The organism is Marinovum sp., assembly GCF_048263515.1.
Classification (GTDB): domain Bacteria; phylum Pseudomonadota; class Alphaproteobacteria; order Rhodobacterales; family Rhodobacteraceae; genus Marinovum.
The window spans coordinates 57,502-113,419 of sequence record NZ_JBLXEC010000008.1 but is presented as its reverse complement, the minus strand read 5'-3'; the positions used below and the strand labels follow the sequence as shown (position 1 = coordinate 113,419).

Here is a 55,918-nt window from a genome sequence, read left to right as displayed (position 1 = left end):
CTTTTCTTTTGCGCCCGCGTTTTCTTTCCCTGCGGCCGGTGCTAGCAAACGGCATGGCAATGGCGAGAGGATCATGGCGCCCCTGACGAAAGACCAGTTGGCCCGCACGTTTCGTGCCGCGCAGGAGCGTCTGGCCGCCGGCGATCTCGGGGCCGCCGAGGCGCTGTTTCGCGACGTGCACCGGGCCCAGCCCCAGGCCGCCGAACCGCTGTTCCACCTCGGCCGCATCGCCCGCGCCCAGGGCGCGCTTGAGACGGCACGTGACCTGCTGGAGCAGGCCAGCGCCTTGCGCCCCAAGGAGCCCACCATCCTGCAGGCCCTTGCCGAGGTGCAGGCGCTCTGCGGCGACAGCGCCGCCGCGCTGGCCAGCCATGATGCGCTGATCAAGCTGGCACCGGGCCATCCCAAGCCGCTCGCCGACAAGGCGCTCTACCTGCAGCAACTGGGCGAGTTCGAGGCCGCCGACACGGCCTTTCGCAAGGCACTGCGCCGCGCGCCAGACAGTGGCGAGCTCTACCGCATGTGGCTGGGCAGCAAACGTCTGACCAAGGGCGACCCGCTGATCCGCAAGATGCAACAGCTCTTCACCCATCCCAGGATGAGCGAGGCCGGCCGCATCCATTTGGGCTTTGCCCTGGCCAAGGCGATGGAAGAGACCGGCGCCCATGACAAGGTGTTCGGCTATCTGACCATCGCCAACCGTCTGCAGCGCAAGGCCTATCCCTATGATCCCGCGGCGCGCGACGCCGAGGTGGCGGGGATCATGCGCGCCTCTGACCGCCTGCCGCCGCCTGCCGAGACCGATTTCGCGCCGATCATCGTCACCGGGATGGCGCGGTCCGGCACCACGCTGTTCGAGCAGATCCTTGGCGCGCATGACGCCGTCACCGCCGGCGGCGAACTGGCGATCGGGCTGCGCCTGGCCTATGGCCTGTTCGGCACGCCGCCGCAGATGGCGCCGCTGGCCGGGATGACGTCCGAGACGCTGACGGACTTCGCCACCCGCTACGCGGCGCAGGCGCGCGCCCGGGTGGCGCAGCCCGAGTTGAGGATCACCGACAAGTCGATCCAGAACCACCTGATCCTCGGGCATCTGCACGCCGCCATGCCGCGCGCCGGGCTGGTGGTGGTCAAGCGCGATCCGCGCGACATCGCCCTGTCGATCTACAAGAACCACTTTGCCGGCGGGACGCATCGCTATTCCAACGACCTCGCCGATATCGCCCGCTACATCCGGTCGTTCGAGCGCATCGTCGCCTTCTGGAAAGAGCATGTGCCGGTGCAGGAGGTCAGCTACGACGACCTGATCGCCGCGCCGGAGGCGCAGGCGCAGGCGCTGGTCGAAGGGCTGAACCTGCCGTGGCAGCCGCAGTGCCTCGAGTTCTACAAGCAGGGCGGCACGGTCAAGACATTGAGCATCGCGCAGGTGCGTCGGCCGGTCTACAAGAGCTCTGGCGGCGCATGGCGGCGCTACGAGAGGGAAATGCAACCTTTTATCGAAGCATGGGACAGCAGCAGTGGGACTGAGTGAGATCATCGACCGGATGCACAAGGCCGAGGCCGCAGCGGGGCGCGAGACCGGAACAACGCAGCTGATCGCCGTGTCCAAGAAGCAGCCCGATGACCGCGTCGCGGCGGTCCTCGATCAGGGCCACAGGGTCTTTGGCGAGAACCGGGTGCAGGAGGCTGCCGGCAAATGGCCGGGCTTCCGCGAGCGCTATGAGGGCATCGAATTGCACATTATTGGCCCGCTGCAGACCAACAAGGCGCGGCAGGCGATGGAGCTGGCCCAGGCGATCCATTCCGTCGACCGCCCCAAGCTGGCGCAGACCCTCGCGCGGCTGGCGCAGGAGCTGGGGCACTGCCCGGACCTCTTCGTTCAGGTCAACACCGGCGAAGAGCCGCAGAAGGCCGGCGTTCTGCCCGATGATGTCGACGGCTTCATCAGCGACTGCCGGGCGCTCGATCTGCCGGTGCACGGGCTGATGTGCATCCCGCCGGTCGACGAGACCCCGAGCCTGCATTTCGCCCTGCTGGCCAAGTTCGCCGCCCGCAACGGGCTGACCGGGTTGTCGATGGGCATGTCCGGCGATTTCGAAGAGGCGATTGCCCTGGGCGCCACCCATGTCCGCGTCGGATCGGCGATCTTCGGCGAGCGTCCGACACCGGCCTGAGGACCCTCCGGACCGGGTGATCTATACGAAAGTATAGGACACCTATCCTTATGGGCATATGGCCATCCAAGTGGATCACTCCATTTACTGTTCCGACCATGCGACACCTTGTGCATGGGGGCTTCTGCCGCACTGCGATCCCGGTGAGACACGGGGGCGGTCAGGAACCTGGCGGACGTTTCGGGCCCGAATGGGTCCATCACTCACGGAACGGAACCGTCGGCGGGCGATCGGGGGAGCGATCGTCCGCCATCCGGTCCGCAGAAGGCGACCGGACCCGATATTTCCGAACCGCTTTGATTCGCATCATATCGTTGCCCTGCAACCGGTCGGATGATGGCAATGTGTCGCGGTTCGGGCAAAACCCGCCGCCCCGGTCTGTCACACCGCCGGTTATTTCGCTAATCGGTCGGGAATTCCGGATCCGGTGTGCCTGAACGTCCCTCGTGACGCTGCAGGTGGTTGCGTCAAGGCCACAGGTCCTTGCTGTTTACCCTCTGGCAGCCAACGGAAGCAAAAACGGTACCTTCGGGCTCATTTTTATGATCCGATGGTACGGTTCGAAGAAAAAGAAGTCAGATGATGCAAAACGCAGCAGATTTACCCCCCGTCGATTTGCCCCCGACCGACCAATCCCTGCCCATCGCCCTGATGCGCGCGCGGGAACGGCTGATGGTGCCGATCCGCGAGGCGCTGCAGGTGACCGGGCTGACGGAACAGCAATGGCGCATCATGCGCGTGCTCGAGGAATTCGGCCCCCAGGATGCAACCAAGCTGGCCGAACGCTCCAGCCTGCTGATGCCCAGCCAGACCCGGATCGTCCAGAACCTCTGCGAAAAGGGCTATGTCAGCCGCCGCACCAACCCCGAGGACCGGCGCCGCCAGATCGTGGCGATCACCCCGGCCGGCCACGAGGTGCTTGTCAGGAATGCGCCCAAGGCGCGCGAGATCTCGGCCGAGGTTGCCGCCACTCTGGGCGAGGACAAGGTCAGGCAGCTGGTCGCCATTCTCGACGACATCATCCACATGTGACGCAACCGACCCGCGCCCCGGCGCGCGGTTAGGTCTTGCATCGCTGACCCCGCTGCCGCAGAACGACTTCATTAAGACTGGAGGTTTTCATGAAGATCGCAATGCTCGGCACCGGTTACGTGGGCCTCGTGTCCGGCGTCTGTTTCTCGGATTTCGGCCATGAGGTGGTCTGCGTCGACAAGGATCCGCGCAAGATCGAGATGCTCAAGGCCGGCAAGGTGCCGATCTACGAGCCAGGTCTCGAAAGCCTGATGAACCGCAATGTCGATGCTGGCCGGCTGTCCTTTACCCTCGATCTGGCCGAGGCGCTCGAGGGCGCAGAGGCGGTCTTCATCGCCGTCGGCACGCCCACCCGCCGCGGTGACGGCCATGCCGACCTGACCTACGTGATGGCCGCAGCGCGCGAGATTGCCGAAACCGCCAAGGGCTACGTCGTCGTCGTCACCAAGTCGACGGTGCCGGTGGGCACCAACCGCAAGGTGGCGCAGGAGATGAAGGCAGCCAATCCCGATCTCGACTTCGACGTTGCCTCGAACCCCGAGTTCCTGCGCGAAGGCGCGGCAATCGACGATTTCATGAAGCCCGACCGCGTGGTCGTCGGCGTCCAGACCGAGCGCGCGGCGCAGGTCATGAACGAGATCTACAGGCCGCTCTTCCTGCGCGACTTCCCGATCGTCACCACCGACCTCGAGTCGGCCGAGATGATCAAATACGCTGCCAATGCCTTTCTCGCGACCAAGATCACCTTCATCAACGAGATCGCCGCGCTCTGCGAAAAGGTCGGCGCGGATGTGAAGCAGGTGTCCAAGGGCATGGGTCTCGACGGCCGCATCGGCAACAAGTTCCTGCATGCCGGCCCCGGCTATGGTGGCTCGTGCTTTCCCAAGGACACCAAGGCGCTGGCCCGGATCGGCCAGGAACACGCCAGCCCGATGCAGATCACCGAGGCGGTCATCCAGATCAACGAAGAGGTCAAGCGCCGCATGGTCGAGAAGTTGCGCGATCTCTGCGACGGCAGCTTCAACGGCAAGACGGTGGCGGTGCTCGGCGTGACTTTCAAACCCAACACCGACGACATGCGCGACGCGCCCTCACTGACCATCGTGCCGGCGCTGGTGGGGGGCGGGGCCAAGGTGCGCGTCACCGATCCGCAGGGCCGCCACGAGGGCGAGGCGCTGCTGCCGGGCGTGACCTGGTGCGCCGATGCCTACGAGGCCGCCGACAAGGCCGACGTTGTGGTGATCCTGACCGAGTGGAACGAGTTCCGCGCGCTGGACCTCGAACGCATCGCCGGCAACATGGTGACGCCGCGGATGGCCGACCTGCGCAACATCTACTCCGAAGAGGTCGCGAAGGGCGCCGGTTTCACCGACTACACCTCGATCGGCCGCGGCCGCGAAGCCAGCGCTAAGGCGGGCTGAGACATGCCCAAGGCTCTGGTCACCGGCTCGGCCGGCTTCATCGGCTTCCACCTTTGTCAGCGGCTTCTGGCGGACGGCTACGAGGTGGTGGGCCTCGACGCGATGACCGATTACTACGAGGTCACGCTCAAGGAACGACGGCACGCGATGCTGCTGCAGACACCTGGATTCCGCTCCGTCAAGGAACGGATCGAGACCGAAGGTGTGCTGCAGGCGCGGGTCGCGGCCGAGCAACCGGATGTCATCGTGCATCTCGCCGCGCAGGCCGGGGTGCGCTATTCCATCGACCATCCCGAAAGCTACGTGAATTCTAACCTGATGGGCACCTTCCGGCTGCTCGAGGCGGTGCGGGCGACCCCAGTGGATCATCTGTTGATGGCCTCGACCTCCTCGGTCTACGGCGCCAATACCCATATGCCCTATGCGGAGACGCGTAAGGCGGACACGCAGATGTCCTTCTACGCCGCCACTAAGAAGGCAACTGAGACGATGGGGCACTCCTACGCCCATCTCTATGATCTGCCGATCACCATGTTCCGGTTCTTTACCGTCTACGGCCCTTGGGGCCGCCCGGACATGGCGCATTTCAAGTTCACCAAAGCGATCCTGAACGGCGACCCGATCGACGTCTATAACCACGGCGACATGCGCCGCGACTTCACCTATATCGACGATCTGGTGCACGGCATCCGCCTGCTGATCGACGCGGTGCCGGAGCGGCCCGAGGACGGCCATGTGCCCGAAGGCGACAGCCTGTCGCCGGTGGCGCCCTTCCGGGTGGTCAACATCGGCAATTCCGAGCCGGTGCAGCTTCTGTCCTTCATCGAGGCGATCGAGGAGGCTATCGGTCGGGAGGCGCAGAAGAACTTCATGGAGATGCAGCCGGGCGATGTTCCGGCAACCTGGGCGGATGCTTCGCTGTTGCAGTCGCTGACCGGGCATCGGCCGCAGACCGACGTGGCGACCGGTGTGGCAAAGTTTGTCGCCTGGTACCGGGAGTATTACGGCGTCTGATGCGGCTGTGGGCAGGTCTCGCGTGGCGCCGTCTTGGACGTGAAGCGCTGGATCAACCATCTGGCACTCCGCGCCCCGGACTTGATCCGGGGCCTCCAGGTTGACGTTGAGGTCCCGGATCAAGTCCGGGACGCGACTGGCGCGATAATCTATCTGGCGCGCCCACGCCCCGGACCTGCTCCGGGGCCTCCTGGTCGACATTGAGGTCCCGGAGCAAGTCCGGGACGCGACGCGCTGACATCCCCCCGGCACCCAGAGAAAAACCCCGCCCGCAAAAGCGGACGGGGCCAGAGCCTCAGCCGAACCCACGCCCCGCCCGCACAGACGGACGAGGCGTGATCCTCAAGCCGCCTGATCGAGGTCGAAGCGGTCGGCGTTCATCACCTTGGTCCAGGCCGCGACGAAATCGCGGGCGAACTTCTCGGCGTTGTCGTCCTGGGCGTAGAGCTCGCAATAGGCCCGCAGGATCGAATTCGAGCCGAACACCAGGTCGAGCCGCGAGGCGGTCCATTTCTCTTCGCCGGACTTGCGGTCGATGATCGCGTAAGAGCCGTCGTCCTTCTGCTCCCAGCGGTTCGACATGTCGGTCAGGTTGACGAAGAAGTCCTGTACCAGCGCGCCTTCGCGGTCTGTGAAGACGCCATGCTTGCTGCCACCGTGGTTGGTGCCCAGCATCCGCATGCCGCCAACCAGCACCGTCATCTCCGGCGCGGTCAGTCCCAAAAGCTGCGCGCGGTCGACCAGAAGCTCCTCGGGCGGTACGCTGAGGTCTTCCTTCAGCCAATTGCGGAAGCCGTCGGCCCAGGGCTCCAGAGGCTCGAAGCTCTCGGCATCGGTCTGCTCGGCACTGGCGTCGCCGCGGCCGGGGGCAAAGGGCACGTCCACCGAAAGTCCGGCTGCCTTGATCGCCTGTTCCAGACCGACATTGCCGGCCAGCACGATGGTATCGGCCAGCGAGGCTCCGGCGGCCTCGGCCAGCGGTTGCAGCACGTCCAGAACCTTTGCCAGGCGCTCGGGCTCGTTGCCGACCCAGTCCTTCTGCGGGGCCAGCCGGATGCGCGCGCCATTGGCGCCGCCGCGCAGGTCCGAACCGCGGAAGGTGCGGGCGGAATCCCAGGCGGTGGAGACCAGTTCGGCCACCGAGAGGCCGCTGTCGGCAATCTTTGCCTTCAGCGCGTCCACGTCATAGCCGGTCGAACCTGCGGGCACCGGGTCCTGCCAGATCAGCGTTTCCTCCGGCACGTCGGGGCCGATGTAGCGCACCTTGGGGCCCATGTCGCGGTGGGTCAGCTTGAACCATGCACGGGCGAAGGTGTCCTTGAAATACTCCGGGTCGGCCATGAACTTCTGGCAGATCTCGTTGTAGATCGGGTCGACCTTCATCGCCATGTCGGCATCGGTCATCATCGGCATCACGCGCTTGGACGGGTCCGAGGCGTCGACCGGCATGTGCTCTTCCTTGATGTCGACAGGCTTCCACTGCTTGGCCCCGGCGGGCGAGGTCGTCAGCTCCCATTCGTAGCCGAAGAGCATCTCGAAATAGCCCATGTCGAACTTGGTGGGTTCCGCTGTCCAGGCGCCTTCGATGCCCGAGGAGACGGCGTTCGAGGCCAGCCCGCCCTGATTGGCGTTGGCCCAGCCAAAGCCCTGCGCCTCGACGCCGGCGGCTTCCGGGTCGGGCCCGAGGGTCGAGGCATCGCCGTTGCCATGCGCCTTGCCGACCGAGTGGCCGCCGGCGGTCAGCGCCGCGGTTTCCTCGTCGTTCATCGCCATCCGCTTGAAGGTCTCGCGCACGTGCAGCGCGGTGCGGGCCGGATCGGGGTTGCCGTTGACGCCCTCGGGATTGACGTAGATCAGCCCCATCTGCACCGCGGCCACCGGCCCGTGCATGGTGCCCGGATCCTCGAGATCGCCATAGCGGCTGTCGGACGGCGCCAGCCATTCCTGCTCTTCGCCCCAGAAGACGTCGTTCTCGGGGTGCCAGATATCCTCGCGGCCGAAGGCAAAGCCAAAGGTCTTCAGGCCCATCGATTCATAGGCCATGTTGCCGGCCAGAATCATCAGGTCGGCCCAGGAGATCCGGTTGCCGTATTTCTTCTTGATCGGCCAGAGCAGACGGCGCGCCTTGTCGAGGCTGACGTTGTCGGGCCAGGAGTTCAGCGGCGCAAAGCGCTGGTTGCCGGTGTTGCCGCCGCCGCGACCATCCGACAGGCGGTACGAACCGGCCGAGTGCCAGGCCATCCGCACCATCAGACCGCCGTAATGGCCCCAGTCCGCCGGCCACCAATCCTGGCTGTCGGTCAGCAGCGCCTCGATGTCGGCCTTCAGCGCCTCGACGTCGAGCTTCTTCAGCTCTTCGCGATAGTCGAAGTCCCTGGGCATCGGATTCACCTTGGCATCGTGCTGGTGCAGGATGTCGAGGTTCAGCGCATTGGGCCACCAGTCGCGGGCGCGGCGCCCCTTTGCGCTGCTGCCATGCATCACCGGGCATTTGCCCATATCGTTGCCGTCCATGTCGGTTTCTCCCTTGGTTTTCCGTTGTCGCGTCGGGTCACATCCGCACCGCCCCGAGAGAGCGAATCCGCATGTTCTGACCGGAGGCTAACAAAGGTTTTCGATACAAGAAAATTGTATTTCCGGATTGTTGTGATAATTAAAACCTATGGACAATCTGACCCTGAGACAGCTCCGCTATTTCGAGGCGCTGGCGCGGCACGGCCATTTCGGCCAGGCCGCGGCGGCCTGTTCGGTATCGCAGCCGGCCCTGTCGGTGCAGATCAAGGACATGGAGGAAAGTCTGGGCGCGCCGCTCTTCGAGCGCGGCACCCGGCAGGTGCGGCTGACCGGCTTCGGCGAGGCGTTGGCGCCGCGGGTGCGCGACATCCTCGGCGCGGTGGACGAGCTGGGAGAGGTGGCGCGGGCGACCCGCGGGCGGCTGGTCGGGCGGCTCAGGATCGGCGTGATCCCGACGGTGGCGCCCTACCTGCTGCCGCGGGTGATCGGCGCGCTGACCCAAGGCTATCCCGGCATCGACCTGCACATCCGCGAGACCCTGACCGAGACCCTGATCGAAGAGCTGGGCACCGGCCGCATCGACACCGCCATCGTCGCCCTGCCGATTTCGGAACGCGGGTTGACCGAGGTGGCGCTGTTCGACGAGGAGTTCATGCTGGTGCGCCCGGCGCGGGACGCCGGCAAGCCGGTGCCAGACCGCGAGAAACTGCGCGAGATGCGGCTCTTGCTGCTGGAAGAGGGCCATTGCTTCCGCGATCAGGCGCTCAGCTTCTGCAACATCCGCTCGGCCCTGTCGCGTGACGGGCTGGATGGCTCGTCGCTGACGACCCTGGTGCAGATGGTGGGCGCCGGCATCGGCGTGACGCTGATCCCCGAGATGGCGGTCGCGGTCGAGACCCGCTCGGCCGATGTGGCGGTCTCGCCTTTCACCGACGCCCGCCCCAGCCGCACCATTGGCATGATCTGGCGCAAGACTTCGCCGCTGGCGGCGCAGTTGACCGAGCTGTCGGAAGTGGTGCGCGCGGCAGGACAGGGGGAGGGGATAGTCAGCGCTGAGGGTGTGAATTGAAGAAACGTCATCCCGGGCTTGACCCGGGACCTCTCAACGTTTGCACCGCACCAGGAGATCCCGGGTCAAGCCCGGGATGACGGCCTGAATCCCCCGCGCCGCGCCCCCCGCACCCCACCGCCCGACCGCCCGGACACCTTGACCCCGGGGCGGGCAGCGATAGGGTCTGGAGCCAAATCACCGGCCAAAAGGAGCCATGAATGACCCAGCGTCTGCACCTTGTCTTTGGTGGCGAGCTTGTCGATCCTTCGGGAACCATCTTCAAGAACGTCGATGACATTCACGTGGTCGGGATCTTCCCCGATTACCAATCCGCCTACAATGCCTGGAAATCCGAGGCCCAGCGCACCGTGGACAATGCCCACATGCGCTATTTCATCTCGCATCTGCACCGGATGCTGGACGAAGAGGCCGAGACCTCGCCGACGCAAGAGGTTGAAAGCTGACCGACCCGTCCCGCCCCCTGACCGTCCAGGCCCACCTGGCCTGGGCCCGCCGCCGCGAGCGCCAGGACAGGACCTATCCGGAGCGGCCCGAGGGCCTTCTGGTCTGGGTCCATGCCACTCGCGGCGAACGGATTTCGGCGATCATGCAATTGGCCGCGCGGTTGATTTCGCAGCGGCCAGAAGCCTATGTGCTCGTCACCCTGGCGCCGGGGGTGACCGGTCCGAAGCGGCTCAAGAAACACATCATCATGGTGCAGGCCCCCGGCATCCACCCCGACGACATGCGCGATTTCCTGGCCCATTGGCGGCCCGAGCTCTGCCTCTGGACCTGTGGCGATCTGATTGCCTCGCACGTGGTGACGGCGGCCGAGGCGGGGCTGGCGCTCTATCTCGTCGATGCGCGCGAGGATGGCTTCGATGCTCGGCCGGTGCCCTTTCTGCCCGACCCGACGCCGCTGTTGCTGGAATATTTCACCGTGGTCATGGCCTCTGACGCCAATGCCGCCCGGCGGCTGCGCCGGTTCGGGCTGGCCGAGGAGGACCTGACCATCACCGGCCCCCTGCAGGAGGGCAGCGCCGCCATCGGCTGCAACCAGAGCGACTTGGCCGACCTGCGCAAGTCGATCGGCACACGCCCGGTCTGGCTGGCGGCGATGGTGCAGCCGGAAGAGCTGACCACCGTGCTGCGCGCCCATCGCGCGGTGTCGTCCTGGGCGCACAGGCTCCTGCTGATCATCGTGCCGGACAAGCCGGAGATGGGCGACGACATGGCCCGCCGGATGGAGCGCGGCGGCATGACCTTCACCCGCTGGTCCGACAGCGAATTTCCCGACGAGACCACCGAGGTGCACCTGGCCGACACCTATGGCGAGATGGGGTTGTGGTACCGGTTGGCGCCGGTCTCCTTCATGGCCTCGTCGCTGGTGGCGGGCCATGGCGGCTGCGATCCCTTCGAGCCGGCGGCGCTGGGCTCGGCCATCCTCTATGGTCCCAACATCGGCCGCCACCTGCATGCCTATTCCCGCCTGGCCGAGGCTGGCGCGGCGCGGATCGTGCGCGACACCGACACGCTGACCACCGCGCTCAAGCAGCTGGTGGCGCCGGACCGCGCCGCCGCGATGTCGCTGGCGGCCTGGGAGATCGTGTCAGAGGGCGCGCATGTCTCCGACCGGATCATGGACCTGATCCAGGACACGCTCGACCTGGCCGAGGTGACCTGATGCGCGCGCCCGGTTTCTGGTTCACCGCGCCCGACCGGCCGGCGCTGGCGGCCCGCGCGCTGAAGCCTCTGGGCGCGCTGACCGCCCGCGCCACAGCGCGGCGGGTGGCGCGACCGCCCGACCTGCGCGCCTCGGTCCCGGTGATCTGCGTCGGCAACCTGAATGCCGGCGGCACCGGCAAGACGCCGACGACGATGGACCTGCTGCTGCGGTTGATGGCGCGGGGACGGAAGCCCTTTGTGCTGTCGCGCGGCCATGGCGGGGCGCTTGCAGGCCCGGTGCTGGTCGACCCCAAGGCGCATGGCGCGGCGGATGTCGGTGACGAGCCGCTGCTGCTGGCGGCCTTTGCCCCGGTGGTGGTGGCGCGGGACCGCGCCCTTGGCGCGCGGTTGGCGATTGCCGAAGGGGCCGACGTGTTGGTGATGGACGATGGCTTTCAGAACCCCGGGTTGGCCAAGGACCTGTCGGTGATCGTGGTGGATGCGGCGAAGGGGTTCGGAAACGGGCTCTGTCTGCCGGCGGGGCCTTTGCGGGAACCGGTAGCAGCGGGGCTGGCGCGGGCCGATCTGCTGCTGTCCATCGGGCCGGAGCCGGCGCAGCGGGAGTTTGCCGCGATTTTGGGCGGGGCGATTGATCTGCCGCATGTGACGGGACGGCTGGAGCCCTTGCAGACCGGGATGGACTGGCAGGGCCTGCCGGTGCTGGCCTTTGCCGGCATCGGACATCCGGAGAAGTTCTTTGCCACCTTGCGGGGCTTGGGCGCCGATCTGCGGCGCGGCGAGGCGCTGGAGGATCACCAGCCGCTGACCCCGGCGCTGATGGCACGGCTCGAGAGTGAGGCAGCGGCCCAGGGGGCGCAGCTGGTCTGCACCGAGAAGGACGCGGTGCGGCTGCCTGTGGAGTTCCGGCAGAAGGTGCTGACCTTGCCGGTGCGTCTGGTTGTCGGCGAGGATGCGGCGCTGGAGGCGGCCTTGGACAGGGTTTTGTAGCGACAATCGATTGATGCCCGGGGCGCGGAATCAAGGCCGCAGGCCGCCGCGCCATCGTCATGCCAGAGGCATGCCTTCGGCATGACCCGCCCCCCGGGGCGGCGATTTGTCTGTCGTATGCGCCTCGCTCGGAGCTTCTGCGGATTTGGCAGGGATAAAGCGCTGCCGAACGCAGGAAGGAACGCCACCCCACGGGTCGGCGATGGCGCGGCTTGGGCTTGAAGGACACAGGTTGCGTTTTGTTTTTGAGTTTCGCTCAGAGAAATCTGCCCGGGCGCGGAATCAAGGCCGCAGGCCGCCGCGCCATCGCCGACCCGCCCCCTGGGGCGGCGATTTGTCTGTCGTATGCACCTCGCTTGGAGCTTTTTCGGACTTGGCTGGGATAAAGCGCTGCCGAATGACGGTTGGATCGCCACCCCACGGGTCGGCGATGGCACGGCTTGGGCTTGAAGGACAAAGGTTCAGTTACCGCCCAGGCAATTCTACCTAGGCGCGGTATCAAGGCCGCAGACCGCCGCGCCATCGTCATGCCAGAGGCATGCCTTCGGCATGACCCGCCCCCGGGGCGGCGATTTGTCTGTCGTATGCGCTTCGCCCGGAGCTTCTTCGGACATGGCTGGGATAAAGCACTGCCGAATTGAGATTGGTCGCCGCCCCACGGGTCGGCGATGGCGCGGCTTGCGCAGAAGACATGGGCAGGCCGCCAGACAGATTGCATATCTGCCCTTGATGGACACGCCCCGCCGCCCGATATAGTCAGGTCCAATGGCCCAGAAGAAACAGACAGATCCGAACTACAAGGTGCTCGCGGAAAACCGCCGGGCGCGCTACGACTATGCCATCGAGGATGACATCGAATGCGGCATGATCCTCACCGGCTCGGAGGTCAAATCCCTGCGTGAGACCTCGGCCAATATCGCCGAGAGCTATGCCGCCGTCGAAGAGGGCGAGCTCTGGCTGGTGAACTCCTACATCGCGCCTTACAACCGCGCCATGTTCCCGCATGAGGAACGCCGCCGCCGCAAGCTTCTGGTGAGCCGCAAGGAACTGTCGCGCCTGTGGAACGAGACCCAGCGCAAGGGCATGACCCTGGTGCCGCTGGTGCTCTATTTCAATCACAAGGGCCTGGCCAAGCTCAAGATCGGCATCGCCAAGGGCAAGAAGAACTACGACAAGCGCGCCACCGATGCCAAGCGCGACTGGAACCGCCAGAAACAGCGGCTGCTCAAGGACGGCTGACCTCGTCAGCCAGGCCCTGACCTTTGTCACCCTTGTTTCCCTCCCGGCGCTTGGCTAGGAAGGGCCAATCGCTTTTCAGGGGGATTTATGGCGCAGGACGATCCCGGAACGCTGGTCTCGACCGGTTGGTTGGCTCAACACCTCAAGGATCCGGATCTTCGCATCCTGGATGCCAGCTGGCACATGCCCGACGCGGGCCGTGACGCCCGCGGGGAATACGAGGCCGGGCATATCCCCGGCGCGCGGTTCTTCGACATCGACGAGATCAGCGACGCCCGTTCCGACCTGCCGCACATGGTGCCGCCGGTCGAGAAATTCATGAGCCGGATGCGGGCGCTGGGCGTCGGTGACGGCCACCAGGTGGTGGTCTATGACAGCACCGGGCTGTTTTCGGCGGCTAGGGTCTGGTGGCTGTTCCGGCTGATGGGTCAGGAAAACGTCGCCGTGCTCGACGGCGGCCTGCCGAAATGGCGCGCCGAGGGCCGCGAGATCGAGGACATGCCGCCGGTGATCCGCGACCGCCACATGACGGTGCGGGTGCAGAATTCGCTGGTGCGCGACGTGACCCAGGTCAGCGCCGCCACCAAGCTCGGCACCCACGAGATCGTCGATGCCCGCGCTGCCGCGCGCTTTACCGGCGCGGCGAAGGAACCGCGCGAGGGCCTGCGCTCTGGCCATATCCCCGGCGCGCGCAACGTGCCCTACAGCACGCTCCTGAACAGCGACGGCACGATGAAATCACCCGAGGAGACCCGCGCCATCTTCGAGGCGGCCGGCGTCGACCTCACGAAACCGGTCATCACCTCCTGCGGCTCCGGCGTGACCGCGGCGATCCTGTCGCTGGCGCTCGAGCGCATGGGGAAGACCGACCATTCGCTTTATGACGGCTCCTGGGCCGAGTGGGGGCAATTCCCCACCCTGCCCGTAGCCACTGGAGAGGCCTGAAGCCCATGCTGTCACACCTGAAGGAACAACCCGCCGACAAGATCCTCGCGCTGATGAAGATGTATCGCGACGATCCCCGGCCGCAGAAGATCGACCTCGGCGTCGGCGTCTACAAGGATGCCGAGGGCAAGACGCCGATCTTTCGCGCCATCAAGGCGGCGGAAAAGAAGCTCTGGGAACAGGAAGAGACCAAGAGCTATGTCGGCCTGATCGGCGATCCGGCGTACCGCGACGCGCTGGCCGGGCTGATCCTCGGCGATGCGGTGCCCAGCGAGAACATCGCCGGCGCGGCCACCCCCGGTGGCACCGGCGCGGTGCGCCAGTGCTTCGAGCTGGCGCGCATGGCCAACCCTGACGTGCGGGTCTGGGTGTCCGATCCGACTTGGCCGAACCACCTGTCGATCCTCAAGTTCATGGGGCTGCCCTTCACCGAGTACCGCTATTTCGACAGCGAGACCCGGGCGGTGGATTTCGACGGCATGATGGAAGACCTGGCCGAGGCCAAGGCGGGCGACCTCGTGCTGTTGCACGGTTGCTGCCACAACCCGACAGGCGCCAACCTGAACCTGTCGCAATGGCAGGCGGTGACCGATCTGCTGCTGAAGACTGGCGCGACACCGATGATCGACATCGCCTACCAGGGCTTTGGTGACGGTCTCGACGAGGATGCGGCGGGCACCCGGCTGGTGGCTTCTTCGGTGCCGGAGCTGCTGATCGCGGCGTCGTGCTCCAAGAACTTCGGCATCTACCGCGAGCGGGCGGGCCTTGCCATGGCGATCAGCCAGGATGCCGCCCGGCGCGACATCCACGAGGGCGCGCTGGCGCATCTCAACCGGCAGAACTTCTCCTTCCCGCCGGACCACGGCACCCGCCTGGTGACCATGGTGCTTAACGATCCCGAGCTGCGGGCCGACTGGGCCGCCGAGCTCGAGGATATCCGCCTCGGCATGCTCAAGCTGCGCGAGCATCTGGCGGCGGAGCTGCAGGAACAGTCGGGCTCGGACCGCTTCGGCTTTGTCGCCGAGCACCGCGGCATGTTCTCGCGCATCGGCACCACGCCCGACAAGGTCGAGCGCCTGCGCGAAGAGCACGCGATCTACATGGTGGGGGACAGCCGGCTCAACATCGCCGGGCTCAACAAGCACACGGTGCCGATCCTCGCCAAGGCGATCGTTGACGCGGGCATCTGAGCTTTCGGGGCAGGAGGGGGCTCTGCCCCCGTCCGGCAAAGCCGGACTCCCCCGAGGGTATTTGGAGCAAGAGGAAAGCAAGGGCCGGCCTGTCAGGGGCCGGCCCTTGACGTTTGTACGGGTCAGTTTCCGCCGAAGAGGTCGCGCAGAACCTGCTGCAGCACGGTCTCGGCCAGGTTTTCCACCGGGTTGTCGCGGCGCGGTTGCTGGCGTTCGGGTTGCGGCTGTGGCTGGGGTTGCGGCGCCTGCTGCGGTTCCGGCGCCTGCGGCACGTTCATCGGCAGATCGCGCACCGGCACGCCCTCGTGTACCCGCACCATCGTCTCGCGCCAGATCTCGGCCGGCAGGCCGCCGCCGGTCACGCCGGTGAGCGGCGTGTTGTCGTCATAGCCCATCCAGACGCCGGCGACGTAATCGGCGGTGAAGCCGATGAACCAGGCATCGCGGGCCGCCTGGGTGGTGCCGGTCTTGCCAGCGGCCTGGCGGTCCGGCAGGGCGGCGCGGCGGCCGGAGCCCTCGGAGACCACTTTCTCCATCATGTAGACCAGCGAGCGCGCCGCATCCTCCTGGATCACCCGTTCGCCGATGCCGCCGGTGGCGTCCATCATCGGCACGTCCTCGCCCAGGAGCTTCAGCTCGACCAGCCCGTAGGGTGTGACCGCAGAGCCGCCGTTGAGGATGCCGGCATAGGCGCCCACCATCTCGATCAGCGTCGATTCGGAGGCGCCGAGCGCCATCGCCGGTGAATCGGCCAGCGCGCTGTCGATGCCGAAGTCGCGCGCCACCTTTTGCACCAGGTCACGGCCCAGCGCCTCGGAGATCTTGACCGCCGGGATGTTGAGCGAATGCTTCAGCGCATCGGTCAGCGTCACCGTGCCCTTGAAGTCGTTGGTGTAGTTCTTCGGGCACCATTCTCCAGAGCCGGGGATGTCCATGCAGAAGGGCTCGTCCCGGACCTTGTCGAGCGGGCTGTAGCCCATCTCCATCGCGGTGGCATAGACGAAGGGCTTGAACGACGACCCGGTCTGGCGCTGCGCCTGTGTGGCGCGGTTGAAGACGCCCGACACCCGGGTCTTGCGCCCGCCGACCATGCCGCGCACCGCGCCGTCGGCCGACATCACCACGATCGCCGCCTGCGCCTTGGAGCCGTCGCGCACCTTGTTGTCGAAGATGTAGTTCATCGCATCCTCGGCCGCGCTCTGGATGCGCTGGTCGAGCGTGGTGCGGATGATCACGTCCTCGGTGGTGTTGCGGGTAAAGAACTCCGGCCCCGAGGCCATGACCCAATCGGCGAAATAGCCGCCGGCCTCGGCCTCGGCCGCGTCGGAGAGCACCGCCGGGTTGGCCTGGGCGTCGTCGGCCTCGGCCTTGGTCAGGTAGCCCTGTTCCTCCATCAGCCGGATCACCGTGGCGGCACGGCGCTGCGAGCGTTCGAGGTTGTTGGTCGGCGCATAGCGCGAGGGCGCCACCAGCAGACCGGCCAGCATCGCTGCCTCGGCCGGTTCGACCTCGTTGGCGGATTTGCCGAAATAGCGCTGCGAGGCGGCCTCGAAGCCGCGAGAACCTTCGCCGAGGAACGCGCGGTTGAGATAGACGGTCAGGATCTCGTTCTTGGAATACTTGACCTCCATGGCGATGGCATAGGTCGCTTCCTTGATCTTGCGCCAGAGCGAGCCTTCGCGGCACTCGGATTCGTAGGCGCGTTCGCTTTCCCAGTCCTTCTCGTTGTAGGGCGTGCCGAGACAGAGCAGCTTGGCGGTCTGCTGGGTGATGGTCGAGCCACCGTGGCCCGACAGCGGCCCGCGGCCTTCGGAAAGGTTGATCTTGATCGCGCTGGCGACGCCGCGCGGCGAGATGCCGAAGTGGCTGTAGAAGCGCCGGTCCTCGGTGGCGACCACGGCGTTGCGCAGATGCGGGCTGACGGTCTCGGCGTCGATGGCGCCGCCGAATTGTTCGCCGCGCCAGGCAAAGACCTCGCCGGTATTGTCGAGCATGGTGACCGACCCGCGGGCGCGGCCGTCGAGCAGCTCCTGCACCGGCGGCAGGGTCGACCAGTAATAGGCGACACCGGCGGCGATCAGCAGGACGATCACCGCGGTGACCCGCACCACGGATTTCCAGATCACCCCGAAAACCCAGCGCACCAGCATTGCCAGATAGCCCAGCGGCCCGCGCGGCCCCGGCTTGCGAGGCGGCCGGCCGCCGCGGCCACGCCCCTTGGCCGGCGGCTTGGCGCCGGCCTTCGAGGATGTTTTCGAGGCCGTCTTCGAAGCGGTTGCCCCCGACTTCCCGGGGAACCTCCTGTCCGCCACCAACCGCGGTTTCCGGCGTCCGGAATCACTCATGTCACCAACCTGCTCGGGATTATGCCTGTGCCTGTAAAATAGTCCGTCCGACCCCGGATGTTGAGAGCAGGCGGCAGATACTGGCGTTTATTTACCGATCAATTTTTAAGCATAGCTTAAGAATTGTGCAAAAAATGTGCAAATGCTGACGTTTTCGCCGCTGTTTTCCGCGCTCAAATCTTCACCCCGGCCGTGAAGCACCGTTTTTCTGCAACTGCGAAATCCGCGGGCCCCGGGCTCGCTTACCGAAAGGGAAGAACGTGAAACTCATCATTGCGACAATCAAGCCGTTCAAGCTTGAAGAAGTGCGCGAGGCGCTGACCGGCATCGGGGTGCGCGGCATGATGGTGACCGAGATCAAGGGCTTCGGCTCGCAGTCCGGCCATACCGAGATTTACCGTGGCGCGGAATACGCCGTGAACTTCGTGCCCAAGATCAAGCTCGAGATCGTGGTCAGCGCCGCCATGGCCGACCAGGTCGTCGAGACCATCACCACCACCGCCCAGACCGGCAAGATCGGCGACGGCAAGATCTTCGTGCTCGACGTGGCACAGGCCGTGCGCGTGCGCACCGGCGAAACCAATGACGACGCGCTCTGAAGCGACGCGGACATAGGGGATAGGATATCATGAAAACTCTTACCAAACTGGGACTTGTCGCCGCGATGATCGCCGCGCCCAGCCTCGGACTTGCTCAGGATGACGGCCCGGTGCCGGGCGTGAACGCCTCGACCGACAGCGTCTTCATATTCAACTCGCTGCTGTTCCTGATCGGCGGCTTCCTGGTGTTCTGGATGGCCGCGGGTTTCGCCATGCTCGAAGCGGGCCTCGTGCGCGCCAAGAACGTGACCATGCAGCTGACCAAGAACATCGCGCTGTTTTCATTTGCGGCGATCTTCTACTACCTGATCGGCTACAACCTGATGTACCCGCTGGGCACATGGGCGGTTGATGGCATCCTTTCCGGCGTCTGGGGCCCCGGTGTCCTCGAAGCCGTTGGCGTGGCCGCGGCCGATGCCGACGACTACTCCTATGCCTCGACCGGCTCGGACTTCTTCTTCCAGCTGATGTTCTGTGCGGCCACCGCCTCGATCGTCTCGGGCGCCCTGGCCGAGCGCATCAAGCTCTGGCCCTTCCTGATCTTCACCGTGATCCTGACCTCGATCATCTACCCGCTGCAGGCGTCGTGGAAATGGGGCGGCGGTTTCCTGGATGCCATGGGCTTCCTCGACTTCGCCGGTTCGACCGTCGTGCACTCCGTCGGTGGCTGGGCCGCTCTGGCCGGCGCGCTGATCCTCGGGCCGCGTATCGGCAAATACACCAAGGATGGCCGCACCGTGCCGATCCCGGGCCACAACCTGGCGCTGGCGACCCTCGGGACCTTCATCCTGTGGCTCGGCTGGTTCGGCTTCAACGGCGGCTCGCAGCTTGCCATGGGCACCGTGGGTGACGTCGCCGACATCAGCCGCATCTTCGCCAACACCAACACTGCCGCCGCCGGTGGCGCCGTGGCCGCGCTGATCCTGACGCAGCTGCTCTACAAGAAGCCCGACCTCACCATGGTGCTCAACGGTGCGCTGGCCGGCCTGGTGTCGATCACCGCCGAGCCGCTGACCCCCACGCTGGGTTCTGCCACCCTGATCGGGGCCGTCGGTGGCGTGATCGTGGTCTTCGCCGTGCCCTTCCTCGACAAGCTCAAGATCGACGACGTGGTCGGCGCCATCCCGGTGCACCTCTTCGCCGGCATCTGGGGCACCATCGCCGTGGTCTTCACCAATGGGGATGCGTCGATCGGCACGCAGCTCTACTCGATCATCGTCGTCGGTGTCTTCACCTTCGTGGTCTCGGGTGTGATCTGGTTCATCCTCAAGGCAACCACGGGTATCCGGGTCGGCGAGGAAGACGAGATCAACGGTCTCGACATGGCCGAGCTGGGCATGGAAGCCTACCCCGAGTTCTCCAAGGGCTGAGGTTCCGAAGTCTGAAAAATCTGGAAAGGCGCGGGGGAGCCCGCGCCTTTTTCCGTTTGTGCAATGCTCCGAGCCGCGCATTGTCGGGCCGCGGTGCGGCGAACCACCAAAGGTCGGCCGCCGGCCAAATCCGCAAAAGATCAGATCGAAGCGCGCAGGTCGGCCAAATCGCCGCGCCGTGGAGGCGGCCCGGCGATGCGCGGCGGCCTCTGGCCGCTGTTAACGCGCACGTGACACAAGACCCCACGGCAGCACCCAACCCCCACATTCCCCCCTCGCAGAATCAAATGCCCTCATGCTAGGTTTTGGGGTATGAAGGACCAGCCCCCCAATATCCGCGACAGAGACGCGCCAGAGATCCGCCAGCTCGACGACGCGGCGGTCAACCGCATTGCCGCTGGAGAAGTGGTCGAACGCCCGGCCTCTGCCGTCAAGGAGCTGGTCGAAAACGCCCTCGACGCCGGCGCCACGCGGATCGAGATCGACATCGCCGCCGGCGGCAAGAGCCTGATCCGGGTCCGCGACAACGGCTGCGGCATGACGCCCGACCAACTGCCCCTCGCGCTGTCTCGCCACGCCACCTCCAAGATCGACGGTTCCGACCTGCTCGACATCCATTCCTTCGGTTTCCGCGGCGAGGCGCTGCCCTCGCTGGGCGCGGTGGGCCGGCTCACAATCACCTCGCGCGCGGGCGCTCAGGAGGCCGCGGTGATCCATGTCGAAGGTGGCGACCAGGGGCCGGTCAAACCCGCGGCCTGCAACCGTGGCACCACCGTCGAGCTGCGCGACCTTTTCTTCGCCACCCCGGCTCGGCTCAAGTTCCTGCGCTCGGACCGGGCCGAGACCCAGGCGATCTCCGACGTCGTCAAGCGGCTGGCGATGGCCGAGCCCTTCGTCGGCTTCCTCCTGCGCGATGTCACCGGCCAGCAGGAGCGGGTCAGCTTCCGCGCCGAGCCGCAGTCGGGCGAGCTCTTCGATGCCCTGAACGGCCGGCTCAGCCAGATCCTCGGGCGCGAGTTCACCGAGAACGCCGTGCCGCTCGATGCCGAACGTGACGGGCTGCATCTCACCGGCTTTGCCGCGCTGCCGACCTATTCGCGCGGCTCGGCCGTCGCGCAATACATGTTCGTCAACGGTCGCCCGGTCCGCGACAAGCTGTTCTACGGCGCGCTGCGCGGCGCCTATGCCGATTTCCTGTCGCGCGACCGGCACCCGGCGGTGGCGCTTTTTGTCGATTGCGATCCGCATCTGGTCGACGTCAACGTGCACCCCGCCAAATCCGAAGTGCGCTTTCGCGACCCCGGCCTCGCCCGCGGCCTCATCGTCTCGGGCCTGCGGCATGCGCTGGCCAATGCCGGCCACCGCGCCTCGACCACCGTTGCCGGCGCGACGCTGGGCGCCATGCGACCGGAGCAGACCGAGCCCCGGGTCTACCAGATGGACCGTCCGCGCCTCGACCGCCCCGGCCCGGCGGCGCGCCAGGCCGCCTATCAGGCGCAGAGCCCCGGCTTTGCCGAAATGGCGCAGAGCTACAGCGCCAGGGTCGAGCCTGCGCCCATGCGCGAGGAGAGCCCGCACGAGCTTGAAGAGCCGGTGCCGCATCATCCGCTGGGCGCCGCCCGCGCGCAGCTGCACGAGAACTACATCGTCGCCCAGACCGAGACCGGCATCGTCATCGTCGACCAGCACGCCGCGCATGAGCGGCTGGTCTACGAGCGGCTGAAGCGCCAGGCGGCGGAAAACGGCATCGCCGCCCAGGCGCTGCTGATCCCCGAGGTGGTCGAGCTCTCCGACACCGATTGCGCGCTGCTGCTGGAACATGCCGACACGCTTTCCGAGCTGGGCCTGACGCTCGAGCCTTTCGGCGGCGGCGCTGTCGCCGTGCGCGAAACCCCGGCGATCCTCGGCGAGGTCAATGCCGAGGCGCTGCTCCGCGACATCCTCGACGAGTTGCATGACCTCGGCCAATCCGCCCAGCTGCGCGAGCGCATCGACGCCATCCTCAGCCGCGTCGCCTGTCATGGCTCGATCCGCTCGGGCCGCCGGATGCAGGCGGACGAGATGAACGCCCTCCTGCGCGAGATGGAGGCGACGCCGCATTCCGGCCAATGCAACCACGGCCGGCCGACCTATGTGGAGCTCAGGCTCTCCGACATCGAGCGGCTTTTCGGCCGCACATGATCCAGCTCGGCGACACCGTACTGGCGCTGGACGACCCGCAGGTCCTGGCGCTGCTGGCCGCTGCGGCCTTCCTGCTGCTGGTGCTCTGGCTGCTGGTCTCCACCGCCCGCGCCGCCGCGCGCTCGGCCCGGCTGGCCGAGCCGCTGGCGCAGCAGATGGGCATGCTGGGCCACCGGGTGCAGAGCCTGGGCGAGGGGCAGGAGCGGCTGGCCGGCGGGCTGCATCACGTGTCCGAGGCGCAGGCGCAGAGCCAGATCAAGATGCTGCAGCTGATGGAGCAGCGACTGGGGCAGGTGCAGCAGCAGATGCAGGAGAACCTGCACGGTTCGGCCCGGCGCACCGCCAAGAGCCTGGGAGAACTGCAGGAGCGGCTCTCGGCCATCGACAAGGCGCAGGACAATATCACCAAGCTGTCTGGCGACGTGCTGTCGCTGCAGGATATCCTCTCGAACAAGCAGACGCGCGGCGCCTTCGGGGAAATCCAGCTTAACGACATCGTCACCAAGGCGCTGCCCTCGGACAGCTACACCCTGCAGGCGACGCTTTCGAATGGCCGGCGGGTCGATTGCCTGATCCACCTGCCCAACCCGCCGGGGCCGATTGCCGTCGACTCGAAGTTCCCGCTCGAGGCCTATGAGGCCCTGCGCCGCGCCGACAGTCCCGAACGCGCGCAGCGCGCCGCGCAGATGCTGCGGCAGTCTCTGTGCAAGCACATCCGCGACATTGCCGAGCGCTATATCCTCGACGGCGAGACCGCCGAGGGCGCGCTGATGTTCCTGCCGTCAGAGGCGATCTACGCCGAGCTGCACGCCAATTTCCCCGAGGTGGTGCGCGAGGGCTTTGCCGCCCGGGTCTGGATCGTCTCGCCAACGACTTGCATGGCGACGCTCAACACCATGCGCGCGATTCTCAAGGACGCCCGGATGCGCGAACAGGCCGGGGCGATCCGCCGCGAGCTGGGGCTGCTCTTTGCCGATGTCGAGCGGCTGGGCACGCGGGTCGAGAACCTCGACCGGCATTTCGGTCAGGCGGCCAAGGATATCTCCGAGATCAAGATCAGCGCCGACAAGGCCGGTCGCCGGGCGCGGCGGCTCGACAATTTTGACTTCGAGGAGATCGCGCCGGAGGGTGGTGAGAACGTGGTGCCTTTGCCGCGGACGTGATCGGGCCCTCATGGTTGGCGTGATGGCAAAGCCCTGGTTCGTGCGTAGGGTGGGTCTGTGACCCACCGCCCCCGACGACCGGCCCGCCTCGCTGGGTCACAGACCCACCCTACGTGAGGTCCGGGACGGCGCAGCGCAAAGCGGTAGCCCTACCTCAAATCCCGAGGAACGGCTGCACCAGCCGGGGCAGCCAGCCGCGGAACCTGAGCGGGGCGTCGGTCACCGCGAGGCAGATGCAATCCTCGCCGATATCGGCAATCGGCGTGTGTTCGTCGGCTTCGGTGGCGACCTCGACATCGCCGGGGCCGAAACGCGCGGCCTCGTCGTAGAACGCCCCCCGCAGCACCAACGTCAGCTCCAGCCCCTTGTGGCCATGGTCGGGCATCGCCGCGCCCGCCGGGATGTAGAGCAGCCGCGCGGTGGCCTCTGACGAGGTCTTGAGCACCGCCTGCCGGACCCCCATGCCGACCGGGCGCCATTTCACCTCTGACAAGCTGCCGCCGATGTAGCCGGCCAGCGGCCCGGGGACGTCGCTGGCAGCAGACACCCTTTGCGCGGCCTCTGGCGCGGCGTGGATCAGCGCCAAGGCCGAGGCCAGGGCGTCGGGGCGCATCTCGGCGCTTTCGACCTCGGCCAGCACCGTCCCGCCCAGGGCGTCATAGCTCTCGACGGCGGCGCGGCAGGCGTCGCACATCGACACATGGGTCGCCACGGCGAGGTTGAAGGCCTCTGGCAGGCTGCCTGCGGAATAGGCCATCAGCAGCGCGTCGGTCAGGTGGTGGGTGATCTCGTCGGTCATGGCTTGGTCACTTCATGGCATGGCGCAGCCGGTCGAGCGCCAGTCGGATGCGGGATTTGATCGTGCCGAGCGGCAGGCCGGTGGCCTCGGCGATCTCGCCGTGGCTCATCTCGCCGAAATAGGCCTGCTGGATCAGCGCGCGTTGCTTCTCGGGCAGGCCGGCAATGGCTTGTCTCAACTGTTGGCTCTCCTGCTGCAGCGCCAGCACATCGGCCTGGTCGGGCTCTGCCCCGGGGCCCCAGGTCAGCTCTTCCGGCTCGGGCCGGCGTTGGCGGCGCAGCACGTCGATGCGCTTGTTGCGCGCGATGGTGAAAATCCATGTGGCAACGCTGGCGCGTGAGGGATCGAATAGATGCGCCTTTTGCCAGAGGGTGACCATCACCTCCTGGGCGCATTCCTCGGCGATCACCGGATCGCCGCCGGAGCGCATCAGGAAGGCTTTCACCCGCGGCGCGAAGTGCGCAAAGAGCTCGGCAAAGGCCGTCTCGTCCCGCGCGTCGCGAATGCGGATGACATGGGCGACCCAGTCGGCCCGCGCTGGCGCAGCTTTCATCTCTTTGCCCTGGTTCCTCTGCCTCACGGGGGCACAGCCCCCCGGCACATAAAACGGGGAAAGCGGCGGAATGTCACCCGCCTGATGGGTGTTTGTTGCGCTCAGCATGACAGGGGTACGGCGGTGCCGGGCAAACGGATCACCGGAAATGCCGGAATTCTTTTTCATCCGGTTGCGGTGCCCGGCCGTAGACACCGATGACCAAGAGCAAAACGCCACAGCCCGACAGGATATCCAGATGCCGTTCGACCCTACCGATCCCTACCGCCGCAGGATTGCCGTCATCGGCGGAGGCATCTCGGGCCTCGGGGCTGCGCATTTCCTCGCCGACAGTGCCGAGGTGACGCTCTTCGAGGCCGGGCCGCGCCTGGGGGGACACGCCCGCACGGTGCTGGCGGGGCAAAGCGGCCAACAGCCGGTCGACACCGGCTTCATCGTCTTCAACTACGCCAATTATCCGCGGTTGGCCGCGTTGTTCCATGAGCTCGACGTTCCTGTGGCGAAGAGCAACATGAGCTTCGCCGCCAGCCTTCGCGGCGGCGAGATGGAATACGGGCTGGAAAACCTCAAGGCGGTGTTCAGCCAGCGCCGCAACATGTTCAATCCGCGCTTCCTCGGAATGATCCGCGATATCCTGCGCTTCAACGCCCGCGCGCTCGAAACCGCGCGCGATCGGCACCAGCCGCTGGGCGATTTCCTCGCTGAGCTGGGCACCGGCGACTGGTTCCGCGACTATTATCTGCTGCCGCTTTCGGGGGCGATCTGGTCGACCCCGCCAGAGCAGATCATGCAGTTCCCGGCGCAGGCGCTGATCCAGTTCTTCGAAAACCACGCGCTGCTCAGCCACACCGGCCAGCATCAATGGTACACGGTGCAGGGCGGCTCGGTGGAATATGTCCGGCGGCTGGAAACCAGCCTGCGCCGGCGGCTGGTCGACCTGCGGGTCAAGGCGCCGGTGCAGTCGGTGCGGCGCTTTGCCGACCGGGTCGAGGTCAAGACGCCGGGCCGCGGCTGGGAGGTCTTTGACGAGCTGGTCATGGCCACCCATTCCGACGACAGTCTCAGGCTGCTGGCCGATCCCGCGCCGGAAGAGACCCGCGCACTGGGCGCCATCGGTTACCAGCCGAACGAGATCACCCTGCATGCCGATCCCCGCGCCATGCCCAAGCGGCGGGGTTGCTGGTCGTCCTGGAACTACACCGAAGGCCCCAAGGCGCGCGACGGACGGATCGACCTGACCTACTGGATGAACAAGCTGCAGCCGATCCCGGCGAATGACCCGATGTTCGTCACCCTGAACGCCCGCAAACCGATCCGCGAAGAGCTGATCTATGATCAGGTGACCCTGCGTCATCCGGTCTATGACCTGGCCGCGCTGCAGGCGCAGGGCGCGGTGGCGGGCTTCAACGGCGCACGGCGGACCTGGTATTGCGGCGCCTGGATGAAGAACGGCTTTCACGAGGACGGTCTGGCCAGCGCGGCAGACGTGGCCGAACGCATGGTGGCGCAGCCGCGGGTCATGGTGGCGGCGGAATGACGGGCATCGACCATATCGCCGGTCACACCTGGCACGGGCGCAAGGGCGCGGTCGAGAACAGCTTTCGTTACGGGGTCGACTACGTGCTGCTGGATGCCGAGGCGGATGTGCCCGGGCTGCGCCTCTTTGGTCGCAACCGTGCCGGGCTGACCTCCTTGCATGACAGCGACCATGGCGGCGCGCCCAAGGCCGGGCGCGGGGCTGCCTGGGTGCGCGAAGTGCTGGCGCGCTACAATCTGGCACTGACTGGCCCGGTGCTTCTGCTGGCGCAGCCGCGCGTGCTGGGGCATGTGTTCAACCCGGTGAGCTTCTGGCTGATCCATGACGGCCGCGACCGGCTTTGCGCGGTGATTGCCGAGGTGACCAATACCTTCGGCGACCGGCATTGCTACCTCTGCCACAAACCCGACCTTTCGCCCCTCACGGCTGACGACCGCATCACGGCGCAGAAGATACTGCATGTCTCGCCGTTTCAGCCGGTGGCGGGGCAATACATCTTCCGCTTCGACATCCGCGACGACCGCATCGGCATCTGGATCGACCTCGGCACCGGGGCGGGCGGCGGGGTCACCGCGACGCTGACCGGACCGCGCAAACCCCTGACCGATGCGGCGATCCTGCGGTTCTGCCTGCGCCGCCCGTTTGGCGCGCGGCGGGTGCGGGCGCTGATCCACTGGCAGGCGCTCAAACTCTGGTGGAAGGGCGCAACCTATCGCCGCCGGCCGGAGGCGCCGGGCCATGAGGTCAGCCGCTAGGGCTGGCGACCGGCGGGCCGCGTTCTATCTCTGCCACAGCAGCCGCTTGTATCCCGCCCCCGTTGGCGCGATCATCCTCGGCAATTGATTTTCGCAAATTAGGCCCGCCGCGTTCCGCGCCGGTCGGCTCTCAGGAGGCAAGATGACGGATTTCGTAGGAAAACGCTATTGGATCGTGGGCGCAAGCGAAGGCCTCGGCCGGGCGCTGGCGCAAAAGCTCAGCCGGGCCGGCGCGCAGGTCATCCTGTCGGCGCGCAGCGAGGATCGGCTGACCGGGCTGGCGCAGGAACTTCCGGGCCGGGCGCAGGTGCTTCCCTGTGACGTCACCGATGACGAGGCCGTGGCCCGCGCCGCCGCCGAGGCCGGCGAGATCGACGGGCTGGTCTATCTGGCGGGCGTCTACTGGCCGCAGGCGGCGCAGGACTGGAACCCCGAGCAGGTCACCGCAATGTGCGACGTGAACTTCACCGGTGCGGCGCGTGTGCTGGGGCAGGTGGTGCCGGGCATGGTGGCGCGCGGCAGCGGCCATATCGTCATGACCGGCTCGCTCGCCGGCTATCGCGGGCTGCCGGGGGCCACCGGCTATGCTGCCTCCAAGGCCGGTGTCATGGCCATGGCCGAAGCGCTGCATGCCGATCTGAGCGGCACCGGCGTCAAGGTGCAGCTGGTCAACCCCGGCTTCATCCGCACCCGGCTGACCGACAAGAACGATTTCAAGATGCCGGCGCTGATGGAGCCAGAGGCCGCGGCCCGCGCGATCTTCGAGCACATGAACTCCGACGGGTTCGCCAAGAGCTTTCCCGCGCCCTTCGCCTGGCTCTTCCGCTTGGGGAAATTCCTGCCCGACGGGCTCTATTACCGGCTGTTTGCGTAAGATCAAGGACGGCATCGGATCCGCGCGACAAGTCTGTGACGACACCGCAAAAGGAGACGCGAGATGCTGGAAATTTCAGGCTACAAGGTGGCGCAGGTCATCGTCATGGCGCGCGAGCTGGGCCGCGCTGAGGGCGAGTTGCGCGGCTTTCTTGATCGGCTGACGGAGGAAGAGCTGACCTCGCTGGTGGCGGTGATGTGGATCGGGCGCGGCAGTTTCGACGCCGCCGAGCTTGACGAGGCCATCGCCACTGCCCGCGATGAGGCGACGACGCCCACCGCCGATTACCTGCTGGGCACGCCACATCTGCCCGACCATCTGGAAACCGGGCTCGAGGCGCTGGGCATTTCGGCCTCCGAGACCGAAGAGGATGTGATGGGCCGCTAGGCCGGCTCAGCCGGCGCCGCGCAGATCCGCGATCATCGCATCGAGATCGCCACCGCGCCGGTCGATCATCGAGCCGATCTCGGTGCGTTCGGTCAGCAGCAGGTTCACGCCGCCGATCTTCAGGTTGAAGATCAACTCGCGCCCGCCGGCGTCGGACACGGTGAAATCCAGCGCCTGCGGGGCCGCGCCGGGCAGATGCGCGCTGCAGGACACCTCGTGGAAGCTCTTGACCTGCCGCACCTCGGTCACCTCGATGCGCCCGCCGGTGAAATCGCGCAGTCGGGGGCCGTACTTGCGCGCGACATAGCCGGTAAAGGCCTCTTGAAAATCGCGCTTCTGCGCCGCGCTGGCGTTGCGACCATCGAGCCCCAGAACATAGCCCGCAATGCCCGGCACATCGGCGTAGCGTTTGAACAGGCCCTCGAAGTCGGCGGTGCCCGAGGCCCTGGCGATATCCGCCACCAGCGCATCGACCAGCGCCTTGGCGTTGTCCATCGTCAGGGCAAGGGCAGGGCGGGCGGCGAAGTAGAGCGCCACCGCCGCGGCGGTCGTGAGGAACTGTCTCCGCAACATGTCAGGGGTCTCCTTGCAGCATCGGGGATGCAAAACCGCATCAAAGAGGCAATCTCAAAGGCTTTGCAATAATCGCTATGTAGTCTCTGGTCATTTAGTCTATTCAGGGACCTATCCCACCGCCAGTGCCGTCGCCGGGCCATGCTGTGGCCTTCGGGTGACACTGGCGCAAACCGACCTGCCGGGGCAGTCTGGCCCCGGTCCGGCCCCGCGCCGGGCAGACGAACAAGAGCGAGTGACCATCCATGCAAGCACGCGACGCCGGGTTGAGCGAATTGCGCAAGGTGCGCCGCGAGAGCCGCGGGCTCTACTGGGCCGTCGCCCTGTTCAGCTTTTTCGCCAACCTGCTGATGCTGACCGGGCCGCTTTACATGCTGCAGGTCTATGACCGGGTGCTGTCGAGCCGGTCGGAGGCCACGCTGGTGGCGCTCTCGGCGCTGGTGATCTTTCTCTACACGATGATGGGCCTGCTGGATTTCGTCCGTGGCCGGATCATGGCGCGGGTCGGCGCGCGGTTCCAGTCGCGGCTGGATGACCGGGTGTTCAATGCCAGCCTGCGGCGTGCGGCGGCGCGGTCGGATGAAAGCTCGGCCACCGGGCTGCGCGATCTGGAATCGGTGCAGCGGTTCCTGACCTCGCCGGTGCTGATCGCGCTGTTCGATCTGCCGTGGACGCCGTTCTTTCTGGCCGGGATCGCGATCTTCCATCCCTTCCTCGGGTTGCTGGCGCTGGGCGGCGGCGCGTTGCTGGTGGTGATCGCGCTGATCTCGCAGCAGATGCAGAAGGCGCCGGTACAGGCCCATGGCCGCGCGGCGCACAAGTCCGAGGCGGTGGCCAGCCGGATGCGCGACGAGGCCGAGATGGTGCATGCCATGGGCATGCACAAGGCGGCGCTGGCCCGCTGGAAAGGCGCGCGGCGGCAGGCACTCGATGGCCAGATCAGCAGCTCTGATGTCAGCGGCGGCTTCACCGCCCTGACCCGGGCGCTGCGGCTCTTACTGCAATCGGCGATGCTGGGTCTCGGCGCCTGGCTGGTGCTGCGCGGCGAGCTCTCGGCCGGGGCGATGATCGCCGGCTCGATCCTGCTGGGTCGGGCGCTCGCGCCGATCGAACTGCTGATCGGCCAGTGGGGTGTGGCGCAACGGGCGCGGCAGGGCTGGCAGGCGCTGGCGCTGCTCCTGGGTTCGACCCCGCCGGAGAAACAACGCATGGAGCTGCCCCGCCCCAAGGCGCATCTCGAGGTGCAGCAGCTGACGATCATCCCGCCGACCGAGCGGCAGGCGGCGCTGCGGATGATCTCTTTCGACATACGTCCGGGGCAGGCGCTGGGCGTGATCGGGCCGTCGGGCGCCGGCAAATCCACCCTGGCGCGGGCGCTCACCGGCCTCTGGCCGCCGGCCTCGGGGCGCATCCGCCTCGACGGCGCAACGCTCGATCAATATCCGCCCGAGAAACTGGGGCAATACATCGGTTACCTGCCGCAGAAGGTCGAGCTGTTCGACGGTACTATTGCCGAGAACATCGCCCGGCTCGAGCCGGAGCCGGATGCGCAGAAGGTGGTCGAGGCGGCGCAGATGGCGGCGGCGCATGAACTGATCCTGAAGTTGCCGCAGGGCTATGACACGGTGATCGACGCCCATGGCGGGCGGCTGTCGGGCGGCCAGATGCAGCGCATCGGGCTGGCGCGGGCGCTCTACAGCAGCCCCGAAATTCTGGTGCTCGACGAGCCCAACTCCAATCTCGACAACGAAGGCAGCGCTGCGGTCAACGCTGCGATCCGCGCGGTCAAGGCGCGGGGCGGTGCGGTGCTGATCATGGCGCATCGACCGGCGGCGATCCAGGAATGCGACCTGCTGCTGGTGCTCGATCACGGTGCCCGCGTGGCCTTTGGCCCGCGCGACGAAGTGCTGAAGAAAACGGTGCAGAATGCCGCGCAGATTCGCCAGGCCGGGCCGGGAGGGGTGCAATGAGCCGTCAGGAATTCTCCGTCCGCACGCCGCTGTTTCTCGGCGTTCTGGCGCTGGTGGCGCTGATCGGCGGGTTCGGCAGCTGGGCGGCGCTGAGCCGGATCACCGGCGCGGTGATCGCCTCGGGCCAGGTCGAGGTGCACCAGAACCGTCAGGCGATCCAGCACACCGATGGCGGCACGGTGTCGGACCTGCTGGTGGGCGAGGGCGATATCGTCGGCGCCGACGAGGTGCTGCTCAGGCTCGACCCGGCGCTGATCCGGGGCAAGCTGACCATCGCCGAGGACCAGATGCACGAGATCATGGCGCGGCGCGGCCGGCTCGAGGCCGAGCGCGACGGTGCCGAGGCCCCGGACTACGACCCCCGCCTGCTGGCCGCTGCGGCCGAGTTTCCCTCGGTGGCCGAGATGATCGCCGGGCAGACCCGGCTGTTCCAGGCCCGTGCCGAATCGACCGAAAGCGAGATCGACCGGCTGCGGTCGCAATCGCGGCAGATCGCGGTGCAGATCGAGGGGATCGAAGCGCAGCAAGAGGCGCTCGACGAGCGGCGCGCGCTGATCGACGAGGAGTTGAAGAACCAGCAGACCCTGCTCGACAAGAAACTGGCCCAGGCTTCGCGGGTGCTGGCGGTGCAGCGGCAGCGGGCCGAGCTGCAGGGACTGGCGGGCGAGCTGACGGCGCAGAAGGCGCAGGCGCTGACCCGGATCGCCGAGATCGACATCACCATCCTGTCGATCGGCTCGCGGCTGCGGGAAGAGGCGATCACCCAGCTGCGCGACCTGCGGGTGCGCGAGTGGGAGCTGGCCGAAGAGGTCACCGCGCTGCGCGACCGGCTGGGCCGGATGGAGATCCGCGCACCGGTGGCCGGTGCGGTCTATGACCTCGCGGTCTTCGGCAAGGGCGCGGTGATCCGCCCCGCCGAACCGCTGATGTTCCTGGTGCCGCGCGACCGGCCTGCGGTGATCGCCGCCCGCGTCGCGCCGATCAACATCGACGAGGTGCACGTCGGCCAGGAGGTGATGCTGCGCCTGACCTCGCTGAGCCAGCGCGAGACGCCGGAGATCTACGGCGAGGTGGTCAAGATTTCGGGCGACGCCTTTGTCGACGAGGTCAGCCGCCAGCCCTATTACCGTGCCGAGATCGTGCTGCGGCCCGGCGAAATCGCCAAGCTGCCCGAAGGCACCGCGCTGATCCCCGGCATGCCGGTCGAGGCCTTCCTGCGCACCGAGGCACGCTCGCCGCTGGTCTACCTCCTCAAGCCGCTGGCCGATTACCTCGCCCGCGCGATGCGCGAAAGCTAGGGCGGAACGGGCTTGCCCCCGGCGCGGGGCCGCTCTAGCGTCGCCACAAATTTCAGGAGGTGACCAATGGACAACCCGATAGAAGCCCGCCTCAAGGAGCTGGGCCTGACCCTGCCGGACGCGCCGGCGCCGGCGGCAAACTACGTGCCCTTCGTGCGCTCCGGCGACACGCTCTATGTCTCGGGCCAGATTTCCTCCGGCCCTGACGGGTTGATCCTCGGCAAGCTGGGGCAGGAGCTCGAGGTGGCCCAGGGCGCGGCGGCGGCACAGGCCTGCGCGCTCAGCCTGCTGGCCCAGGTGCGCGCCGCCTGCGAGGGCGATCTCGGGCGGCTCAAGCGGGTGGTCAAGCTGACCGGTTTCGTCAATTCCACGCCCGAATTCACCGACCAGCCCAAGGTGATCAACGGCGCCTCGGACCTGATGGTCGAGGTTCTGGGCGACGCCGGCCGGCATGCCCGCTCGGCGGTTTCGGCCGCGTCGTTGCCCCTGGGCGTGGCGGTCGAGATCGAAGGCATCTTCGAGATCGCATGACCTTGCCCGCCGCCTTTCAGCACCGCCCGATCGCCCACCGCGCGCTGCATGACCGCCGCAACGGGCGGCCCGAGAACTCGCGCGCCGCGATCCGCGCGGCGATTGCGCGGGGCTATGGCATCGAGATCGACCTGCAGCGCAGCGCCGATGGCCGGGCGATGGTGTTCCACGACTATGTGCTCGACCGGCTGACGGGCGCGCGCGGGCGCATCGGCGACCACGACGCAGCGGCGCTGGGAGGGATCACCCTGACCGGCGGCGACGAGGGCATCCCGACGTTTACCGAGGTGCTGGAGATTGTCGACGGCCAGGTGCCGCTGCTGGTCGAGATCAAGGATCAGGATGGCGGCATGGGCCCCGATGTGGGCCCGTTGGAAGAGGCCACGGCACAGGCGCTTGCGGGCTATGATGGCCCTGTGGCGGTGATGTCCTTCAACCCGCATTCCATGGCCGAAATGGCGCGGCTGGCGCCAAATGTGCCGCGCGGTCTGACCACCTGCGCCTACCCCGAGGCCGACTGGCCCGAGCTGACCGAGGCGACGCGCGCCCATCTTCGCGAGATCCCCGATTTCGACCGGGTCGGCGCCTGCTTCATCAGCCACCAGATCACCGATCTGGCCGCGGCCCCGGTGGCGGCGCTGCGCGACCGCGGCATTCCGGTGCTCTGCTGGACGGTGCGCACGCCTGCCCAGGAGGCAGAGGCGCGCAAGCTGGCCTGCAATATCACCTTCGAGCAGTATTTGCCTTGAATGCGGGGCAGGGGACGCCAAGTCTCTGAGGGACCCCAGGGCAGGTGAGATGCGCGAAACCCAGATCGAGATACAGACCCATGACCGGATCGCCGAGATCGGCGCGGCCACATGGGATGCCTGCGCCTGCCCCGAGGTGACGGATGGCGGTCGGCCGTTCGATCCCTTCACCACCTATCGGTTTCTTCACGCGCTGGAGGACAGCGGCTCGGTCGGGCGGGGCACCGGCTGGCAGCCGACCTATCTGACCGCGCGGCTGGGCGGCGAGGTGATCGCCTGCGCGCCGCTTTACGCCAAGAGCCACAGCCAGGGCGAATACATCTTCGACCATAACTGGGCGCATGCCTATGAACAGGCCGGCGGCGACTATTACCCCAAGCTGCAGATCGCGGTGCCCTTTACGCCTGCCACAGGCCGCCGGTTCCTGACCCGGCCGGGGTTCGAGGAGATCGGTGCCTCGGCGCTGGTGCAGGGCGCGATCAAGCTGGCAGCCAACAACGGTCTGTCGTCGCTGCATGTGACCTTCTGCACCGGGGAAGAGGCCGAGGCTGGCGAGAAGATGGGCCTGTTGCGCCGGCAGACCCAGCAGTTTCACTGGGAAAACCACGGTTATGCCGATTTCGACGGCTTCCTCGCCGCGTTGTCGTCACGCAAGCGCAAGACCATCCGCAAGGAGCGGAGTCGCGCGCAGGGCTTTGGCGGCACGATCCGCACGCTGACCGGCGATCAGTTCGAGCTTGAGCATTGGGATGCCTTCTGGGTGTTCTATCAGGACACCGGCAGCCGCAAATGGGGCACGCCCTACCTGACGCGGGCGTTCTTTGACATCGCCCACGAGGTGCTGCGCGACGACATCGCGCTGGTGTTGGCCGAGCGGGGCGGCAGACCGGTGGCGGGGGCGCTGAACTTCATCGGGCGCGAGGTGCTTTATGGCCGCTACTGGGGCTGTATCGAGGATCACCCCTGCCTGCACTTCGAAGCGTGTTACTATCAGGCCATAGATTTCGCCATCCGACACGGGCTGGCACGGGTCGAGGCCGGGGCGCAGGGCGAGCACAAGCTGGCGCGCGGATATCTGCCGGTGCCCTGCCATTCGCTGCACTGGGTGGCTGACCGGGGCTTTGCCGAGGCGATTTCGCGCTATCTTGAGGCAGAGCGCGCGGCGATCGACGAGGATATCGAGGTTTTGACAAGCTACGGCCCGTTCCGGCGCGACCAACAGGAGGAACAGCAATGAGCGAGAAATTGTCCGACACCGGGCGCAAGACCATGCTGGCGCCGCTGATCGACAAGGGCTGGACCGTCGACGACAGCCGCGATGCGATCTGCAAGACCTTCGAGTTCCAGGACTTCATCGACGCCTTTGGCTGGATGACGCGGGTGGCGATCTATGCCGAGAAGTGGAACCACCACCCGGAGTGGTCGAATGTCTACAAGACGGTCGAGGTGGTGCTGACCACCCATGACGTCGGCGGGCTGTCCTCGCTCGACGTGAAACTCGCGCGGAAGATGGACCAGCTGGCGGAGTAGGGCTGGCGGCTCGGTCCTGCGCCGGGACGTGTAGGCGGGGGGGGGGCGATGCTTTCTAGATAGCGACGGTTCGGCCCACTCATAACGCCGTCCCGGCCTCGCGCCGGGACCTCACCGTTAGCCATGAGGCCCCGGATCGGGTCCGGGGCGTGTAGGCGGGGAGGTCGATGCTTTCTAAATAGTGAAGGTTCGGCCCACTCGTAACGCCGTCCCGGCCTTGCGCCGGGACCTCACCGTCTGCCATGAGGCCCCGGATCAGGTCCGGGGCTGCGTTGGCACATAGATCATCTCGAGTACTCTCGTGAGACCCCGAGGCTCCGGACCAGGTCCGTCGCACGACCCAACCCGTCAGATCGCCTCCAGCAAAGCCTCGCCGGCGGAGGCTTCGCAGACGCCAGGGCTCTCTTCGCGGTGCAGCACCTTGACCACGCCGTCCTCGGCATAAAGCGCATAGCGCACCGAGCGGTCGTAGAAGCCCACTGCAGGCGCGGTGAAATCCATGCCGATCGCCTTGGTGAACTCGGCCCCGGCATCGGCGAGGAAGGTCAGACCGGCGGCATGGGCGCCGCTGCTTTCGCCCCAGGCATGCATCACGAAGGGATCGTTGACCGCGACGCAGATGATGTCGTCCACGCCCTTGGCCTCGAACCCCGCCTTGGTGCGGATGAAGCTCGGCACATGCGCCGCCGAACAGGTGCGGGTGAAGGCACCCGGCAGACCGAAGATCACCACCTTGCGGCCCTTGAACCGCGTGCCGAGATCGACGGGTTCGGGCCCTTCGGCGCCGATGTGCAGCAGGTTGGCCGTGGGCAGGGTGTCGCCGGGGGAAATCGTCATATGTCCGTCCTATGGAATTGCGTTCGCCTCAGGGGGCGATATAGGGTCTGGCGCAGCAAGAACCAGCGATAATTTCACCATCCCCTCGAAAGGAGACCCATGGCGCATTTCATCGTGGTCGGAGGCGGGCAGGCCGGCGCCTCGCTGGTTGCCAAGCTGCGCAACAGCGGTTTCGAGGGCGAGATCACCCTGATCGGGGAAGAGCCGGTGCCGCCCTACGAGCGGCCGCCGCTGTCCAAGGCCTATCTGCTGGGCGAGATGGCGCAGGAGCGGCTCTATCTGCGGCCGGCGCAGTTCTACGACGATCTGAACATCACCCTGCGGCTGAACACCAGGGTCACGGCGATCGACACCGAGGCCAGGACGATATCGCTGGGCGACGAGGTGCTGAGCTATGACAAGCTGGCGCTCTGCACCGGCTCGCATCCGCGCCGCTTGCCGGCGGCGATTGGTGGCGATCTGGAGAACGTCTTTGTCGTCCGCACCCTGGCCGATGTCGACGCGATGGAGCCGCAGGTGCGCCAAGGCGCCAAAGCGCTGATCATCGGTGGCGGGTATATCGGGCTCGAGGCGGCGGCGGTGGCGGCCAAAAAGGGTATGCAGGTGACGCTGGTCGAGATGGCCGAGCGCATCCTGCAACGGGTGGCGGCGAAGGAGACCTCGGATCACTTCCGCGAGTTGCATAGAAGCCATGGCGTCGACATCCGCGAGGGCGTCGGGCTCGAGCGGCTGCTGGGCGAGGACAAGGTCTCGGGGGCCAGGCTGACCGACGGCAGCGAGATCGCCGCCGACATGGTGGTCGTCGGCGTCGGCATCGTGCCGGCCACGGAACTGGCCGAGGCGGCGGGGATCGCGCTCGACAACGGCATCAGGACCGACGCGCAGGGCCGCACCTCGGCGCCGGATGTCTTTGCGGCGGGGGATTGCGCCTCTTTCCCCTATCGCGGCGAGCGTATCCGGCTGGAGAGCGTGCCCAATGCCATCGACCAGGCCGAGGTGGTGGCGCAGAACATGATGGGCGGCGCGGTCGACTATGTGGCGACGCCTTGGTTCTGGTCTGATCAATACGACTGCAAGTTACAGATCGCCGGGCTCAACAAGGGGTATGACCATGTCGAGACCCGCCACGGCGAGGATGGCCGCAAGTCGTTCTGGTATTTCCACGGGGATCAGTTGGTGGCGGTCGATGCGATGAACGACGCGCGCGGCTACATGGTGGCCAAGCGGTTGATCGAGGCCGGCAAGTCCGTGACCCGCGACGAGGTGCATACCCCCGATGCCGAGCTCAAGGCGCTGTTGAAGCGGTGAGGATCATTGCCGGAGAGCACCGCGGACGGGCGCTGACCCCGGTGGGCAAGGGCGACGCCGGGGCGCATCTGCGCCCCACCACCGACCGGGTGCGCGAGAGCCTGTTCTCGATGCTGGGCGGTGGCCGCTTCGGCGCGCCGTTCAACGAGACCCGGGTGCTCGACCTCTTTGCCGGCACCGGCGCGCTGGGGCTCGAGGCGCTGTCGCGCGGAGCGGCCGAGGTGGTGTTTGTCGATGACGGGCGCAAGGCGCAGAAGCTGATCCGCGCCAATATCGCCCTGCTGCGGGAAACCGACCGCGCGCGGCTGATGGCCTGCAATGCCACGCGGCTGCCGGCGAACGACGGCGCGCCCTTCGATCTGATCTTCCTCGACCCGCCTTATGGCAAGGCGTTGGGCACGGCGGCGCTGGCCTCGGCCCGGGCCGGCGGCTGGATTGCGCCCGAGGCGCTGATCGTCTGGGAGGAAAGCAGCGCGCAGGTGGCACCCGAAGGCTTCGACCTGCTCGAGACCCGCAAGTACGGTGATACAATTATCAGCGTTTTGGAGCCATTAAACTGAGAGTTGTGGCATTGCGGTGACAGCCGAAATGTGGCATGTTGAAGCGGTCTTGCATACGACCACCCTCACGGCGGCCCGACGGGCCGCAGCACGGCATGCCACGGCGCCCATCGGCTGCGCACGGGCCGCAAGCAATTGCGGTTAAGCTGATGAGGCCGCCGTGGCCACGACTTGGGTGGTCATCCCTCACGCACAACTTTGACGAAACCCTTCGGTGAAGCTGCCCTGCCAGTGATGGCGGCGTCACACCCGGTGATAGGGCGCGCCCGCAAGGATCGAGGCGGCGCGATAGAGCTGTTCGCTCAGCATCACCCGCACCAGCATATGTGGCCAGACCATCTTGCCGAAGGACAGCGACATGTCGCATTCGGCGCGCAGGCCCGGGTCGATGCCGTCGGCCCCGCCGATGATCAGCGCGAGGTCGCCCCGGCCATCGTCGCGGTGGCGCGCCAGAACATCTGCAAAGGCGGGAGAGGTCATCAGCTTGCCGCGCTCGTCGAGCGCGACCTTGACTGCGCCCTCGGGCAGGGCCCGGCGCAGCAGGGCGGCTTCGGCTGACATGCCGCCGCCCTTGCGGTCTTCGACTTCGTGCAGGCTCAGAGGGCCCAATCCAAGGGCCCGGCCGGTTCTGTCAAAGCGCGTGACATAGTCGTCGATCAACGTTTTCTCGGGGCCCGCCCTGAGGCGGCCCACCGCGCATACATGCACACGCATCCGGCTGGATCAGTGGCCCGAGGGCCGCGATGTGGCTTCGCCCGTGGGCATCCACATCTTCTCCAGCTGGTAGAATTCGCGCACCTCGGGACGGAAGACGTGAACGATCACGTCACCGGTGTCGATCAACACCCAGTCGCCGGTTTCCTTGCCCTCGGTCTTGGCGCCACGGCCGAGATCAGCCTTGAGCATGTCGACAAGCTTTTCCGAGATCGCCGCGACCTGGCGCGACGAACGGCCCGAGCAGATCACCATGTAATCGCCCATGGCGGTCTTGCCGCGGAGATCGATCTCCACGATGTCCTCGGCCTTGCTGTCGGAAAGAGAGGTCAGAATTTGCGAAAGCAGCTCTTCGCTGGTGACTTCCGCATGATGGCCCGAACGGGGCGCGCCTTGAACGGCGGAATTCGCCGCAATGGTAAGAGTCAGGACGTGGTCCTCCTTGGTTCTGCGCCGCATCGCCCGGCGCCTGACGTGCCCTCAATTTAGCAATTCAGAGGTGACAATTCAATGAATCCGGTCTCAGGGTTGCAACAAGCCGCCGGTTTCGGCCGCCTTTGCCGCATCTCCGAGCATCCGCACCTCGCGCTGCGGGAAGGGAATCGAGATGCCGTTTTCCTTGAAAGCATCCCAGAGCGCAAGGTACACATCGCCGCGGATGTTGGTCAGGCCGCCGGTCGGGTCCTTGATCCAGAAGCGCAGGATGTAGTCGACCGAGCTGTCGCCGAAGCCGACGATGTGGCAGACCGGCGTCTTGGGATGGGCCAGCACCCGTTTCACCTCGGAGGCCGCGGCGATGGCGAGACGCCGCACCGCATGCGGATCGTCGTCGTAGGAGGTGCCGAAGAAGATGTCGAGCCGGACGAAATCCGAGGAATGCGACCAGTTCACCACCTGCCCGGTGATCAGGTCCTCGTTGGGGATCAGGTATTCCTTGCCGTCGCGGGTGACGACGCTGACGTAGCGCGCGCCAAGCGCGTTGATCCAGCCGAAGGTCTCGCCCAGGCTGATGACGTCGCCCGGCTTGATCGACTTGTCGAGCAGGATGATGATCCCCGAGACGAGGTTCGACACCACCTTCTGCAGGCCGAAGCCCAGCCCGACGCCGATCGCGCCCGAGAGCACCGCGAGACCGGTGAGATCGACCCCCACCATGTTGAGCCCGATGAAGAAGGCCGACCCGTAAAGCAGCACCTGCAGGAACTTGACCGCCAGCACCTGCATCGAGGGCGAAATGTCCTCGTTGCTGCGGATGCGGGCCGTGGTGGTCTTGGCGATGAAGCGCGCCAGCGCGATGGTCACCGTCAGGATCACCAGCGCCTGCACCACCAGCCAGGCCGAGAGCCGCATGTCACCCAGCGTGATTGCCATGCTTTCGAGCAGCCGCTGGGTGTCCTCGGTCATGCCGAGGATCGACAGGGTGACCCAGATCCATGCGCCGTAGCGTACGGTGGTGCGCAAGAGCGGGTTGTCGATCAGCCGGGTGGCAAAGACGACAAAGAGCCAGGCCGCGGCGAGATTGGCAAAGATCGCAAGTAGATAGGAGCGTGAGGGCCAGGTCAGTTCGCGCATCACCAGCACGGCGATCCACATCAGCACGACGAAGAAGATCATCCTGAGCCGTCGGTGCACGATCACCAGCACCCGCATCCGCCAGCGCGGCCAGCCTTCGCGGGCCCGCATCCAGTCGTGCAGCCGTGGCCGCGCCAGGCTGCCAGCGCCCCAGGCGAGGGCCATCAGGGCGATGGCGATGAACACCTGGTAGCGGATCCAGGGGCGCAGGAGCATGTTGAAGTAGAACTCGCCCCAGGCACGCGCATTGGTGATCACGTCCTGGAGCATGGCCAATGCGTTGACGGGGTCGGTCTGAGGGTCCATCGGTGCTCCTGTAGGGGACAAGCTCAGCTTGCACCGGGATGGGGTGGCAGACAAGGGTTCTGGGGGCCAGTGCCCCGCGCGTTAACAGCGGCCACAGGCCGCCGCGCATCGCCGGGCCGCCTCATCGGCACGGCGATTGGTCTGGCCCAGGCGCGTCGATCAACTCTTCTACGGATTTGGCCGGGATAAAGCACTGACGACCTGCCGGCGGATCGCCGCACCGCGGCCCGTCGATGCGCGGCTTGTGTCCTGCAGCCTCGGCACGGCGATTGGTCAAGCACAAGCGCGTCGGTCAGATCATCTTCGGACCTGGCAGAGATAAAGCGCTGCCGAACCAGCCGAGGATCGCCGCCGCGGCCCGGCGCTGCTTGTGCGCACCCCCTAGTGCGGCCCCTGGCCCGTCGCCTCGATCATCGCCCGGAAATGCGTGTCGGAAAAGCCCGTGGGCGAAGGTGTCGCGCCGCCCTGCACCGATTGCACGGCCAGCCCCGCGGCCAGAACCGCGGCGCACAGGGCCACATAGATCACGCTCAACTTGCTCATCGAAACTTCTTTCTCACCACGCCCGGTCTGTTGCTGTCAGGGGATCACGTTTTGCGGCAGTTCACTGCCAAGGCTTGCGAGAATCTCGACCAGCCTGTAAAGGGCCAGCTATGCAAATGCTGACGGATATTCAAGACCGCGCCCGCCTGCGCGAGCGGTTCTTCGGTGCGACCTTTACGGTCCTCGCCCGGCTATAAGCGGCCTTTTGCCAATCCGCCCTGAAATCGTGACCAATTGAACGGGAGAGGACCAGCCATGTCCCCCAAAACGCTCTATGACAAGATCTGGGATGCGCATGTCGCGCATGAAGCCGAAGACGGTACTTGTCTGCTCTACATCGACCGCCACCTCGTGCACGAGGTGACCAGCCCGCAGGCCTTCGAAGGCCTGCGTCTTGCCGGTCGCAAGGTGCATGCCCCCGAGAAGACCATCGCCGTGCCGGACCACAACGTCCCCACCACCGAGGATCGGGTCAACGGCATCGACAATGAGGAAAGCCGCATCCAGGTCGACGCGCTCGACCGCAATGCCAAGGAATTCGGCGTGCATTACTACCCGGTGTCGGATGTCCGCCAGGGCATCGTGCACATCGTCGGCCCCGAGCAAGGCTGGACCCTGCCCGGCATGACCGTGGTCTGCGGTGACAGCCACACCGCGACCCACGGCGCCTTTGGCGCGCTGGCGCATGGCATCGGCACCTCCGAGGTCGAGCACGTGCTCGCCACCCAGACGCTGATCCAGAAGAAGTCCAAGAACATGAAGGTCGAGATCACCGGCAAGCTGCGCCCCGGTGTGACCGCCAAGGACATCACCCTGTCGGTGATCGGCAAGACCGGTACCGCCGGCGGCACCGGCTATGTCATCGAATATTGCGGCGAAGCGATCCGCGATCTGTCGATGGAAGGCCGGATGACCGTCTGCAACATGGCGATCGAAGGCGGCGCCCGCGCCGGCCTGATCGCGCCCGACGAAACCACCTATGAATACATCAAGGGTCGTCCGCATGCGCCGAAGGGCGCGCAGTGGGAAGCGGCTCTGAACTGGTGGAAGACGCTCTATTCCGATGACGACGCCCATTGGGACAAGGTGATCACCATCGCGGCCGAGGATATCGCCCCGGTCGTGACCTGGGGCACCTCGCCCGAGGATGTGCTGCCGATCACCGCCAAGGTGCCGGCGCCCGAGGACTTCAAGGGCGGCAAGGTCGAAGCGGCGCGCCGCTCGCTCGACTACATGGGTCTCAAGCCCGGCCAGGCGCTGACCGATATCGAGATCGACACGGTCTTCATCGGCTCCTGCACCAACGGCCGGATCGAGGACCTGCGCGCGGCAGCCCAGATCCTCAAGGGCAAGAAGATCAAGGACGGCATGCGGGCCATGGTGGTTCCGGGCTCCGGCCTCGTCCGCGCCCAGGCCGAGGAAGAAGGCCTGGCCGACATCTTCAAGGACGCCGGGTTCGAATGGCGCATGGCGGGCTGCTCGATGTGCCTGGCGATGAACCCCGACCAGCTGGCCGAGGGGGAACGCTGCGCCTCGACCTCGAACCGCAACTTCGAGGGCCGTCAGGGCTACAAGGGCCGCACCCACCTGGTGTCGCCGGCGATGGCCGCCGCCGCCGCCGTGACCGGCCGCCTGACCGACGTGCGCGAGATGATGTAACCGGGCCGCTCCTCCGCCCGTGCCCGGTCGTCCTCGCGAGGACGGCCCGCAGGGACGGAGGAGCACCCCGGTCGAAAGGACCAAACGAATGGAAAAATTCACCAAACTGACCGGCACTGCGGCCCCGATGCCGCTGGTCAACATCGACACCGACATGATCATCCCCAAGGTGTTCCTGAAATCGATCCAGCGCACCGGCTTCGGCAAGAACCTGTTCGACGAGATGCGCTACAACCGCGACGGCAGCGAGATCCCCGATTTCGTGCTGAACAAGCCGCAGTACCGCGACGCGCAGATCCTCGTCGCCGGCGACAACTTCGGCTGCGGGTCCTCGCGCGAACACGCCCCCTGGGCGCTGGCGGATTTCGGCATCAAATGCGTGATCTCCACCAGCTTTGCCGACATCTTCTACAACAACTGCTTCAAGAACGGCATCCTGCCGATCGTGTTGCCGCAGGAAGACGTCGACAAGCTGATGGATGACGCCGAGCGCGGCGCCAATGCCAAGCTGACCGTCGATCTGGAAAACCAGACGATCCAGGGCCCCGACGGCGGCACCATCCGCTTCGACGTCGACCCGTTCAAGAAGCATTGCCTGATGGAAGGCCTCGACGACATCGGTCTGACCATGGCCAAGAAGGACTCGATCGAGAGCTTCGAGGCCAAGGCGGCGCAGGAGCGTCCCTGGGTCTGAGCCCCGGCGATCCTGAAAGAGACATGGAGAACGGCGCGGACCTCCGCGCCGTTTTTCGTTTTGCGGGGGTCGGGGGCAGTCAAAGGGCGCCCTCGGCAGTGCTGATCGAGGTCGGTTCGAACCTGCCACTGCCAATCTCCCGGGGGGATGACCAGCCGCGCGCCGCTCGCTTGGGTGGAGCTGCCTGCGAATCGATCACCTCACGGCCGAAATGCAAACCGCTGTGCGCCCGGTCACAGGGCAGGGCGATCTCTCGTGGATTCGGACAAGCCGGCACATCGGGGCAGCACGCCACCTGCCGGGGAATAGGGCAGCACGTCGGAGGTATGTCGCGGGGCTTGTAGGCCTATACGTCTGCGCCCCAACATCTGGTGTGCACTGTTTTCATTGACGTTTTCCTGCCGTATTATTGATGCAATCGGGCACCACCCAACCCACGAAATTGCCCGAATAGTTTCGATACAGTGAACAGACGGTTGAGACACCGGCCGAAAAGGGGCAACAATTGGGCAAGAATGAGGCAGGCCGCAGTTACCCAAGCGGCATCAAACGGGAACAAGGGCTCGGCATCGTACCGCGCCCGACCGGATTGAAGGGAATGGGGCAGTGATTTCACGCATTTTCGGTGCGGCGGTACGGGCATTGCTGGTGTCGAGCATGGTCGTCTTGCCATCTCTGATGCTCGGTCCGAACGGTGCCGATGGCGCGCAGATATCGGTACTGGTGGCGATCCTCGCGGGGGTCTTCGTCTTTGCCGAATACGCCTCCTCCTATCCCAGCTTTGTCGAGTTCCGCCACGCGCCGCCGTTCAACCGCATGCGCTTTGTCATGCTGCTGTTGATGGTGGTCTGCCTGACCTGGCTGTCGCGCCAAAGTGCCGAGCCGGGGGTGCTGTCGGGCATCGTATCGCGCGGGGCTTCGTCCATGGGCGAGCTCCTCGATCTGCCGTATTCACCGGTGCGCATCTTCATCTACGGTTTGCCTACAGACACCAGCCTCGAACTGGTCGAACGGGCCCGCGACGGTGCGGCGCTGGTCTATGCCATGTCGCTGACCGCGCTGGCCACCTTTGCGCTGCTGGTGCGGATCTATGACTGGCCGTCGCGCAATGGCGCCTTCAACGTCTGGATCAACCTGCCGCTTTTTGACCCCACCACCGGTGGCGACGTGCTGCCGCGGCTGCGCCGTGACGGCTGGCTGAACATTGCGGCGGGGGTTGTGCTGCCCTTCGTGATCCCGGCCTTCATCCGGCTGACCTCGGGGGTGTTCGACGCCTTTACCCTGTTTGACTCGCAGAGCTTTGTATGGACGATGGTTGCATGGGCCTTCATTCCCGCCAGCATGATCATGCGCGGCATCGCCATGGGCCGGGTCGCCGACCTGATCGAGGAAAAGCGCCGCCGGGCCTATGCCCGCGCCCAGCACGCTGGCTGATCCTTCTCCTTACGTTTCTGGCCGGGCCGCTCGCGGCTGAGCCGCTCCGCCTTGCCACTTGGCATGTCGAGTTGAGCCGCAAGGGCCCGGGCCTGCTGCTGCGCGATATCCTCAAGGGGGAGGACCCTCAGGTCACCGCCGTGGCGCAGTTGCTGGGCGAGATGCGCCCCGATATCCTGCTGCTCACAGACCTTGACCATGACGTCACCCTGCTGACGCTGACTGCCCTGCGCGACCGGATCGCGGCCGAGGGCCTCGACTACCCGCATCTCTTTGCGCCGCCGCAGAACGCCGGGCGGGATATCGGTGCGGACCTCGATGGCGACGGGCGGTTGCAGGAGGCCGAGGATGCGCTGGGCTTCGGCTTCTTCACCGGCGATGGCGGCATGGCGCTCCTGTCACTCTATCCACTGGCCGAGGCGCAGGAGTACACCGACCTGCCCTGGCGCGATCTGCCGGGGCACCTGATGGACGGGGCCGAGGTGCCGGAGGCGGTGCAAGGCTTGGTGCCGCTGTCGAGCGTGGCGCATTGGGCGGTGCCGGTGGTTTTGCCCGGGGGCTCTCTGACCGTGCTGGCGTTTTCCGCGACGCCGCCGGTCTTCGACGGGCCGGAGGACCGCAACGGCAGGCGCAATCATGACGAGGTGATCTTCTGGCGGCATTACCTCGACGGCGCCTTCGGGCCGGTGCCGGAGCATGTCGCGCTGATGGGCAATGCCAACCTCGACCCTGAGGATGGCGAGGGTCGGCATGACGCCATCCGCCTGCTGCTGGGTGATCCGCGGTTGCAGGACCCCGCGCCCCGCGATCCCGCCGCCGCCGAAGAGGCCAACCCCGGCCAAAGCGGCGATCCGGCGCTGGACACCGCCAATTGGGCAGAGCCGGTGCCGGGCAACCTGCGGGTCGATTACATGCTGCCCTCGGCCGCTCTGACGGTGCTGGGCAGCGGCACGCTCTGGCCCGCGCCCGAGAGCCTCGCGGCCCGAGCCTCGCGCCATGCGCTGGTCTGGGTCGACATTGACTGGCCGCCGGACCCGGCGAACGAGTGACCCCGCGCGTGACGCAGCCCCGGACCCCGCTCCGGGGCCTCAGCGCCCGCCATGAGGCCCCGGAGCGGGGTCCGGGGCGCGGCGCGCGATGCTCGGGCCCTTGTCATTCTTGACCCTCCGGCAGGCATTGGATAGGCGATGCGGGAACGTTTTTCTCGACAAAGGAACCGCCCATGAGCACGCCTTCCCTTCTGATCCTGCCCGGTGACGGCATCGGCCCCGAGGTCATGGCACAGGTCCGCCGGATCATCGACTGGTACGGCGACAAGCGCGGGCTCAAGTTCGAGGTCAGCGAAGACCTCGTCGGCGGCTGCGCCTATGACAAGCACGGCACGCCGCTGCATGACGACACCATGGCCAAGGCACAGGAAGTCGACGCCGTCCTGCTGGGCGCCGTGGGCGGCCCGCAGTACGACAACCTCGACTTCTCGCTCAAGCCCGAGCGCGGCCTGCTGCGCCTGCGCAAGGAGATGGACCTCTATGCCAACCTCCGGCCCGCCCAGTGCTTCGACGCGCTGGCGGATTTCTCCTCGCTGAAGACCGACGTGGTTTCCGGCCTCGACATCATGATCGTGCGCGAGCTGACCTCGGGCGTCTACTTCGGCGAGCCGCGCGGCGTCTTCAAGGAAGGCAACGAGCGCGTCGGGGTCAACACCCAGCGCTACACCGAGAGCGAGATTGCCCGCGTCGCGCGGTCGGCCTTCGAGTTGGCCCGGAAACGCAACAACAAGCTCTGCTCGATGGAAAAGGCCAACGTGATGGAATCGGGCGTGCTCTGGCGTGACGTGGTCACCGAGGTGCACCAGGCGGAATATTCCGACGTCGAGCTGACCCACATGTACGCCGACGCCGGCGCCATGCAGCTGACCCGCTGGCCCAAGCAGTTCGACGTGATCGTCACCGACAACCTGTTCGGCGACCTGCTGTCGGACCTCGCGGCAATGCTGACCGGCTCGCTCGGCATGCTGCCCTCGGCCTCGCTCGGCGCACCGATGGCCAATGGCCGTCCCAAGGCGCTCTACGAGCCGGTGCACGGCTCGGCCCCCGATATCGCCGGCACCGGCAAGGCCAACCCGATCGCCTGCATCCTCTCCTTCGCCATGGCGCTGCGCTACAGCTTCGACCAGGGTGCCGAGGCCGACCGGCTGGAGAAGGCCGTCGAGAAGGTGCTGGCCGACGGGGTTCGCACCGCCGACCTGCTGCAGGCCGATGGCGCCAAGCCGGTGTCCACCTCCGAGGCCGGCGATGCCATCCTCGCGGCGCTCGACGCCTCGCTGTAAAGAAACCTCGGGTGGGTGCCCCGGCACCCACCCCTGCCTCCCTTGCCGCAGCTCTGCGCCCTGCGCATGGCCGCTAGAACGCCGGGGCGGGGCTCGGCAAATCGGCCTTGATTTGCGCAAAGCTCTCGCCCTAAGGGGGCATGTACGCAATTCGTCCCGCGGGGCGGCAATCTCTGCGAGACCCCCATGAACATCAAAGGCCTGCTTTTCGCCCTTCTGGGCTTTGCCATGTTTTCCGTCCATGACGTGGTGGTGAAGTACCTCGGCGGCACCTATTCCCCGGTACAGATCATCTTCTTTGCCGGGCTGTTCAGCTTTCCGCTGCTGACCTTCGTGCTGATGAGCGACCCCACCCGCGACAACCTGCGCCCGGTGCATCCCTGGTGGGTGCTTCTGCGGGTGCTGACATCGCTGGGCGCCGGGCTGATGGCCTTCTACGCCTTTTCCGTGCTGCCGCTGGCGCAGACCTACACGCTGCTCTTCGTCGCGCCGCTGCTGATCACCGTGCTGGCGATCCCGGTGCTGGGCGAACGCGTGGGCCTGCACCGCTGGGCGGCGGTGATCGTGGGTCTGGCCGGCGTCATCGTGGTGCTGCGGCCCGGCGCGCAGGATCTGACCCTCGGCCATGCCGCCGGCCTGGGCTCGGCCGCCTGCAATGCGCTGGCCTCGATCGTGGTGCGCAAGATCGGCCAGGACGAGCGTCCGGTGGTGCTGATGCTCTATCCGCTGGCGGGCAACTTCCTGCTGATGGGCTCGGCGCTGCCCTTTGTCTATGTCGCCATGCCGGTGGTGGACCTTGGCGCGCTGGGCGTGATCGCGGTACTGGGTTTTGCCGCCAGCATGTGTGTCATCGCCGCCTATCGCTTCGGCGAGGCCGCCATCGTGGCGCCGATGCAGTATTCGCAGATCCTCTGGGCCTCGGTCTTCGGCTTCCTGCTGTTCGGCGAAAGCCTTGACCGGCCGACGTTCTACGGCGCCGGTCTGATCATCCTGTCGGGCCTCTACATCGTCTACCGCGAGAGCCGGGGCGGCAAATCCAGCACCACCCCGGTGCTGCGCAACCGCAGCCGCGGCTACAGCCCCGGCAGCATTCGCACCTCGACCTTCCTGCGGCGGTGGAAAACCGACTGAATACCTCTTGCAAAGCGGCAAGCACCCATGTAATCCGCCCGTCACGGTCGGAGTGTAGCTCAGCCTGGTAGAGCACTGTCTTCGGGAGGCAGGGGCCGGAGGTTCGAATCCTCTCACTCCGACCAATTTGCGCAAGGCCTCCCGGGTGGGGCCGCGCACATCCCCCCTCAGATTTCCGGCAAATCGCCTTTGCAAGGCGCGCGCCTGTCGTCCGGCCGTCGCGCAGTCCGGCGAAGTCCCGAACCGTCACATCCCCGTCAAATCTCGATGCTCTGACTTGATCTGGCCGCCCCGCCTCTAAGTTGACCGGGACGATCACCAGGCCAATTCCGACCGAGGACGTTTCAATGACCCCAGCCCTTGCGCCGCTGACGCCGAACCAGGCACTTGATCTGTTTACCCGCACCCGCGCAAGGACCGAGGCGCTGGCCGCCCCGCTCAGCCCCGAGGACACCATGCTGCAAAGCATGGAGGACGCCTCGCCGGTCAAATGGCACCTGGCCCATACCACGTGGTTCTTCGAGGAATTCATCGTCAAGCCACGGGTCGCGGGCTATCGCTCGCCCGACGACCGCTTCGCCTTTCTGTTCAACTCGTACTACACGCAGGCCGGCCCTCGGCACGCCCGTGACAAGCGCGGGCTGGTCTCGCGACCCGGCGGCGAGGCGGTGCGGGCGTACCGCGCCCATGTCGAGGACAGTCTTGCCACCCTGCTGGCGCAGCACCGTGATGACGCCGAAGAGATCGCCGGGCTGGTCGAGCTGGGCTGTCACCACGAGATGCAGCACCAGGAGCTGCTGGTGACCGACCTGCTGCACGGGCTGAGCTTCAATCCGCTGCTGCCGGTCTACAAGGAGCCCGAGCCGCTGGAGGTGACCACCGGTCCCGAGCTGCGCTTTGACCGCCATGACGGCGGATTGGTCGAGATCGGCCATGACGGCCGGGGATTTGCCTATGATTGCGAGGGGCCGCGCCACAAGGTCTGGCTGGAGCCCTTCGAGATTGCCAACCGCCCGGTCACCAACCGCGACTGGATCGAATTCATGGAGGACGGCGGCTATGCCGACGCCCGTCATTGGCTGATGGAGGGGCTGGCGGTGGCGCAGCGCGAGGATTGGCAACATCCGCTCTACTGGTGGCAGCAGGACGGCACCTGGTGGACCTATACCCTGCGCGGCCCGCAGCCGGTGGCGCTCGAGGCGCCGGTGGTGCATGTGAGCTATTACGAGGCCGATGCCTTTGCCCGCTGGGCCGGCGCACGCTTGCCCACCGAGGCCGAGCACGAGACGGCCTTCCGCGACCGCCCGATCGAGGGCAACCTGATGGGCGACGAAGACGCCATCGGCATGCTGCGCCCGATGCCGGGCGAGGGCGTCTGGGGTGATGTCTGGGAATGGACCGCCTCGGATTTCGCGCCGTACCCCGGGTTCCGCCCGCCGGAGGGCGCGCTGGGGGAATACAACGGCAAGTTCATGGTCAACCAGCGGGTGCTGCGCGGCGGGTCCTGCGCGACCCCGCACGAGCAGATGCGGGTGAGCTACCGCACCTTCTTCTACCCGCACCAGCGCTGGCAGATGATGGGGCTGCGGCTGGCCCGGGACGTGGCCTGATGGACGGCTCGGGTCGCGCTCTTTCGCCCGGCGCCAATGCGCTGTTGCAGGACGCGCTGGAGGGGCTGTCGCAACGGCAAAAGCGGCTGAGCCCGAAGTGGCTGTATGACCAGCGCGGCAGCGCGTTGTTCGAGGAAATCACCGGGTTGCCGGAATACTACCTCACCCGCACCGAGGCGGCGATCCTGACGGAATATGCCGCAGAGCTGGCCGGGCTGGTGCCTGAGGGCGGCGCTCTGGTGGAGTTCGGCTCCGGCGCCTCGGTCAAGACCCGAACACTGCTCGACGCCGGCGATCATTTCGCGGCCTATGTGCCGATCGATATTTCGGCCAATTTTCTGCATCAGACGGCACATGGCCTGCGGGCGCATTATCCGCGGCTCGAGATCGCGCCGGTGGTGGCCGATTTCACCGCGCCGGTGCGCCTGCCGCCGCATCTGGACGCCATGGCCAAGGTCGGCTTCTTCCCCGGTTCGACCATCGGCAACCTGCCGCCAGAGGCCGCCACCGACCTGCTGCGTCATGCCCGACGCTGGCCGGGGGCGCAGGGCTTCATCCTCGGGGCTGATCTGGTCAAGGACGAGGCCACGCTGGTGGCCGCCTATGACGATGCGCAGGGCGTGACGGCGCAGTTCATCGGCAACATCCTGCACCGGCTCAACGCCGAGCTTGGGGCGGATTTCGACACCGGGGCCTTTGCCTATCGCGCGACCTGGAACGCGGCCCTCGCGCGGATCGACATGGAGCTGGTCTCGACCCGGGCGCAGACCGTCAGCCTGCCGGGGGCGCGGATCGACTTTGCCGCGGGCGAGGCGATCCACGTCAGCGCCTCGCGCAAGTACACCGAACAGACGCTGGCGCAGCTGGTAGTGCCCGCCGGCTGGCGCGTGGAGCAGTTGCTGACCGACGAAGACCGGGCCTTTGCCGTGGCGGTGCTTTTGCCGCAGTGATCGGAGCCGGGCTTCGTGCCCTTCCTCAGACGCCGCGTGCTGTGCCGCTTGCGGAGCGCCCGGCTGCTGCCGGGCAGGCCCGCAACACCCTCGCCTCATTCATCCCCCGGCGCATGCCGCGCGCCGATGACCCGTTCGCGCGGCCACCACTCGGGATGCTCTTCGCGCACGAAGGTCAGGAGCTTCTCGCGCAATTGCATCTCGACCTCCCAGCCGGTCGAAGGATCGGGGGTCATGACGTAGCAGGTGATCTCCTGCCCCTGTTCGGTATGCGCGGTCACGAAGCACGACAGCTTGTGCGGCTCGATCACGCCCTCCTGCTTTTCGGCCAGTTCCTCGAAGGTCTCGCGCAGGGCGTCGATGTCGGCGGAATGGTCCAGCCAGAGCTTCACCGTGCGCATCATCCGCGCATCCTTGACCGACCAGTTCTCGAAGGGTTTCGAGACGAAGTACTTCACCGGCACGATGATCCGCCGCTCGTCCCAGGTGCGCAGGCGCATGAAGGTGTAGAAGATGCTCTCGACATAGGCCCAGTCGCCCTCGAACTCGACGCTGTCACCGATGCGCACCGGCTTGGCCAGGGCGATCTGCAGCGAGGCGAGGATATTGCCCAGCACCGCCTGACCGGCGATGCCCAGCAGAACGGTCATCACCCCGGCCGAGGCCAGCAGCGTGATGCCGAGCGATTCGAAGAGGTTCAGCTGGACCAGCACGAAGATGATCGCGAAGCCCACCATGAACAGCACGATCACCCGCCGCAGCGCATAGATCGAGGTATAGAGCTCGCGCTTGTCGAGACCGCGGGCATCGTCGATCTCGCCGACGTAGCGCGCGGTGATCCGGTCGAGCACGGCGTCGATCACTCGCAGGATGGCGATGCCCACCGCCGTGGTCATGATCACCACCAGTATCGGCTGCACCACCGCCGTCACCGGCCCCGAGAAGGACACCGCCAGCCGCAGCACCCCCTGCGCCACCAAAGCCACGACAAAAAGCGCCAGTGGGAAGCTGGCGCGCTCGCAGGCGTTCTTGAGAAACAGCCGGTCGAAACGCCGTGACGCTGCGTCCAGCGCCGACTTCACCGCCCAGCCGAGGGCGATCAGCGAAAACAGCAGAAGCGGCAGGCCGATCCACTCCCAGATCCGCAAGCCGCCGACCTCGTGTTGCAGGCTTTTGGGGATGTAACGCTCAAACGCTCGCGGTCCGTAGGCGTCATGCAGGGTCGGTACGTCGGCCACGGTCTGGGGCGTGAACAGCCAGACCGGCTCTTCCAGGCCGGGGGTCTTGTAGCGCGCGAGCCTGATCTCGTAGGCGCGGCCGTTCAGCTGGAACAGCTTGATGCCAAGATCGCGGCGCACCTGGCCTGCCTGGGGGTTGTTGGAACTGCCGTCCTCGACCAGCGCATCGGGCCGCGCCGGCAGGTCTGACCAGTCGATCCAGACCCGGCGGTCGATCACCTGATAGAGCTGGCGGGCATAGATCTCGGCGACCTTTGCCTGTTCCGCCGGGTCCATGTCATTGAAATTCAACAGGTGTTGCGCGGCGTCGAATCGCCCGGCATCGGACAGCTCGACAAAGGCCCGCATCGCCGAACGCGGCGTCGAGCGGTTCAGCCCCTCGGGCGCGGTCTCCAGGCCGCTGTTGAGCGCCTCGACCTCGTACCAGGACTGGCTTTCCTTTTCCTGGGCCACAAGGGCGGGCGCCAGCCCGATCAGGACTGCGAGGAGGAAAAGCCGGATGCGGTGAATCATACCACCAAACGCCGGCTTGCCAGGTTGGTTCCATGGCAGGGCGGAATCGCTGCGCCAATCAGGGAAATCCTGTCGCGCGGCATCTTCTGCCAGTCTTTTGGTGCAGTGGTGAGCCGTGCAGGATTCGAACCTGCGACCCACTGATTAAAAGTCAGTTGCTCTACCAACTGAGCTAACGGCCCACTGTGTGGGCGGCTTCTAGAAACTGCGGCGGTTAGGGTCAACCCCGAAAACGCGAAAAAGTGCGAGGCTCTGGAATAAGTTCTGACAGAGGCGTATATGCGCGCCCATGAACACATCGGATCACACACCTCGGACCTTCATGAAGATGCACGGACTCGGCAACGATTTCGTCGTGCTTGATGGCCGTGACCGCGCGCTCGAGATGACACCGGCGCTGGCGCTTGCGCTGGCCGACCGGAGGCGCGGCGTGGGCTTTGACCAACTGGCGGTTGTCGTGCCGGGTGAAGGCGTGGATGCCGAGCTGGTGTTTTACAACGCCGATGGCTCGGTCTCCGCCGCCTGTGGCAATGCGACCCGCTGCATCGCCCGTCACCTGATGGACGAGACCGGCGCCACGACGCTGCGCTTGCGCGCCGGGACCCGGGTGCTCGAGGCGCGGGATGCGGGGCAGGGGCTGACCTCGGTCAACATGGGCCCGCCCGAGACCGAGTGGCAGGGCGTGCCTCTGGCGCGCGAGATGGACACGCTGGAGCTGCCGATCGCCGGCGGCCCCACCGCCACCGGCATGGGCAACCCGCATTGCACCTTCTTCGTCGCCGACGCGGAAGCGGTCGATCTGGAGACCCGCGGCCCCGAGATCGAGAACCACCCGCTGTTCCCCGAACGCACCAACGTGCAATTCGCCAGCGTGGTCGGTGAAAACACCCTGCGCATGCGGGTCTGGGAGCGGGGCACCGGCGTGACCCTGGCCTCTGGCTCGTCCTCCTGCGCCACCGCAGTGGCGGCGCATCGGCGCGGGTTGACCGGGCCGGAGGTGACGATCCATCTCGACGGCGGGGTGATTCACATCCGCGTTGCCGACGAGGGCGTCTGGATGACCGGGCCGACGGCGCATGTCTTTACCGGCACCCTGACCGATGCCTTCCTGGAGAGCCTGTCATGAGCGCGCCTGTCTTTTCGACCATGGGCTGCCGGCTCAACGCCTACGAGACCGAGGCGATGAAGGAACTGGCAGCTGAGGCCGGCCTCGACGGTGCCGTGGTGGTCAACACCTGCGCGGTCACCGCCGAGGCGGTGCGCAAGGCCCGGCAGGAGATTCGCAAGCTGCGGCGCGAGAACCCGGGTGCCCGGCTGATCGTCACCGGCTGCGCAGCGCAGACCGAGCCCGAGACCTTTGCTGCCATGGACGAGGTCGACCTGGTGGTCGGCAATACCGAAAAGATGCAGCCAGAGACCTGGAAGGGCCTCGCGGCGGATTTCGTCGGCGAGACCGAGAAGGTCAAGGTCGACGACATCATGTCCGTCACCGAGACCGCCGGTCACCTGATCGACGGATTCGGCACCCGCAGCCGCGCCTATGTTCAGGTGCAGAACGGCTGCGACCACCGCTGCACCTTTTGTATCATTCCCTATGGCCGGGGCAATTCCCGCTCGGTGCCCGCCGGCGTGGTGGTCGATCAGATCAAGCGTCTGGTGGATCGCGGCTACAACGAGGTGGTGCTGACCGGGGTCGACCTGACCTCCTGGGGTGCGGACCTGCCGGCGACGCCGCGGTTGGGCGATCTGGTGCGGCGCATCCTGAAACTGGTGCCGGATCTGGCGCGGCTGCGCATCTCCTCGATCGATTCGATCGAGGCCGACCCGGCGCTGATGGAGGCGATTGCCACCGAGCCGCGGCTGATGCCGCATCTGCACCTGTCGCTGCAGGCCGGCGACGACATGATCCTCAAGCGGATGAAGCGCCGCCACCTGCGCGACGATGCCATCGCCTTTTGCGAAGAGGCGCGGCGGCTGCGGCCCGAGATGACCTATGGCGCCGACATCATCGCGGGTTTCCCGACCGAGACCGAGGCGATGTTCGACAATTCCCTCAAACTGGTCGAGGACTGCGACCTGACCTGGCTGCATGTGTTCCCCTACAGCCCGCGTCCCGGCACCCCGGCGGCACGCATGCCGCAGGTCGACGGCAGGGCGATCAAGGAACGGGCCGGGCGGTTGCGCGCGGCCGGTGCGGCGCAGGTCGCGGCGCATCTGGCGGGGCAGCAGGGGCGGGTGCATCACATGTTGATGGAAAACCCGCACATGGGCCGCACCGAGCAGTTTGCCGAAGTGCGCTTTGCCACCGCCCAGCCGGAAGGCCAGATCGTGACCGCAACCATCACCGGCGTCGACGGCCAGCAGCTGGTGGCCTGATGCATCCCAATCCGGCCTTTCGCCGCGAGGACGAGGCGCGCTCTCTGGGGTTTGCCCGCGAGCGCGGCTTTGGCGTGCTGGCGGTGACGGTCGAAGGCGCGCCGCTCCTGTCGCATGTGCCCTTTCTGCTCAATGAGGTGGGGACCGGGGCCGATCTGCACCTCGTGCGCTCCAACCCCATCGCCCGGGCCTGTAACGAGGCACTGCCGGCGCGGATCGCGGTCAGCGGGCCGGACAGCTACATCTCGCCCGACTGGTACGAGACCCCGGACCAGGTGCCGACCTGGAACTACGTCGCGGTGCATCTGACCGGCGTGCTCAAGCCGCTGCCGCAGGAAGAACTCTGGGACCTGCTCGACCGCGAGACCGCCTTTTTCGAGGAGCGCCTGCTGCCCAAGCCGCCCTGGCGGTCGGAAAAGATGTCGCCCGGCGTGATGGACAAGATGATGCGGATGATCCAGCCCTTCCAGCTCGAGATCGCGCAGATCGACGGCACCTGGAAGCTGGGCCAGAACAAGCCAGCGCCGGTGCGCCAGCGCGCCGCCGATGGCGTCGCGGCTTATGGCCAGGGCCAGGAACTGGCGCTGCTTGCCGCGCTCATGCGGGGCGTGGACACCGGCGGATAGGCTGCTAACCTGCCGCTCTTCCCGCAACGAAAGGACAGCGGCATGAAACTTCTGATGGCAGGCCCGTCGCCCTTTGTCCGCAAGGTCATGGTCACCCTGCACGAGACCGACCAGGTCAACGCGGTCGAATACGAAACCGTCGTCGCCTCGCCGACCGGTCCCTCGCCAGAGCTGATCGCGGCCAACCCGGTGGGCAAGATCCCGGCGCTGATCCGGCCGGATGCGCCGACGATCTACGACAGCCGGGTGATCTGCCGCTTTCTCGACGCCCGCGTCGGCGGTGGGCTGTATCCCGAACGGCGCCAATGGGATACCCTGACGCTCGAGGCGACGGCAGACGGCATGATGGATGCCGCGGTGCTGATGGTCTACGAGGCGCGGTTTCGTCCCGAGGAAAAGCAGTCGGCCGAATGGGTCGAGGCGCAATGGGCCAAGATCGACCGCGCGGTCTCGGCGCTCAACACCCGCTGGATCAGCCACCTGCGCGGACCGCTCGACATCGGCCAGATCGCGGTGGGCTGTGCGCTGTCCTACCTCGATTTCCGCCATGCCGCCCGCGCCTGGCGCACCGGCAACCCGGCGCTGGCCGAGTGGTACGCCGAATTTGCCGAACGCCCCTCGATGGTGGCCACGGCGCCCAAGGACTGACGTTGCGACCTGACCCCGGACGACACGGGCGAAGGGGATTCGCCCGAGTCGCCCGGGCCCCGGGATCCGCCCCCAAGCATTTCGCCGAATTGGCGAAATCGTCGCTGCACGCCGCCCCATGGGCCGTCAAGCCGCGATTTCAATGTTTTTTTGGCGCGACAATAGGGCGCGATCGCCCCTGCGCGCTTTTGAACGCTGGACGCCATTTTGAGGCTTGGTTACATACCGCTCCAGTAAGCTGCATTCGGTCACGCGTGCGGCCCTCGAATTTATAGCCAGTCATCTGGCGCTGAAATGGAGATCACTCGTGTCCCACGCAGACGATCACGAAGGCACCCGCAGAGATTTTCTGTACTACGCCACCGCCGGCGCGGGCGCCGTTGCGACCGGTGCAGCGGTCTGG

At 66.5% G+C, this 55,918-nt stretch carries 52 protein-coding genes and 2 tRNA genes (1 of these 54 cut by a window edge); 42 read left to right on the top strand and 12 right to left on the bottom strand.

Features of this window, described 5'->3' with window-relative positions; translation table 11 throughout:
- Positions 1–97: 97 nt before the first annotated feature.
- From ACN0SE_RS10000 to ACN0SE_RS09980, 5 genes are all read left to right on the top strand, one after another.
- Complete coding sequence (locus tag ACN0SE_RS10000) at positions 98–1,531, top strand: sulfotransferase (RefSeq protein ID WP_417524368.1); 1,434 nt, start codon at positions 98–100, stop codon at positions 1,529–1,531.
- Positions 1,518–2,174 (top strand): YggS family pyridoxal phosphate-dependent enzyme, encoded by a 657-nt coding sequence (locus ACN0SE_RS09995; protein ID WP_417524367.1) that lies wholly within the window; start codon positions 1,518–1,520, stop codon positions 2,172–2,174. Before ACN0SE_RS10000 ends, ACN0SE_RS09995 begins: the two co-directional genes overlap by 14 nt.
- Positions 2,175–2,789: 615 nt before the next feature.
- A complete protein-coding gene (locus tag ACN0SE_RS09990) occupies positions 2,790–3,206 on the top strand; it encodes a MarR family transcriptional regulator (RefSeq protein WP_417524366.1) in 417 nt (138 codons plus the stop codon).
- Between the two features lie 89 nt (positions 3,207–3,295).
- The gene (locus ACN0SE_RS09985) at positions 3,296–4,627 is read left to right on the top strand and encodes a UDP-glucose dehydrogenase family protein (protein ID WP_417524365.1); all 1,332 of its coding nucleotides are present in this window, start codon (positions 3,296–3,298) and stop codon (positions 4,625–4,627) included.
- A 3-nt stretch (positions 4,628–4,630) separates the two neighbouring features.
- Positions 4,631–5,641, top strand: coding sequence for an NAD-dependent epimerase/dehydratase family protein (locus tag ACN0SE_RS09980; RefSeq protein WP_417524364.1), 1,011 nt, complete (start codon positions 4,631–4,633; stop codon positions 5,639–5,641).
- A gap of 342 nt (positions 5,642–5,983) precedes the next feature.
- Here the strand turns inward: ACN0SE_RS09980 and katG are convergent, their stop codons facing one another.
- Positions 5,984–8,155: a catalase/peroxidase HPI gene (gene katG, locus ACN0SE_RS09975; protein ID WP_417524363.1), complete on the bottom strand. Its 2,172-nt coding sequence runs from the start codon at positions 8,153–8,155 to the stop codon at positions 5,984–5,986.
- A 148-nt stretch (positions 8,156–8,303) separates the two neighbouring features.
- Between katG and ACN0SE_RS09970 the strand changes: the two genes are divergently transcribed.
- The 7 genes from ACN0SE_RS09970 to ACN0SE_RS09940 all read left to right on the top strand — a co-directional run bounded on the left by ACN0SE_RS09970 (position 8,304) and on the right by ACN0SE_RS09940 (position 15,253).
- The gene (locus ACN0SE_RS09970; RefSeq protein ID WP_417524362.1) at positions 8,304–9,224 is read left to right on the top strand and encodes a hydrogen peroxide-inducible genes activator; all 921 of its coding nucleotides are present in this window, start codon (positions 8,304–8,306) and stop codon (positions 9,222–9,224) included.
- A gap of 200 nt (positions 9,225–9,424) precedes the next feature.
- Complete coding sequence (locus ACN0SE_RS09965; RefSeq protein ID WP_417524361.1) at positions 9,425–9,670, top strand: DUF4170 domain-containing protein; 246 nt, start codon at positions 9,425–9,427, stop codon at positions 9,668–9,670.
- Entirely contained in the window at positions 9,667–10,890 is a 1,224-nt protein-coding gene (locus ACN0SE_RS09960; protein WP_417524414.1) for a 3-deoxy-D-manno-octulosonic acid transferase, read from the top strand. Before ACN0SE_RS09965 ends, ACN0SE_RS09960 begins: the two co-directional genes overlap by 4 nt.
- Complete coding sequence (lpxK, locus tag ACN0SE_RS09955; RefSeq protein WP_417524360.1) at positions 10,890–11,879, top strand: tetraacyldisaccharide 4'-kinase; 990 nt, start codon at positions 10,890–10,892, stop codon at positions 11,877–11,879. The genes ACN0SE_RS09960 and lpxK overlap by 1 nt, the downstream gene beginning before the upstream one ends.
- Before the next feature lie 765 nt (positions 11,880–12,644).
- A complete protein-coding gene (smpB, locus tag ACN0SE_RS09950) occupies positions 12,645–13,118 on the top strand; it encodes an SsrA-binding protein SmpB (RefSeq protein ID WP_417524359.1) in 474 nt (157 codons plus the stop codon).
- Between the two features lie 87 nt (positions 13,119–13,205).
- Positions 13,206–14,063, top strand: coding sequence for a 3-mercaptopyruvate sulfurtransferase (sseA, locus tag ACN0SE_RS09945; RefSeq protein ID WP_417524358.1), 858 nt, complete (start codon positions 13,206–13,208; stop codon positions 14,061–14,063).
- Positions 14,064–14,068: 5 nt separating this feature from the next.
- Positions 14,069–15,253: an aromatic amino acid transaminase gene (locus tag ACN0SE_RS09940; protein ID WP_417524357.1), complete on the top strand. Its 1,185-nt coding sequence runs from the start codon at positions 14,069–14,071 to the stop codon at positions 15,251–15,253.
- 122 nt (positions 15,254–15,375) lie between these two features.
- Here the strand turns inward: ACN0SE_RS09940 and ACN0SE_RS09935 are convergent, their stop codons facing one another.
- Positions 15,376–17,598, bottom strand: a complete 2,223-nt coding sequence (locus tag ACN0SE_RS09935; RefSeq protein ID WP_417524356.1) for a transglycosylase domain-containing protein — start codon at positions 17,596–17,598, stop codon at positions 15,376–15,378.
- Between the two features lie 260 nt (positions 17,599–17,858).
- On the opposite strand from ACN0SE_RS09935, the gene ACN0SE_RS09930 reads away from it, so the two are divergent.
- From ACN0SE_RS09930 to ACN0SE_RS09915, 4 genes are all read left to right on the top strand, one after another.
- The gene (locus ACN0SE_RS09930; protein ID WP_323766114.1) at positions 17,859–18,197 is read left to right on the top strand and encodes a P-II family nitrogen regulator; all 339 of its coding nucleotides are present in this window, start codon (positions 17,859–17,861) and stop codon (positions 18,195–18,197) included.
- 29 nt (positions 18,198–18,226) lie between these two features.
- Positions 18,227–19,567, top strand: coding sequence for an ammonium transporter (locus ACN0SE_RS09925; protein ID WP_417524355.1), 1,341 nt, complete (start codon positions 18,227–18,229; stop codon positions 19,565–19,567).
- Positions 19,568–19,879: 312 nt separating this feature from the next.
- Positions 19,880–21,748, top strand: coding sequence for a DNA mismatch repair endonuclease MutL (mutL, locus tag ACN0SE_RS09920; RefSeq protein ID WP_417524354.1), 1,869 nt, complete (start codon positions 19,880–19,882; stop codon positions 21,746–21,748).
- Positions 21,745–22,911: a DNA recombination protein RmuC gene (locus tag ACN0SE_RS09915; RefSeq protein WP_417524353.1), complete on the top strand. Its 1,167-nt coding sequence runs from the start codon at positions 21,745–21,747 to the stop codon at positions 22,909–22,911. Before mutL ends, ACN0SE_RS09915 begins: the two co-directional genes overlap by 4 nt.
- A 154-nt stretch (positions 22,912–23,065) precedes the next feature.
- Here the strand turns inward: ACN0SE_RS09915 and ACN0SE_RS09910 are convergent, their stop codons facing one another.
- Positions 23,066–23,710 carry a ChrR family anti-sigma-E factor gene (locus ACN0SE_RS09910; RefSeq protein ID WP_417524352.1) on the bottom strand — a complete coding sequence of 215 codons (645 nt, stop codon included), beginning with the start codon at positions 23,708–23,710 and terminating at the stop codon, positions 23,066–23,068.
- Between the two features lie 7 nt (positions 23,711–23,717).
- Positions 23,718–24,263, bottom strand: a complete 546-nt coding sequence (locus ACN0SE_RS09905) for a sigma-70 family RNA polymerase sigma factor (protein ID WP_417524351.1) — start codon at positions 24,261–24,263, stop codon at positions 23,718–23,720.
- Positions 24,264–24,501: 238 nt separating this feature from the next.
- Between ACN0SE_RS09905 and ACN0SE_RS09900 the strand changes: the two genes are divergently transcribed.
- From ACN0SE_RS09900 to ACN0SE_RS09885, 4 genes are all read left to right on the top strand, one after another.
- Positions 24,502–25,800 (top strand): NAD(P)/FAD-dependent oxidoreductase, encoded by a 1,299-nt coding sequence (locus tag ACN0SE_RS09900; RefSeq protein ID WP_417524350.1) that lies wholly within the window; start codon positions 24,502–24,504, stop codon positions 25,798–25,800.
- A complete protein-coding gene (locus ACN0SE_RS09895; protein ID WP_417524349.1) occupies positions 25,797–26,555 on the top strand; it encodes a DUF1365 domain-containing protein in 759 nt (252 codons plus the stop codon). The genes ACN0SE_RS09900 and ACN0SE_RS09895 overlap by 4 nt, the downstream gene beginning before the upstream one ends.
- A gap of 142 nt (positions 26,556–26,697) precedes the next feature.
- On the top strand, positions 26,698–27,429 hold the full coding sequence (locus ACN0SE_RS09890; RefSeq protein ID WP_417524348.1) for an SDR family NAD(P)-dependent oxidoreductase: 732 nt from the start codon (positions 26,698–26,700) through the stop codon (positions 27,427–27,429).
- A gap of 63 nt (positions 27,430–27,492) precedes the next feature.
- Positions 27,493–27,816 (top strand): DUF3775 domain-containing protein, encoded by a 324-nt coding sequence (locus ACN0SE_RS09885; protein ID WP_417524347.1) that lies wholly within the window; start codon positions 27,493–27,495, stop codon positions 27,814–27,816.
- Between the two features lie 6 nt (positions 27,817–27,822).
- Here ACN0SE_RS09885 and ACN0SE_RS09880 read toward each other — a convergent pair whose 3' ends face one another.
- Positions 27,823–28,389 (bottom strand): MlaC/ttg2D family ABC transporter substrate-binding protein, encoded by a 567-nt coding sequence (locus ACN0SE_RS09880; protein ID WP_417524346.1) that lies wholly within the window; start codon positions 28,387–28,389, stop codon positions 27,823–27,825.
- 245 nt (positions 28,390–28,634) lie between these two features.
- Between ACN0SE_RS09880 and ACN0SE_RS09875 the strand changes: the two genes are divergently transcribed.
- The 6 genes from ACN0SE_RS09875 (at position 28,635) to ACN0SE_RS09850 (ending at position 34,467) form a co-directional block, all read left to right on the top strand.
- The gene (locus ACN0SE_RS09875) at positions 28,635–30,359 is read left to right on the top strand and encodes a type I secretion system permease/ATPase (RefSeq protein ID WP_417524345.1); all 1,725 of its coding nucleotides are present in this window, start codon (positions 28,635–28,637) and stop codon (positions 30,357–30,359) included.
- Complete coding sequence (locus ACN0SE_RS09870) at positions 30,356–31,657, top strand: HlyD family type I secretion periplasmic adaptor subunit (RefSeq protein WP_417524344.1); 1,302 nt, start codon at positions 30,356–30,358, stop codon at positions 31,655–31,657. The genes ACN0SE_RS09875 and ACN0SE_RS09870 overlap by 4 nt, the downstream gene beginning before the upstream one ends.
- A 66-nt stretch (positions 31,658–31,723) precedes the next feature.
- Positions 31,724–32,188, top strand: a complete 465-nt coding sequence (locus tag ACN0SE_RS09865) for a RidA family protein (protein ID WP_417524343.1) — start codon at positions 31,724–31,726, stop codon at positions 32,186–32,188.
- Entirely contained in the window at positions 32,185–32,937 is a 753-nt protein-coding gene (locus tag ACN0SE_RS09860; protein ID WP_417524342.1) for a glycerophosphodiester phosphodiesterase family protein, read from the top strand. The genes ACN0SE_RS09865 and ACN0SE_RS09860 overlap by 4 nt, the downstream gene beginning before the upstream one ends.
- A 49-nt stretch (positions 32,938–32,986) precedes the next feature.
- Positions 32,987–34,174, top strand: a complete 1,188-nt coding sequence (locus tag ACN0SE_RS09855; protein ID WP_417524341.1) for a GNAT family N-acetyltransferase — start codon at positions 32,987–32,989, stop codon at positions 34,172–34,174.
- A complete protein-coding gene (locus ACN0SE_RS09850) occupies positions 34,171–34,467 on the top strand; it encodes a 4a-hydroxytetrahydrobiopterin dehydratase (RefSeq protein WP_417524340.1) in 297 nt (98 codons plus the stop codon). Before ACN0SE_RS09855 ends, ACN0SE_RS09850 begins: the two co-directional genes overlap by 4 nt.
- Before the next feature lie 348 nt (positions 34,468–34,815).
- Here the strand turns inward: ACN0SE_RS09850 and ACN0SE_RS09845 are convergent, their stop codons facing one another.
- Positions 34,816–35,304 (bottom strand): peroxiredoxin, encoded by a 489-nt coding sequence (locus ACN0SE_RS09845; RefSeq protein ID WP_417524339.1) that lies wholly within the window; start codon positions 35,302–35,304, stop codon positions 34,816–34,818.
- Positions 35,305–35,403: 99 nt separating this feature from the next.
- Here ACN0SE_RS09845 and ACN0SE_RS09840 point away from each other — a divergent pair, with 99 nt between their 5' ends.
- Complete coding sequence (locus tag ACN0SE_RS09840) at positions 35,404–36,612, top strand: NAD(P)/FAD-dependent oxidoreductase (RefSeq protein ID WP_417524338.1); 1,209 nt, start codon at positions 35,404–35,406, stop codon at positions 36,610–36,612.
- Positions 36,609–37,172, top strand: a complete 564-nt coding sequence (gene rsmD / locus ACN0SE_RS09835; protein ID WP_417524337.1) for a 16S rRNA (guanine(966)-N(2))-methyltransferase RsmD — start codon at positions 36,609–36,611, stop codon at positions 37,170–37,172. Before ACN0SE_RS09840 ends, rsmD begins: the two co-directional genes overlap by 4 nt.
- Before the next feature lie 243 nt (positions 37,173–37,415).
- On the opposite strand, the gene rlmH is transcribed toward rsmD, so the two are convergent.
- From rlmH to ACN0SE_RS09815, 4 genes are all read right to left on the bottom strand, one after another.
- A complete protein-coding gene (gene rlmH / locus ACN0SE_RS09830; protein ID WP_417524336.1) occupies positions 37,416–37,886 on the bottom strand; it encodes a 23S rRNA (pseudouridine(1915)-N(3))-methyltransferase RlmH in 471 nt (156 codons plus the stop codon).
- Between the two features lie 9 nt (positions 37,887–37,895).
- Positions 37,896–38,345: a ribosome silencing factor gene (rsfS, locus tag ACN0SE_RS09825; RefSeq protein WP_417524335.1), complete on the bottom strand. Its 450-nt coding sequence runs from the start codon at positions 38,343–38,345 to the stop codon at positions 37,896–37,898.
- Between the two features lie 63 nt (positions 38,346–38,408).
- The gene (locus ACN0SE_RS09820; RefSeq protein ID WP_417524334.1) at positions 38,409–39,764 is read right to left on the bottom strand and encodes a mechanosensitive ion channel family protein; all 1,356 of its coding nucleotides are present in this window, start codon (positions 39,762–39,764) and stop codon (positions 38,409–38,411) included.
- A 381-nt stretch (positions 39,765–40,145) separates the two neighbouring features.
- Positions 40,146–40,307 (bottom strand): hypothetical protein, encoded by a 162-nt coding sequence (locus ACN0SE_RS09815; protein WP_417524333.1) that lies wholly within the window; start codon positions 40,305–40,307, stop codon positions 40,146–40,148.
- Positions 40,308–40,562: 255 nt separating this feature from the next.
- On the opposite strand from ACN0SE_RS09815, the gene leuC reads away from it, so the two are divergent.
- From leuC to egtD, 9 genes are all read left to right on the top strand, one after another.
- Positions 40,563–41,966: a 3-isopropylmalate dehydratase large subunit gene (gene leuC / locus ACN0SE_RS09810; protein ID WP_417524332.1), complete on the top strand. Its 1,404-nt coding sequence runs from the start codon at positions 40,563–40,565 to the stop codon at positions 41,964–41,966.
- Positions 41,967–42,054: 88 nt separating this feature from the next.
- Entirely contained in the window at positions 42,055–42,660 is a 606-nt protein-coding gene (leuD, locus tag ACN0SE_RS09805; protein ID WP_417524331.1) for a 3-isopropylmalate dehydratase small subunit, read from the top strand.
- 678 nt (positions 42,661–43,338) lie between these two features.
- Positions 43,339–44,094 (top strand): hypothetical protein, encoded by a 756-nt coding sequence (locus tag ACN0SE_RS09800; protein ID WP_417524330.1) that lies wholly within the window; start codon positions 43,339–43,341, stop codon positions 44,092–44,094.
- A gap of 71 nt (positions 44,095–44,165) precedes the next feature.
- A complete protein-coding gene (locus ACN0SE_RS09795) occupies positions 44,166–45,143 on the top strand; it encodes an endonuclease/exonuclease/phosphatase family protein (RefSeq protein WP_417524329.1) in 978 nt (325 codons plus the stop codon).
- 173 nt (positions 45,144–45,316) lie between these two features.
- Positions 45,317–46,423, top strand: coding sequence for a 3-isopropylmalate dehydrogenase (leuB, locus tag ACN0SE_RS09790; protein WP_417524328.1), 1,107 nt, complete (start codon positions 45,317–45,319; stop codon positions 46,421–46,423).
- Positions 46,424–46,609: 186 nt separating this feature from the next.
- The gene (locus ACN0SE_RS09785; RefSeq protein ID WP_417524327.1) at positions 46,610–47,554 is read left to right on the top strand and encodes a DMT family transporter; all 945 of its coding nucleotides are present in this window, start codon (positions 46,610–46,612) and stop codon (positions 47,552–47,554) included.
- Positions 47,555–47,602: 48 nt separating this feature from the next.
- Positions 47,603–47,679 (top strand) — tRNA-Pro (locus ACN0SE_RS09780).
- Between the two features lie 222 nt (positions 47,680–47,901).
- Positions 47,902–49,164 carry an ergothioneine biosynthesis protein EgtB gene (egtB, locus tag ACN0SE_RS09775; protein WP_417524326.1) on the top strand — a complete coding sequence of 421 codons (1,263 nt, stop codon included), beginning with the start codon at positions 47,902–47,904 and terminating at the stop codon, positions 49,162–49,164.
- Positions 49,164–50,114, top strand: a complete 951-nt coding sequence (egtD, locus tag ACN0SE_RS09770) for an L-histidine N(alpha)-methyltransferase (protein ID WP_417524325.1) — start codon at positions 49,164–49,166, stop codon at positions 50,112–50,114. Before egtB ends, egtD begins: the two co-directional genes overlap by 1 nt.
- Before the next feature lie 95 nt (positions 50,115–50,209).
- Here the strand turns inward: egtD and ACN0SE_RS09765 are convergent, their stop codons facing one another.
- The gene (locus ACN0SE_RS09765; RefSeq protein WP_417524324.1) at positions 50,210–51,865 is read right to left on the bottom strand and encodes a mechanosensitive ion channel family protein; all 1,656 of its coding nucleotides are present in this window, start codon (positions 51,863–51,865) and stop codon (positions 50,210–50,212) included.
- Positions 51,866–51,971: 106 nt separating this feature from the next.
- Positions 51,972–52,047, bottom strand: a tRNA-Lys gene (locus ACN0SE_RS09760).
- 107 nt (positions 52,048–52,154) lie between these two features.
- On the opposite strand from ACN0SE_RS09760, the gene dapF reads away from it, so the two are divergent.
- The 5 genes from dapF to petA form a co-directional block, all read left to right on the top strand.
- Positions 52,155–52,991, top strand: coding sequence for a diaminopimelate epimerase (gene dapF, locus ACN0SE_RS09755; protein WP_417524323.1), 837 nt, complete (start codon positions 52,155–52,157; stop codon positions 52,989–52,991).
- Positions 52,988–54,241: a tRNA (N(6)-L-threonylcarbamoyladenosine(37)-C(2))-methylthiotransferase MtaB gene (gene mtaB, locus ACN0SE_RS09750; RefSeq protein WP_417524322.1), complete on the top strand. Its 1,254-nt coding sequence runs from the start codon at positions 52,988–52,990 to the stop codon at positions 54,239–54,241. The genes dapF and mtaB overlap by 4 nt, the downstream gene beginning before the upstream one ends.
- Positions 54,241–54,867 carry an FMN-binding negative transcriptional regulator gene (locus ACN0SE_RS09745; RefSeq protein WP_417524321.1) on the top strand — a complete coding sequence of 209 codons (627 nt, stop codon included), beginning with the start codon at positions 54,241–54,243 and terminating at the stop codon, positions 54,865–54,867. Before mtaB ends, ACN0SE_RS09745 begins: the two co-directional genes overlap by 1 nt.
- 42 nt (positions 54,868–54,909) lie before the next feature.
- On the top strand, positions 54,910–55,515 hold the full coding sequence (locus ACN0SE_RS09740; RefSeq protein WP_417524320.1) for a glutathione S-transferase: 606 nt from the start codon (positions 54,910–54,912) through the stop codon (positions 55,513–55,515).
- Positions 55,516–55,822: 307 nt separating this feature from the next.
- On the top strand, positions 55,823–55,918 hold the start of the coding sequence (gene petA, locus ACN0SE_RS09735; protein ID WP_417524319.1) for a ubiquinol-cytochrome c reductase iron-sulfur subunit. It continues 468 nt past the right edge of the window; the window shows 96 of its 564 coding nt (coding positions 1–96); it begins with the start codon at positions 55,823–55,825; the stop codon falls past the right edge of the window.

Excerpts from the sequence above, each read along its gene's own strand:
- ACN0SE_RS09915 (WP_417524353.1), top strand. The coding sequence starts at position 21,745 with ATGATCCAGCTCGGCGACACCGTACTGGCGCTGGACGACCCGCAGGTC.
- ACN0SE_RS09895 (WP_417524349.1), top strand. The coding sequence starts at position 25,797 with ATGACGGGCATCGACCATATCGCCGGTCACACCTGGCACGGGCGCAAG.
- ACN0SE_RS09890 (WP_417524348.1), top strand. The coding sequence starts at position 26,698 with ATGACGGATTTCGTAGGAAAACGCTATTGGATCGTGGGCGCAAGCGAA.
- ACN0SE_RS09740 (WP_417524320.1), top strand. The coding sequence starts at position 54,910 with ATGAAACTTCTGATGGCAGGCCCGTCGCCCTTTGTCCGCAAGGTCATG.
- ACN0SE_RS09855 (WP_417524341.1), top strand. The coding sequence starts at position 32,987 with ATGCGCGAAACCCAGATCGAGATACAGACCCATGACCGGATCGCCGAG.
- sseA (WP_417524358.1), top strand. The coding sequence starts at position 13,206 with ATGGCGCAGGACGATCCCGGAACGCTGGTCTCGACCGGTTGGTTGGCT.
- leuC (WP_417524332.1), top strand. The coding sequence starts at position 40,563 with ATGTCCCCCAAAACGCTCTATGACAAGATCTGGGATGCGCATGTCGCG.
- egtB (WP_417524326.1), top strand. The coding sequence starts at position 47,902 with ATGACCCCAGCCCTTGCGCCGCTGACGCCGAACCAGGCACTTGATCTG.
- ACN0SE_RS09865 (WP_417524343.1), top strand. The coding sequence starts at position 31,724 with ATGGACAACCCGATAGAAGCCCGCCTCAAGGAGCTGGGCCTGACCCTG.
- ACN0SE_RS09850 (WP_417524340.1), top strand. The coding sequence starts at position 34,171 with ATGAGCGAGAAATTGTCCGACACCGGGCGCAAGACCATGCTGGCGCCG.
- ACN0SE_RS09800 (WP_417524330.1), top strand. The coding sequence starts at position 43,339 with ATGCTCGGTCCGAACGGTGCCGATGGCGCGCAGATATCGGTACTGGTG.
- rsfS (WP_417524335.1), bottom strand. The coding sequence starts at position 38,345 with ATGCGGCGCAGAACCAAGGAGGACCACGTCCTGACTCTTACCATTGCG.
- ACN0SE_RS09765 (WP_417524324.1), bottom strand. The coding sequence starts at position 51,865 with ATGATTCACCGCATCCGGCTTTTCCTCCTCGCAGTCCTGATCGGGCTG.
- ACN0SE_RS09905 (WP_417524351.1), bottom strand. The coding sequence starts at position 24,263 with ATGAAAGCTGCGCCAGCGCGGGCCGACTGGGTCGCCCATGTCATCCGC.
- ACN0SE_RS09970 (WP_417524362.1), top strand. The coding sequence starts at position 8,304 with ATGGACAATCTGACCCTGAGACAGCTCCGCTATTTCGAGGCGCTGGCG.
- ACN0SE_RS09745 (WP_417524321.1), top strand. The coding sequence starts at position 54,241 with ATGCATCCCAATCCGGCCTTTCGCCGCGAGGACGAGGCGCGCTCTCTG.
- smpB (WP_417524359.1), top strand. The coding sequence starts at position 12,645 with ATGGCCCAGAAGAAACAGACAGATCCGAACTACAAGGTGCTCGCGGAA.
- ACN0SE_RS09870 (WP_417524344.1), top strand. The coding sequence starts at position 30,356 with ATGAGCCGTCAGGAATTCTCCGTCCGCACGCCGCTGTTTCTCGGCGTT.
- ACN0SE_RS09880 (WP_417524346.1), bottom strand. The coding sequence starts at position 28,389 with ATGTTGCGGAGACAGTTCCTCACGACCGCCGCGGCGGTGGCGCTCTAC.
- rlmH (WP_417524336.1), bottom strand. The coding sequence starts at position 37,886 with ATGCGTGTGCATGTATGCGCGGTGGGCCGCCTCAGGGCGGGCCCCGAG.
- ACN0SE_RS09885 (WP_417524347.1), top strand. The coding sequence starts at position 27,493 with ATGCTGGAAATTTCAGGCTACAAGGTGGCGCAGGTCATCGTCATGGCG.
- leuD (WP_417524331.1), top strand. The coding sequence starts at position 42,055 with ATGGAAAAATTCACCAAACTGACCGGCACTGCGGCCCCGATGCCGCTG.
- ACN0SE_RS09940 (WP_417524357.1), top strand. The coding sequence starts at position 14,069 with ATGCTGTCACACCTGAAGGAACAACCCGCCGACAAGATCCTCGCGCTG.
- ACN0SE_RS09980 (WP_417524364.1), top strand. The coding sequence starts at position 4,631 with ATGCCCAAGGCTCTGGTCACCGGCTCGGCCGGCTTCATCGGCTTCCAC.
- ACN0SE_RS09785 (WP_417524327.1), top strand. The coding sequence starts at position 46,610 with ATGAACATCAAAGGCCTGCTTTTCGCCCTTCTGGGCTTTGCCATGTTT.
- ACN0SE_RS09815 (WP_417524333.1), bottom strand. The coding sequence starts at position 40,307 with ATGAGCAAGTTGAGCGTGATCTATGTGGCCCTGTGCGCCGCGGTTCTG.
- ACN0SE_RS09900 (WP_417524350.1), top strand. The coding sequence starts at position 24,502 with ATGCCGTTCGACCCTACCGATCCCTACCGCCGCAGGATTGCCGTCATC.
- ACN0SE_RS09910 (WP_417524352.1), bottom strand. The coding sequence starts at position 23,710 with ATGACCGACGAGATCACCCACCACCTGACCGACGCGCTGCTGATGGCC.
- ACN0SE_RS09820 (WP_417524334.1), bottom strand. The coding sequence starts at position 39,764 with ATGGACCCTCAGACCGACCCCGTCAACGCATTGGCCATGCTCCAGGAC.
- ACN0SE_RS09935 (WP_417524356.1), bottom strand. The coding sequence starts at position 17,598 with ATGAGTGATTCCGGACGCCGGAAACCGCGGTTGGTGGCGGACAGGAGG.
- ACN0SE_RS09875 (WP_417524345.1), top strand. The coding sequence starts at position 28,635 with ATGCAAGCACGCGACGCCGGGTTGAGCGAATTGCGCAAGGTGCGCCGC.
- ACN0SE_RS09845 (WP_417524339.1), bottom strand. The coding sequence starts at position 35,304 with ATGACGATTTCCCCCGGCGACACCCTGCCCACGGCCAACCTGCTGCAC.
- mutL (WP_417524354.1), top strand. The coding sequence starts at position 19,880 with ATGAAGGACCAGCCCCCCAATATCCGCGACAGAGACGCGCCAGAGATC.
- katG (WP_417524363.1), bottom strand. The coding sequence starts at position 8,155 with ATGGACGGCAACGATATGGGCAAATGCCCGGTGATGCATGGCAGCAGC.
- lpxK (WP_417524360.1), top strand. The coding sequence starts at position 10,890 with ATGCGCGCGCCCGGTTTCTGGTTCACCGCGCCCGACCGGCCGGCGCTG.
- mtaB (WP_417524322.1), top strand. The coding sequence starts at position 52,988 with ATGAGCGCGCCTGTCTTTTCGACCATGGGCTGCCGGCTCAACGCCTAC.
- ACN0SE_RS09985 (WP_417524365.1), top strand. The coding sequence starts at position 3,296 with ATGAAGATCGCAATGCTCGGCACCGGTTACGTGGGCCTCGTGTCCGGC.
- ACN0SE_RS09925 (WP_417524355.1), top strand. The coding sequence starts at position 18,227 with ATGAAAACTCTTACCAAACTGGGACTTGTCGCCGCGATGATCGCCGCG.
- egtD (WP_417524325.1), top strand. The coding sequence starts at position 49,164 with ATGGACGGCTCGGGTCGCGCTCTTTCGCCCGGCGCCAATGCGCTGTTG.
- ACN0SE_RS09840 (WP_417524338.1), top strand. The coding sequence starts at position 35,404 with ATGGCGCATTTCATCGTGGTCGGAGGCGGGCAGGCCGGCGCCTCGCTG.
- ACN0SE_RS09860 (WP_417524342.1), top strand. The coding sequence starts at position 32,185 with ATGACCTTGCCCGCCGCCTTTCAGCACCGCCCGATCGCCCACCGCGCG.
- dapF (WP_417524323.1), top strand. The coding sequence starts at position 52,155 with ATGAACACATCGGATCACACACCTCGGACCTTCATGAAGATGCACGGA.
- ACN0SE_RS09965 (WP_417524361.1), top strand. The coding sequence starts at position 9,425 with ATGACCCAGCGTCTGCACCTTGTCTTTGGTGGCGAGCTTGTCGATCCT.
- leuB (WP_417524328.1), top strand. The coding sequence starts at position 45,317 with ATGAGCACGCCTTCCCTTCTGATCCTGCCCGGTGACGGCATCGGCCCC.